Annotated in this window: 36 protein-coding genes (1 of these 36 cut by a window edge); 18 read left to right on the top strand and 18 right to left on the bottom strand. The window is 71.8% G+C overall.

Annotation, left to right across the window (positions count from 1 at the left end; all coding sequences use genetic code 11):
* Positions 1-131: 131 nt before the first annotated feature.
* Positions 132-782, bottom strand: coding sequence for a response regulator (locus AOM00_RS10025; RefSeq protein WP_062517649.1), 651 nt, complete (start codon positions 780-782; stop codon positions 132-134).
* Positions 779-1,798, bottom strand: a complete 1,020-nt coding sequence (locus AOM00_RS10020; protein WP_062517648.1) for a sensor histidine kinase — start codon at positions 1,796-1,798, stop codon at positions 779-781. Before AOM00_RS10020 ends, AOM00_RS10025 begins: the two co-directional genes overlap by 4 nt.
* A 151-nt stretch (positions 1,799-1,949) precedes the next feature.
* Here AOM00_RS10020 and AOM00_RS10015 point away from each other — a divergent pair, with 151 nt between their 5' ends.
* On the top strand, positions 1,950-3,542 hold the full coding sequence (locus tag AOM00_RS10015; protein ID WP_062517647.1) for a PspC domain-containing protein: 1,593 nt from the start codon (positions 1,950-1,952) through the stop codon (positions 3,540-3,542).
* Complete coding sequence (locus AOM00_RS10010) at positions 3,539-3,853, top strand: hypothetical protein (RefSeq protein ID WP_062517646.1); 315 nt, start codon at positions 3,539-3,541, stop codon at positions 3,851-3,853. The genes AOM00_RS10015 and AOM00_RS10010 overlap by 4 nt, the downstream gene beginning before the upstream one ends.
* A gap of 163 nt (positions 3,854-4,016) precedes the next feature.
* On the opposite strand, the gene guaA is transcribed toward AOM00_RS10010, so the two are convergent.
* Genes guaA through AOM00_RS15625 form a run of 4 tightly spaced genes read right to left on the bottom strand, consistent with a single transcriptional unit; the run spans position 4,017 to position 7,880 of the window.
* Entirely contained in the window at positions 4,017-5,588 is a 1,572-nt protein-coding gene (gene guaA / locus AOM00_RS10005; protein ID WP_062517645.1) for a glutamine-hydrolyzing GMP synthase, read from the bottom strand.
* Entirely contained in the window at positions 5,585-5,932 is a 348-nt protein-coding gene (locus tag AOM00_RS10000; RefSeq protein WP_062517644.1) for a DUF3817 domain-containing protein, read from the bottom strand. Before AOM00_RS10000 ends, guaA begins: the two co-directional genes overlap by 4 nt.
* Positions 5,929-6,714: an SURF1 family cytochrome oxidase biogenesis protein gene (locus AOM00_RS09995; protein WP_062517643.1), complete on the bottom strand. Its 786-nt coding sequence runs from the start codon at positions 6,712-6,714 to the stop codon at positions 5,929-5,931. Before AOM00_RS09995 ends, AOM00_RS10000 begins: the two co-directional genes overlap by 4 nt.
* Entirely contained in the window at positions 6,711-7,880 is a 1,170-nt protein-coding gene (locus tag AOM00_RS15625; RefSeq protein WP_062517642.1) for a GGDEF domain-containing protein, read from the bottom strand. Before AOM00_RS15625 ends, AOM00_RS09995 begins: the two co-directional genes overlap by 4 nt.
* Before the next feature lie 192 nt (positions 7,881-8,072).
* Here AOM00_RS15625 and pta point away from each other — a divergent pair, with 192 nt between their 5' ends.
* Both pta and AOM00_RS09980 read left to right on the top strand, forming a co-directional pair.
* Positions 8,073-10,151 carry a phosphate acetyltransferase gene (gene pta, locus AOM00_RS09985; RefSeq protein ID WP_062517641.1) on the top strand — a complete coding sequence of 693 codons (2,079 nt, stop codon included), beginning with the start codon at positions 8,073-8,075 and terminating at the stop codon, positions 10,149-10,151.
* On the top strand, positions 10,148-11,284 hold the full coding sequence (locus AOM00_RS09980; protein ID WP_062517640.1) for an acetate/propionate family kinase: 1,137 nt from the start codon (positions 10,148-10,150) through the stop codon (positions 11,282-11,284). The genes pta and AOM00_RS09980 overlap by 4 nt, the downstream gene beginning before the upstream one ends.
* 567 nt (positions 11,285-11,851) lie before the next feature.
* On the opposite strand, the gene AOM00_RS09970 is transcribed toward AOM00_RS09980, so the two are convergent.
* On the bottom strand, positions 11,852-13,036 hold the full coding sequence (locus AOM00_RS09970; RefSeq protein WP_156159119.1) for a hypothetical protein: 1,185 nt from the start codon (positions 13,034-13,036) through the stop codon (positions 11,852-11,854).
* Between the two features lie 370 nt (positions 13,037-13,406).
* On the opposite strand from AOM00_RS09970, the gene AOM00_RS09965 reads away from it, so the two are divergent.
* From AOM00_RS09965 to AOM00_RS09955, 3 genes are all read left to right on the top strand, one after another.
* Complete coding sequence (locus AOM00_RS09965) at positions 13,407-15,863, top strand: phosphoketolase family protein (protein ID WP_062517637.1); 2,457 nt, start codon at positions 13,407-13,409, stop codon at positions 15,861-15,863.
* Positions 15,864-16,121: 258 nt separating this feature from the next.
* Positions 16,122-17,933, top strand: coding sequence for a hypothetical protein (locus AOM00_RS09960; protein WP_062517636.1), 1,812 nt, complete (start codon positions 16,122-16,124; stop codon positions 17,931-17,933).
* Between the two features lie 198 nt (positions 17,934-18,131).
* Positions 18,132-20,216 carry a methyl-accepting chemotaxis protein gene (locus tag AOM00_RS09955; RefSeq protein WP_062517635.1) on the top strand — a complete coding sequence of 695 codons (2,085 nt, stop codon included), beginning with the start codon at positions 18,132-18,134 and terminating at the stop codon, positions 20,214-20,216.
* Here AOM00_RS09955 and AOM00_RS09950 read toward each other — a convergent pair.
* Positions 20,213-20,725, bottom strand: a complete 513-nt coding sequence (locus tag AOM00_RS09950; RefSeq protein WP_062517634.1) for a cupin domain-containing protein — start codon at positions 20,723-20,725, stop codon at positions 20,213-20,215. The genes AOM00_RS09955 and AOM00_RS09950 overlap by 4 nt on opposite strands.
* 82 nt (positions 20,726-20,807) lie before the next feature.
* On the opposite strand from AOM00_RS09950, the gene AOM00_RS09945 reads away from it, so the two are divergent.
* Complete coding sequence (locus AOM00_RS09945; protein ID WP_062517633.1) at positions 20,808-21,767, top strand: zinc-binding dehydrogenase; 960 nt, start codon at positions 20,808-20,810, stop codon at positions 21,765-21,767.
* Positions 21,768-21,773: 6 nt separating this feature from the next.
* Here AOM00_RS09945 and AOM00_RS09940 read toward each other — a convergent pair whose 3' ends face one another.
* Both AOM00_RS09940 and AOM00_RS09935 read right to left on the bottom strand, forming a co-directional pair.
* Positions 21,774-22,160: a DUF3054 domain-containing protein gene (locus AOM00_RS09940; RefSeq protein WP_062517632.1), complete on the bottom strand. Its 387-nt coding sequence runs from the start codon at positions 22,158-22,160 to the stop codon at positions 21,774-21,776.
* The gene (locus tag AOM00_RS09935) at positions 22,157-22,849 is read right to left on the bottom strand and encodes a glutamine amidotransferase-related protein (protein WP_062517631.1); all 693 of its coding nucleotides are present in this window, start codon (positions 22,847-22,849) and stop codon (positions 22,157-22,159) included. Before AOM00_RS09935 ends, AOM00_RS09940 begins: the two co-directional genes overlap by 4 nt.
* Before the next feature lie 62 nt (positions 22,850-22,911).
* Between AOM00_RS09935 and AOM00_RS09930 the strand changes: the two genes are divergently transcribed.
* From AOM00_RS09930 to AOM00_RS09910, 5 genes are all read left to right on the top strand, one after another.
* Positions 22,912-23,331: a nitroreductase family deazaflavin-dependent oxidoreductase gene (locus AOM00_RS09930; protein WP_062517630.1), complete on the top strand. Its 420-nt coding sequence runs from the start codon at positions 22,912-22,914 to the stop codon at positions 23,329-23,331.
* Between the two features lie 55 nt (positions 23,332-23,386).
* On the top strand, positions 23,387-25,234 hold the full coding sequence (locus tag AOM00_RS09925) for an ABC-F family ATP-binding cassette domain-containing protein (RefSeq protein ID WP_062517629.1): 1,848 nt from the start codon (positions 23,387-23,389) through the stop codon (positions 25,232-25,234).
* Between the two features lie 101 nt (positions 25,235-25,335).
* Positions 25,336-26,691 (top strand): urease accessory protein UreH domain-containing protein, encoded by a 1,356-nt coding sequence (locus AOM00_RS09920; RefSeq protein WP_062517628.1) that lies wholly within the window; start codon positions 25,336-25,338, stop codon positions 26,689-26,691.
* 60 nt (positions 26,692-26,751) lie between these two features.
* The gene (locus AOM00_RS09915) at positions 26,752-27,822 is read left to right on the top strand and encodes a malate dehydrogenase (RefSeq protein WP_062517627.1); all 1,071 of its coding nucleotides are present in this window, start codon (positions 26,752-26,754) and stop codon (positions 27,820-27,822) included.
* A complete protein-coding gene (locus AOM00_RS09910; protein WP_062517626.1) occupies positions 27,819-28,268 on the top strand; it encodes an ACT domain-containing protein in 450 nt (149 codons plus the stop codon). Before AOM00_RS09915 ends, AOM00_RS09910 begins: the two co-directional genes overlap by 4 nt.
* A gap of 131 nt (positions 28,269-28,399) precedes the next feature.
* On the opposite strand, the gene AOM00_RS09905 is transcribed toward AOM00_RS09910, so the two are convergent.
* Both AOM00_RS09905 and AOM00_RS09900 read right to left on the bottom strand, forming a co-directional pair.
* Entirely contained in the window at positions 28,400-28,969 is a 570-nt protein-coding gene (locus tag AOM00_RS09905; RefSeq protein WP_062517625.1) for a YdeI/OmpD-associated family protein, read from the bottom strand.
* A gap of 5 nt (positions 28,970-28,974) precedes the next feature.
* Positions 28,975-30,099, bottom strand: a complete 1,125-nt coding sequence (locus tag AOM00_RS09900) for a GuaB3 family IMP dehydrogenase-related protein (RefSeq protein ID WP_062517624.1) — start codon at positions 30,097-30,099, stop codon at positions 28,975-28,977.
* 108 nt (positions 30,100-30,207) lie between these two features.
* Here AOM00_RS09900 and AOM00_RS09895 point away from each other — a divergent pair, with 108 nt between their 5' ends.
* On the top strand, positions 30,208-30,984 hold the full coding sequence (locus AOM00_RS09895) for an exonuclease domain-containing protein (protein WP_082096879.1): 777 nt from the start codon (positions 30,208-30,210) through the stop codon (positions 30,982-30,984).
* Positions 30,985-31,091: 107 nt separating this feature from the next.
* Entirely contained in the window at positions 31,092-32,369 is a 1,278-nt protein-coding gene (locus AOM00_RS09890) for a Glu/Leu/Phe/Val family dehydrogenase (RefSeq protein WP_062517623.1), read from the top strand.
* Between the two features lie 95 nt (positions 32,370-32,464).
* Here AOM00_RS09890 and AOM00_RS09885 read toward each other — a convergent pair whose 3' ends face one another.
* Complete coding sequence (locus AOM00_RS09885; RefSeq protein WP_062517622.1) at positions 32,465-33,214, bottom strand: TSUP family transporter; 750 nt, start codon at positions 33,212-33,214, stop codon at positions 32,465-32,467.
* Between the two features lie 15 nt (positions 33,215-33,229).
* Entirely contained in the window at positions 33,230-34,741 is a 1,512-nt protein-coding gene (gene guaB / locus AOM00_RS09880) for an IMP dehydrogenase (RefSeq protein ID WP_062517621.1), read from the bottom strand.
* Positions 34,742-35,183: 442 nt separating this feature from the next.
* Between guaB and AOM00_RS09875 the strand changes: the two genes are divergently transcribed.
* Positions 35,184-35,474, top strand: a complete 291-nt coding sequence (locus tag AOM00_RS09875) for a WhiB family transcriptional regulator (RefSeq protein ID WP_062303390.1) — start codon at positions 35,184-35,186, stop codon at positions 35,472-35,474.
* A 143-nt stretch (positions 35,475-35,617) separates the two neighbouring features.
* Here the strand turns inward: AOM00_RS09875 and groES are convergent, their stop codons facing one another.
* A complete protein-coding gene (gene groES, locus AOM00_RS09870) occupies positions 35,618-35,911 on the bottom strand; it encodes a co-chaperone GroES (protein WP_062303388.1) in 294 nt (97 codons plus the stop codon).
* 169 nt (positions 35,912-36,080) lie between these two features.
* On the opposite strand from groES, the gene AOM00_RS09865 reads away from it, so the two are divergent.
* Positions 36,081-37,250 (top strand): class I SAM-dependent methyltransferase, encoded by a 1,170-nt coding sequence (locus AOM00_RS09865; RefSeq protein ID WP_062517620.1) that lies wholly within the window; start codon positions 36,081-36,083, stop codon positions 37,248-37,250.
* 21 nt (positions 37,251-37,271) lie between these two features.
* Here AOM00_RS09865 and AOM00_RS09860 read toward each other — a convergent pair whose 3' ends face one another.
* Positions 37,272-37,550 (bottom strand): helix-turn-helix domain-containing protein, encoded by a 279-nt coding sequence (locus tag AOM00_RS09860; protein WP_062517619.1) that lies wholly within the window; start codon positions 37,548-37,550, stop codon positions 37,272-37,274.
* 356 nt (positions 37,551-37,906) lie between these two features.
* On the bottom strand, positions 37,907-38,524 hold the full coding sequence (locus AOM00_RS09855) for a LysE/ArgO family amino acid transporter (protein ID WP_062517618.1): 618 nt from the start codon (positions 38,522-38,524) through the stop codon (positions 37,907-37,909).
* A 70-nt stretch (positions 38,525-38,594) separates the two neighbouring features.
* Here AOM00_RS09855 and AOM00_RS09850 point away from each other — a divergent pair, with 70 nt between their 5' ends.
* The gene (locus AOM00_RS09850; protein WP_062517617.1) at positions 38,595-39,476 is read left to right on the top strand and encodes a LysR family transcriptional regulator ArgP; all 882 of its coding nucleotides are present in this window, start codon (positions 38,595-38,597) and stop codon (positions 39,474-39,476) included.
* Here AOM00_RS09850 and AOM00_RS09845 read toward each other — a convergent pair.
* Positions 39,463-40,829, bottom strand: the 3' portion of a protein-coding gene (locus AOM00_RS09845) for a glycoside hydrolase family 3 N-terminal domain-containing protein (protein ID WP_156159118.1). Its footprint extends 274 nt past the window's final position; the window shows 1,367 of its 1,641 coding nt (coding positions 275-1,641); its start codon lies off the right edge, out of view; the stop codon is at positions 39,463-39,465. The two genes, AOM00_RS09850 and AOM00_RS09845, sit on opposite strands and share 14 nt — an antisense overlap.

The following is a 40,829-nucleotide window of genomic DNA, read 5'->3' as shown; positions in this document are numbered from 1 at the left end:
CCCCCGCCCCCGCCCCGCGCCCCCGCCCCTCGATCGCGCAAGCGTTTACCCCGACTGCGAGTGCCCGATCGACCGCCATTTCGGTCAGCATCGGGCGGGGTAAACGCTTGCACGCCGGGAGCGGGGTGGGGCTAGACGATGCGGCGCTGCGCGGCCCAGTGCGCGAGCTCGTGCCGGTTGGACAGCTGCAGCTTGTGCAGCACCTTGCCCACATGGGTCTCGACGGTCTTGACGGAGATGAACAGCTTCTCCCCGACCTCGCGGTACGTGTAGCCGCGTGCGATGAGCCGCATGACCTCCTGCTCGCGCTCGGTGAGCTTGTCGAGGTCCTCGTCGGCCGCCGCGACCTCGCCGCCGGCGGCGCCGAACGCGTCGAGCACGAACCCGGCCAGGCGCGGCGAGAACACGGCATCGCCGGTCGCCACGCGCCTCACCGCATCCGACAGGTCGGGTCCGGAGATGGACTTGGTGACGTACCCCCGGGCCCCGGCCCGCACGGTCGCGACCACGTCCTCCGCGGCGTCGGACACGGAGAGCGCGAGCACGCGGGGCGCGCCCGGCCGATGCAGGATCTCGGCGAGCACGTCGAGCGCCCCGCCGCCGGTCCCGCCCGGCAGGTGCACGTCGAGGATCACCACCTGCGGCTGCGCCTCGCGCACCACCGCGACGGCCGACTCGACGTCGCGGGCCTCCCCGATCACCTCGATGTCGTCGTCGAGGCTCTCCCGGACCCCCACACGGATGACGTCGTGGTCGTCCACGATCACCACGGATACGGTCATGGCTGCTCCTCCCGGGGCATCGTGATGGTCACCTCGGTGCGACTCCCGGGTGCGGACGAGACCTCGGCCGTCCCGCCATGCCGCTCGACGCGATGGATGATCGACTCCCGGATCCCGAGCCGGCCCGACGGCACCGCCGCCGGATCGAAGCCCGGGCCGCCGTCGCGCACGAAGACCTCGAGCCCGGCAGCGGTGACCTCGGCGTAGACCGAGTAGGGCGCCGCGCCGTGGCGCGCCGCGTTGAGCACGGCCTCGCGCACGGCCTGCACCGCGGCGGCGAGCCCGGGCGTGGTCGGCGCATCGCCGACCGTCACCACCTCGACCTCGACCCCGTGCGTGTCCTCGACCTCGGCCACCGCCGCTCCGAGCGCGGTCGCGACCGACTCCTGGGTGCTGCGGCGGTCCTGGTAGAGGTACGCCCGCAGGTCGCGTTCCTGCGCTCGTGCGAGGCGCGCGACCGCAGCGGGGTCGTCTGCCTTCGCACGGATCAGGGTCAGGGTCTGGAGCACCGAGTCGTGCAGGTGCGCCGCGATCTCGGCACGCTCGAACTCGCGTACGCGGCGCTCGCGCTCGACCCCCACCTGACGGATCAGCCGCAGCCACCACGGCGCGAGCACCAGCGCGATGCCCGCGGCGACCACCGTCGGCACCACGATCGCGCGCGTCACCTGGTTCCACCCGGACGTCCCCGCGGCGAACAGGCCGAGCGCGCCGATCGCGAGCGCCACCCCGCCCACCGCCCGGAGCCACGCGTCCCGGGAGAAGAGCCCGCCCACGTCCGGGCGCCGCGCATCGAGCTGCACGGCGTTCTCGAGCGGGCTCCACACCAGCACGACCGCGACCACGAACAGCAGCAGCGGCATCAGCCACCACGCGAGGTTCGCCCACTCGTAGCGGCGCACCAGCATCACCGCGGCGATCACCAGCAGCACCAGCCCCACGGTCGCGCGCCACCACTGCACGGCAGGCGAACGCCGCTCGAGCGGGCGCGCGATACGCATGCTGGTGGCCGTCATGGCTCCACCTTGGCACAGGGCCCCGCACGCCGACCTCGGCCTCCGGGACGATGCGCGACCCGGCCCAGGATCAGGGTCCGAATCAGGGCCTTCCCTCATAGCGCGGACGCGTGCCCCGGCGCGAGACTCGAGTGAGATCGGAGGACAAGACATGACCGACCAGCAGACCCCGCCTCCCGAGGCCGGGTTCTTCACCACCATCCGCGGATGGGGGCTCACCCGTTCCGACGCGCGTGTGTTCAGCGGCGTCACGGCCGGCGTCGCCGAACGCCTCGGCTGGTCGCGAGCGTGGACCCGCGTGGGCCTCGTGGGGCTCGCGATCGTGCTCAACGGCATCGTGCTCCTCGCCTACGCGGCGGCATGGGCGCTGCTGCCTGACCGACGCGGGCGGATCATCGCGCAGGACTTCGGGCGAGGCGTGCCGAACGTGGGTGCGCTCGTGGTGATCTCGCTGGTGGCCCTCGCGGGCCTCGCGTCCCTCGACAACGCAGGACCGTGGTCGTGGTCGTCGAACGCCGTCTGGGACGACGGCATGGGCGGGGGCGTCTTCCGCATCGCGGCGGTGGTCGCGATGGTCGTGGTGCCGCTGGGCGTGATCGGCGCGATCATCGGGCTGATCATCTACCTGGTGCGCCGCGACGGCCACCGCGGCGGCCCGACCCCGCCTCCCGGTCCCGGCGGGGCCCCGGTGTACGCCGCCCCGCCGCAGTGGGCCGCCGACCGCCGCGCGCAGCGCGAGGCCGCGCGCCAGGAGCGCCGTGACGAGCGTCACGCCTACCGCGCAGCGGTCGCGGAGCAGGTCGCGACGGACGTCTCCTCGACGACCGACGAGGCGGTCGCGTCGGCCCAGCAGGCCGCGGACGATGCGGCAGCGGCGGCGCACGCGGCCGCCGCGCAGTCCGGCGCCACCTCTGCGACGCCGTACGGCGCCCCGTACACCGCACCGCCGGTCGCGCCGCCCCGCCCCCCGCGCCCGCCGCGAGTGCCGGGTCCCGGCGCACCCTTCTACCTGCTCACGCTCGCCTGGCTGATCCTGTCGATCGCCGGCATCGCGATCGCGGACCGTCAGGGCGACCTCGCGGTGCAGCCGCTGGTCGCGTGGGGCGCGCTGTTCGTCACCGGTGTGGGCGTGATCCTCATGCTCGTCGCGCTGAGCGGTCGCCGGCTCGGCTTCCTGGCCTTCGCCTCCGCGCTCATGCTCATCCCGACGGCGATCTTCATCGCCAAGGCCGACGACGTCCGCGGCAGCTGGGCCGAGCCGTACTACCCGGACGTGCAGATCGACGGTGGCGGCATCCACATCGGCATCGGGGACCCGAACGTCGAGGAGTCCGCGTCGACCGTGCCCGAGCCCGAGGCCTCCCCGTACGACGCCCTGGCCGCGTTCGACGGCGACTACGCGACCATCACCCTCCCGGCCGGCTGCTACGCGACCGAGGAGACCCCGGTCTCGGACGGCATGTCGCGCGGGCTCGTCTCCGAGACCGCGCTCGAGGAGCCGACCACCGCGGCAGTCACCGCCGCGTTCACCACCGTGCGGATCGCCACGGGCGGTTCGCTCGAGATCGCGACGGACCAGGCGGTCCCCACCTCGGTCTACTGGCCCGACCGCGGTGTCGCGTGCGACATGTACGCGGGCGAGCCGCTGACCCTGTCCAACCCCGGCGAGCCGCTGCTCACGCTCGACGCCTCGTCGAGCACGGACGGCTACGCCACCATCGTGATCGAGGAGGTCGCATCGTGACCACCCAGCTCCGTCCCCGCCGCGGCGCCGCCGAGCGCGTCACCGGCGTCATCTGGGGAGCGATCGTCGCCGCGTCCGGCGCGTGCGCGATCGCCGCCCTGTCCGGGTACGACGTCGACCTGCAGCTCATCGCCATCATCGCGCTCGCCGCGCTGGGCGCCTGGCTGGTGGTGTCGGCGGTCGCGGTCGCGACCCGTCAGTCGCGCCAGGAGCGCGCGAGGGCGGAGGCCACGGCGATGCCCGCATCGTCCGGCGCGGCCGAGCCCGAGCCCGAGCCCGAGCCCGAGCCGGAGGACCGCGAGGACTCCTGACCGCGCACGCAGAAGGGGCCGGGCGCATCGTCTACCGATGTGCCCGGCCCCTTCTGCGCCGCTCAACCCCGACGCCGGCGCCCTGGGAGGTGGTGAGTGCTCACCATCCACGGATTCGAGCACCGAGCACCTCGTGAGGCGCCGATCGCGAGGATCGAGCGGGTCACTCCCACTCGATGGTGCCCGGCGGCTTGCTCGTGACGTCGAGCACCACGCGGTTGACCTCCGCCACCTCGTTGGTGATGCGGTTGGAGATGTGCGCGAGGACCTCGTAGGGCACGCGCGACCAGTCGGCGGTCATGGCGTCCTCGGAGGACACCGGGCGCAGCACCACGGGGTGGCCGTAGGTGCGGCCGTCGCCCTGCACGCCCACGGAGCGGACGTCGGCGAGCAGCACCACCGGGCACTGCCAGATGGACTGGTCCAGGCCGGCCTTGGTGAGCTCCTCGCGCGCGATCGCGTCGGCCCGGCGCAGGATCTCGAGGCGCTCCCACGTGACCTCGCCGATGATGCGGATGCCCAGACCGGGGCCCGGGAACGGCTGACGGCCGACGATCTCCTCGGGGATGCCCAGCTCGCGGCCCACCGCGCGGACCTCGTCCTTGAACAGCGCACGCAGCGGCTCCACCAGCGAGAACTGGAGGTCGTCGGGCAGGCCGCCCACGTTGTGGTGGCTCTTGATGTTCGCCGCGCCCTCGCCGCCGCCGGACTCGACCACGTCGGGGTACAGGGTGCCCTGCACCAGGAACTCGACGTCCTCGCCGTGCGCGCCGGCCTCCTCGACCACCTGGCGCGCCGAGTCCTCGAACACGCGGATGAACTCGCGGCCGATGATCTTGCGCTTGGTCTCCGGGTCGCTCACGCCCGCGAGCGCGGACAGGAAGCGCTCCTTCTCGTCACGGATGATGAGGCGCACGCCGGTCGAGGCGACGAAGTCCTTCTCGATCTGCTCGACCTCGCCGGCACGCATGAGGCCGTGGTCCACGTGGATGCACGTCAGCTGGTCGCCCACGGCCTTCTGGACCAGCGCCGCCGCCACCGCCGAGTCGACGCCGCCGGAGAGCGCGCAGATGACGCGCTTGTCGCCGACCTGCTCGCGGATGAGCGCGACCTGCTCATCGATGACGTTCGAGGGCGTCCAGTCGGGCTGGAGGCCCGCGACGTTGTAGAGGAAGTTCTCGATCGCGTGCTGGCCGAGCGGAGAGTGCTTGACCTCGGGGTGCCACTGCACGCCGCACATGCGCTTGTCGAGGTTCTCGAAGGCCGCGACGGGCGCGCCCTCGGTGGTCGCGAGCACCTCGAAGCCGGGAGGCGCGGACTGCACGGAGTCGCCGTGGCTCATCCAGACCTCCTGGACGGCCGGGCTGCCCGCGAGCGCGGTGCCGGCATCCGACACCGAGGCCTGCGTGCGGCCGTACTCGCGCAGACCGGTCTTGGCGACCGTGCCGCCCATGGCCTGCGCCATCGCCTGGAAGCCGTAGCAGATGCCCATGACGGGCACGCCGGCGTCGAACAGCGCGGGGTCGATCTGCGGGGCGCCGTCCTCGTACACGGAGGACGGTCCGCCCGACAGGATCACCGCGGCGGGGTCCTTGGCGAGCATGTCCGCGGCGGACATGCTGTGCGGGACCACCTCGGAGTAGACGTTCGCCTCGCGCACGCGGCGCGCGATGAGCTGCGCGTACTGCGCGCCGCAGTCGACGACGAGGACGGGACGGTGCTGGGTCTCGGTCACTTCTGAACCTCCAGGGTGTCGAGCACCTCCGCGTGCACGCGGCGCTCGGCGAAGAACGACAGCAGAGGGACGATGCCGCCCGCGGCCATGTAGATCACGCGCGGGACGTCCCACCGCATGAGGAGCCACAGCTGCAGCACCGTGACCAGGTAGACCATGTAGACGAAGCCGTGGATCTGCGCGATCACCAGCATCGCGGGGTCCAGGGTCGCCTTGAGGTCCTCCAGGCCGGGCAGGTACCGCAGCATGCCGAGGAACACGACGATGAGCAGCGTGCCGGTCACGAAGGCCATCACGCGGTAGCGGGCCAGGGCGCCGGGGATCTTGCTGGAAGCGTCGCTCACGCGTGGTCCTCTCCGGTGGCTTGCGCATCGTCCGGGGTCTCCGGGCGCGCGCGACCATTGTCGCGTATCCAGCGCACCGTGATGAACAGCGCGAAGCCTCCGAACAGCCACCACTCGATCGCGTACGCCGCGGAGCGGAAGTTGATCTCCGTGGTGGGCGGCAGCGGCTCGAGCGCGGTCCAGGACTCGGAGCCGTGGTAGGACACCAGGAGCGCGCTGTACATGGGCGCGGGCCACACCTGCGCGAGCTCCGACGTGGCCATCGCCGAGGCCCAGAACGTCCCGTCCGCGGGATCCTCCTGAGGGAGGGACGATGCGGTCGACGCCTCGGGCGCCCGCAGGTAGCCCTCGAGCGCGACCTCCGTGCCCGGCGCATCGTCCGGTCCGGCCACGTCGCCCTCGGGGCGCCACCCGACCACGACCGCGAGGGTCGCCTCCTCGCCCGTGCCGGTCTCCGCGGCCGGCACGGTGAGCGCACGTACGAGCATCTCGGCCGCCACGCCGTCTACCTCGCGCCCTGTCACCACGGCCGCATCCTGGTCGGCCCAGGTGCCCGTCACGGTCACCTGGCGACCGATCGCGACGCCGGCGGCCTGTGCCGGCTCGAGGACCTCCGCGAGCGCCACGGCAGGATCCGGCAGGACCGTGCGGCCCGTGGTCGAGGCGCGGGTCCACTGCCACCAGCCGAGCGCACCGCACACCCCGACCGCGAGCGCCACGACGAGCACGGCGGCGATCACGCGGCCCCAGAGGATGGCGCCGCGCGTGTCCTCGCGCGTCACCTCGCGGGCCGCGCCGACGTGCGTGACGAGCCCGGCTCGCCGAGCGGGCGCATGCGGACGCAGTCGCGGCCCGCCTGCTTCGCGTCGTAGAGGGCGTCGTCAGCCCTCTTGACCACGCGGTGGCTCATGCGGTCGGCCACGCCATCCGCCACACCGACCGACACCGTCACCTGGTGCTCGTGGTCGCCGCACACGATCGGGCGTTCGCCCACGATCCTTCTCATGCGCTCCATCATGGCGGCTGCGTCGACCAGGGTGGAATCCGCGAGCACCACGATGAACTCCTCGCCGCCCCAGCGTCCGAGGGCGTCGGTCACGCGCACCTGCCCGCGCAGGCGGTCGCCGAGCTCGGCGAGCACCCTGTCGCCGCACGCATGCCCGTGCACGTCGTTGAGCGCCTTGAACCGGTCGAGGTCCGCGATCGCCACGCAGTACCCGTGGCCCTCCGCGTTCGCGAGCTCCTCGAGCCGCGCCGTCACGGGGCGGCGGTTCGCGAGCCCGGTGAGCGGGTCCGTGTTGGCCAGGAACTCGGCATGGGCCGCGAGCCGCTCCGCCTCGGCGCGCGCCGCGCGGGCGCGATGATGCGCGACCACGGACAGGATGAACATGAGCGTCGCCGTGCCCACCGCGTTGATCGCGAAGGTGTCCGCGATGTGGGCCGGATCCGCGTACCTGCCGACGCTGTCGGTGGCGAGCTGCGCGTACATGAAGGCCGTGGCGGACAGCACCGCGAAGGTCCAGCGCCAGGCGCGCTGACGCTCGGTGAACATGAGGAACACCAGCTGCGAGGAGGTGATGAGGTAGAGGTGATGCCCCGACGACCAGCCCATGAGGACGGCCATGTAGAGCATCCCTACGGTGGCGGCCACGAGGTACACCACGGCGGCCATGAGCTGGCGACCGCGCGCCACCAGGAACAGCACCGCGAGGAAGGCCGCGATCTCGAGCCCGTTGAGCCACGGCAACGGTCCCGCGGCGACCGCGTCGTCCATGCCGTAGCGCACCGTGAAGAGGCTGGTGGTGAAGATCGACACCAGCGCGAAGGTGCGCACGGTCCCCGCCGCGGCGCCCTCGGCGCCGCTCAGACCGCCCGCGCGTCGCTCGAAGAACGTCGACAGCGCTGCAGGCAGGCGCGAGCCGTGAGCCTCGGGATCCCCCGGTCCCATCGCGCCTCCCTCCGGCCGCACAGCCGTGCCGGTGGCGCGACTCGCGGTCCTACCCCTCAGCGGGACCGCTACGACCAGCGTACGCAAGCCCGCGTGCGATTGCGCCCACAAGCGCGTTCCGGGGCATGGTGGCATGCCGCCCCCGGGACCTCTGGCCGCGAAGGTCCCGGCCATCCGTGGAACCATAGGGTCGTGGCACGAAGCATCTACATCGCATCGGCCGAAGGCGACACAGGGAAATCCACCATCGCGCTCGGCATCACCAATCTCCTCGCGAAGCAGGTAGGACGGGTCGGGATCTTCCGCCCCGTCGCCCGCGTCGCGGACGGATCCGACTACGTCCTGCAGCTCCTCCTGGGACACGACAGCATCGACCTCAGCTACGAGGAGGCGATCGGCGTCCGCTACGAGGACGTCCACGCCGACCCCGAGAAGGCCCTCGCGACCATCGTGTCGCGCTATCACGAGGTCGAGCGCAAGTGCGACGCCGTCGTGATCGTCGGCACCGACTACACGGACGTCTCCGCGGCGGCCGAGCTCGAGTTCAACGGCCGCGTCGCCGCGAACCTCGGCGCCCCCGTGGTGCTCGTGGTGCACGGCAACGAGCGCACCCCCGCCGAGGTCGCCCAGGTCATCGACCAGGCGCGCCTCGAGCTGGTGGGCTCGCACGCCCACATCTCCGGGATCTTCGTCAACCGCTGCAACCCGGCGGACGCGGAGACCATCGCGGCGAACCTTCCCGAGGCGCTGCGGCTGGGCGTCCTGCCCGAGGACCCGCTGCTCATCGCGCCGTCGATGAACCAGCTGGTCGAGGCCGTCGACGGCGAGCTCATCACCGGCGACCCGGCCCTCCTGTCGCGCGAGTCGCGCGGGATCATGGTCGGCGCGATGACCACGTCGAACCTGCTCGACCGTCTCGAGGACGGCTCCGTGGTGCTGGTGCCCGGCGACCGTTCGGACACCGTGCTCGCGCTCCTGGCCGCGCACGGCGCCGAGGGCTTCCCCGCGCTGTCGGGCGTGATCCTCACCGGCGGCCTCGAGCCGCGTTCCGCGGTGCGCCGCCTGCTCGAGGGCCTCGGCTCGCCGCTGCCCGTGATCCGCACCGAGCTCGACACGTTCGAGACGGCACGGCGCTGCTCGGCCACCAAGGGCCGGCTGTCGCGCGAGAGCCAGCTCAAGGTCGACACCGCGCTCGCGATGTTCGAGCAGCGCGTCGACGCGGAGAAGCTGCGCGACGTGCTCGACGTCGCCCGCACGGACGTCATCACGCCGCTCATGTTCGAGTACGACCTGCTGGACCGCGCACGCTCGCGCAAGCAGCACATCGTCCTGCCCGAAGGCGGCGACGACCGCATCCTGCGTGCCGCATCGTCCCTGCTCACGCGTGACGTGGTGGAGCTCACCATCCTCGGCAACGAGCAGTCGATCCGTGCCCGCGCCGCGGAGCTGGGTCTCGAGCTCGACGCCGCGCGCGTGCTGTCGCCGCAGGACCCGGAGTACGTCGAGCGCTTCGCCGCCGAGTACTACGAGATGCGCAAGGCCAAGGGCGCGACGCTCGAGGCCGCGCGCGACCGCGTGCAGGACGTCAGCTACTTCGGCACGATGATGGTCCAGCTGGGCCTCGCGGACGGCATGGTCTCGGGTGCGGCGCACACCACGGCGCACACCATCCTCCCGTCGTTCCAGATCATCAAGACCGTCCCCGGCGTCTCCGTGGTCTCCTCGGTGTTCTTCATGTGCCTCGCGGACCGCGTCCTGGTCTACGGCGACTGCGCCGTCAACCCGGACCCGACCGCCGAGCAGCTCGCGGACATCGCGATCTCCTCGGCCGACACGGCGGCGCAGTTCGGCGTCGAGCCCAGGATCGCGATGCTGTCCTACTCGACCGGCGAGTCCGGCACGGGCTCGGACGTCGACAAGGTCCGCGAGGCGACGCGCCTGGTCAAGGAGCGCCGCCCCGACCTCCTGGTCGACGGGCCGATGCAGTACGACGCCGCGGTGGAGCCCTCTGTCGCGCGCTCGAAGGCTCCCGACTCGCCCGTGGCGGGTCAAGCGACGGTGCTGGTCTTCCCCGACCTCAACACCGGCAACAACACCTACAAGGCCGTGCAGCGCTCCGCGGGAGCGGTCGCCGTCGGCCCCGTCCTGCAGGGACTTCGCAAGCCGGTCAACGACCTGTCGCGCGGCGCGCTCGTGCAGGACATCGTCAACACGGTCGCGATCACCGCGATCCAGGCCCAGAACCTCGACACCCCGGAAGGCAACGCGTGAGCGTCAACTACAACGGCATCGCCCTCGTCCTCAACTGCGGCTCCAGCTCGATCAAGTACCAGGTGGTCGACACCACCCAGGAGGAGGCCCTCGCCTCCGGCCTGGTCGAGCGCGTGACCGACCACAACGAGGGCGTGCGCGCCGTCATCGAGTCCCTGTCCGAGCCCGGCTCGGGTGTGGACCTGTCCCAGCTCACCGTCGTAGGCCACCGCGTGGTCCAGGGCGGTGCGGAGTTCTCCGCGCCGACCATCATCGACGACGAGGTCGAGGAGGCGATCGCGAAGCTCTCGGTGCTCGCGCCGCTGCACAACCCGGGCCACGTCGCGGGCATCTCCGCCGCGCGTGCCGCCTTCCCCGACATCCCGCACGTCGCGGTGTTCGACACGGCCTTCCACCAGACGCTGTCGGAGGCCGCGTACTCGTACGCGATCGACCCGCACATCGCCGCCGAGCACGGCATCCGCCGCTACGGCTTCCACGGCACCTCGCACGGCCACGTCTCGGCGAAGTGCGCGGAGCTCATGGACCGCGACCCCAAGGAGCTGCGGATCATCACGCTGCACCTCGGCAACGGCGCCTCGGCCGACGCCGTCAAGGGCGGCGTCGCGATCGACACCTCGATGGGCCTCACGCCCCTCGACGGCCTGGTGATGGGCTCGCGCACCGGCGCGATCGACCCCGCGGTGGTGTTCCACCTGCACCGCGCGGCCGGCCTCGACATCGACGAGATCGACGACCTGTTCAACAAGCGCTCCGGCATGCTGGGGCTCACGGGCCACTCGGACATGCGCGACGTCCACACGATGATCGAGGAGGGCAGCCACGAGGCGCGCGTCGCCCTCGACATCTACACGCGTCGCATCAAGGGCTACGTGGGCCAGTACATGGCGCAGCTCGGCGGCCTCGACGCGATCGTCTTCACGGCAGGCGTGGGCGAGAACGACGACATCGTCCGCATCGAGTCGCTCACCGGGCTCGAGGAGCTCGGTATCGAGATCGACGCCGAGCGCAACGCGGGCCGCAAGAAGCAGGCGACGCTCATCTCGACGGACACCTCGCGTGTCCAGGTGTGGGTCATCCCCACCAACGAGGAGCGCGCGATCGCGCTGCAGTCGGTGGCCTCGGTCTCCTGACGCCACCCCCAGCTGACAGCCGCAACGGATCTCACCGCGACACGCGGGTGGGAGGCCCTGAGATCGGGCCTCCCACCCGCGTGTCGTTCTGGTTTCCGTTGCCAGTGTCAGAGGGGACGATGCGAGGGTGCAGCTGACGCGTGCTCAGCGTCCCGCGCACGTCGAGAGCGCACGATGCCCACAAGGACGACCGCAACAACGCCACACGCGACCCCACCTAGACCTAACGCAAGGCGCTCCTGCACGCCGAGGCCCCACCCGTTCGCGCCCAAGAGGACAGCACCCGCGACCACCGCGACTGCCACGATCCCCATCGCCACGGCGGTGCGCCTGTCCAGGCGGTACCCGGGGCTGGCCGAGGCAAGTGTGGCGGCCGTCGCGATCGCCGCGAAGGTCAGGTCGACGCCAGTGACCCACCACACGACGCCCGCGACGGCGAGCAGGCCAAGCGGTACCGCGATCGCTTCGACCCAGCTGCGCTCACGCGCTGCTCCACGATCGTCGCAAGCGGATTCGCGGCCGACGGAGCTACCTGGCACGCGGGATGCATTCGTCATGAGGGTCCCTTCATGCGCAGTTCTTCGCATCAACTCGCGTCAAGAGGTAGCGAGATGCGGTGGTCTTCTTGAATCGCACCAGTGCCACTTGATAGCACGACGTTGACACGAGAGCCCACTTTCGAACGTCGTCGATCAGGTTCTTCAGCGCCGTGAATCCCGTGGACACTCCCACCGCGGTACACACGCTACCCACGATCTTCGCCCACGACGCTGGCATCTTCGCTCCCAGACACGCGACGGTCACTCCACCGACGATCGTCGCGCCGACGGAGAAGGCAAGCGCCTTCCACTGCGCACCGGTCATGTTCCAGTAGATGGCCCACCCGTAGGTGAGCAGGGGGTCGGCAACGACGGGGAACGCCGTGTCCTCGTCAGTGGTGACAACCTGGGTCAGGGTGTCTCCGTTGAGGGCATAGGAAGTCTCGAGCGCGACACCGTTGGCGTCGACCGCCCAGGGTGCGCCCACGCTCGCGACCGTCTCCATCACAGTCTGGATCTCCCCGGCCGGCTCCTCGACCGCGTCTATCGCGGCCCGCTGCTCATCGGTGAGAGCAGCGAGACCCTCGGCATCGCCGACGATCGCGGCGACCTCAGCCTCGTACCGTGCTTGATCAACCGCGTCGTAGACGATCGTCTCAGTCGGCGCCTGCACGGCGACCGATCCATCCCACTCCCTCGACAGGCGTGCGCCCTCGGGAAGCGTCAGCTCGAAGTCGACGCTTGTGGATGCCGACGCGTCAGCCAGCACCGCGACGATCTGGACACCGCCGTCGACCGCCCGCGTCACGACATCGGTCGCAGGCAGCACCTCCCGCGCGACCGCGACGCCGTCAACGACGGCGGCGACGGAGTCGTTCGCCGCATCGGCAACCGCGATTCCCAGCTCGACGCCCGCCGCGCCCGTCAACACCGCGCCAGCGGTGCCTGCTTCCAGGGTCATGCCTGCGCCCACGGGGACCCCGCCGCTGTCGAGCGACTCGATCACGCCAGCTTCGTCGGCGGCCGCAGCCTCGACCAGCGCCGCAGCAGTCGCGGCGTCCCCCTGCACATAGAGGCCGGCCGCGGCGGCGATGGCCTCCGCATCGTCGGCCAGGCCGGTTGCATCGCTCGCCGCCTCGGGACCCGCGCCCACCGACGCCTCGTCCACCTCCGCGGCAGAGACTGGCGCGGACGCAACCCCGGCGAGCGCCAATGCCAACACCAACGAAGTCGCGCCCGAAGTGAGGCGACCCGCCCAACTGTCACCCATGAACAACGTTCTCACTGTTAACCCCCCAGATTGGCTTGCTTTGCCGACCCAGACGCTAGGTCTTGCCCGCCTCGACGGGTAGACCACATTTCTGGGGGAACATGCGCGACAGGACCACTGGACGCGCGCACCACCCTCCACACAGCCCGCTATCGGACCCGACGCGAGATCTGCTGCTGACCGCAAGGTCCCGCCGAGCCAAGCCACGCCCCCGCGGCTCTCCCACCCCCTCCTCGCCGACGCATGGGACCTTCGCCGCGCCATGTGAACGTTCACCATGGAACGATGTGGAGGTACCCGAACTGGAGGAGAAATGGCACCGAAGCCCTGGTCCCCCCGCACTGCGGATTCTGTCAGCGACGCCGAGGTCGAGGCCATCGACCTGTGGTGGCGCACGGCGAACTACATGTCGGTGGGGCAGATCTACCTGCTCGACAACCCGCTGCTCAAGGAGCCGCTGCACCGCGACCACGTGAAGAAGCGCCTGGTGGGCCACTGGGGCACCACGCCGGGCCTCAACTTCATCTACACGCACCTCAACCGCATGATCACGTCGCGCCAGCAGCCGACGATGTACATCATCGGCCCCGGCCACGGCGGTCCCGGCCTGGTGGCCGCGAGCTATCTCGAGGGCACCTACAACGAGACGTACCCCGAGATCTCCGAGGACGCGCGCGGCCTGCAGCGCCTGTTCAAGCAGTTCTCGTTCCCGGGCGGCATCCCCTCGCACGTCGCGCCCGAGACCCCCGGCTCGATCCATGAGGGCGGCGAGCTCGGCTACGCGCTCAGCCACGCGTACGGCGCGGCCTTCGACAACCCGGACCTCCTGGTCGCGGCGGTCGTGGGCGACGGCGAGGCCGAGACCGGCCCGCTCGCCACCAGCTGGCACTCGAACAAGTTCATCAACCCCGCCACCGACGGCGTGGTGCTCCCGATCCTGCACCTCAACGGCTACAAGATCGCCAACCCGACCGTCCTCGCGCGCATCGGCGACGATGAGCTCGAGGCGCTCATGGTCGGCTACGGCCACAAGCCGCACTTCTTCACCGCGGGCTTCGACGAGGAGTCGCCCGAGTCCTTCCACCGCCGCTACGCGGAGCTGATGGACCAGGTCATGGACGAGATCGCGGCGATCAAGGCCGAGGCCAAGGTCAACCCGCAGATGGACCGCCCCAAGTGGCCCATGATCGTGCTGCGCACCCCCAAGGGCTGGACCTGCCCGCCGTCGATCGACGGCAAGCGCACCGAGGGCTCGTGGCGCGCGCACCAGGTGCCGCTGTCGAACGCCCGCGACACCGACGACCACCTCCACACCCTCGAGTCGTGGCTGCAGTCCTACGGCCCCGAGGACCTGTTCGACGAGGACGGCGTGGTGCGCCCCGAGGTGCTCGCGGTGGTCCCCGAGGGCGAGCTGCGCATGTCGGCCCGCCCCGAGGCCAACGGCGGCCTGCTGATGAAGGACCTGGTCATGCCCGACTACCGCGACTACGCGGTGGACGTGCCCGCTCCCGGCGCGGAGATCGGCGAGGCGACCCGCACGCTCGGCGACTTCCTCAAGGGCGTCATGGAGCGCAACCCCGACAACTTCCGCATCTTCGCGCCCGACGAGCTCGCCTCGAACCGCATCCAGGCGGTCCTCGATGTGACGCAGAAGGTGTGGAACGCGGAGATCGACCCCGACGACGGCCCCATGGGTCACCAGGGTCGCGTGGTCGAGATGCTGTCGGAGCACCAGTGCCAGGGCTGGCTCGAGGCCTACAACCTCACCGGTCGCCACGGCCTGTTCACCTCGTACGAGGCGTTCATCCACATCGTCGACTCGATGTTCAACCAGCACGCCAAGTGGCTCAAGGTCGCCCACGAGCTGCCGTGGCGCCGCCCCATCCCGTCGCTCAACTACCTGCTGTCGAGCCACGTCTGGCGCCAGGACCACAACGGCTTCTCGCACCAGGACCCGGGCTTCATCGACCACGTGGTGAACAAGAAGGCCGAGGTGGTGCGCGTGTACCTCCCGGCCGACGCGAACACCCTGCTCGCGACCTACGACCACTGCCTGCGCAGCCGCGACCGCGTGAACGTGGTGGTGGCCGGCAAGCAGCCCCAGGCGCAGTGGCTCACCATCGAGGAGGCGGAGAACCACTTCGCGCGCGGCGCCGGCATCTGGGAGTTCGCCTCCAACGTGCCGCTGGGCGAGGAGCCCGACGTGGTGATGTGCGGCATCGGAGACGTGCCGACCATGGAGGTCCTCGCGGCGATCGACATCATCCGTGAGGAGCTGCCGGAGCTCAAGGTCCGCATGGTCAACGTGGTCGACCTCATGCGCCTGCAGCCGGAGAAGGAGCACCCGCACGGCATGACCGACCGGGAGTTCGACCAGCTGTTCACCTCGGACAAGCCGATCATCATGAACTACCACGGCTACCCGTGGCTGATCCACCGCCTCACCTACCGCCGCAACGGGCACGAGAACCTGCACGTCCGCGGCTTCAAGGAGGAGGGCACCACCACGTCGCCGTTCGACATGGCGATGGTCAACGACATCGACCGGTACCACCTGGTCATGGACGTCATCGACCGCGTCCCGTCGCTCGGCAGCCGCGCCGCGTCCCTGCGTCAGAAGCTGCAGGACAAGCGCTTCGAGGCCCAGCGCTACGCCTACGAGACGGGCGCCGACCTCCCCGAGGTCGCCGAGTGGGTCTGGTCGGGCGCCGGCACCGAGGTGCAGGCGAAGCTGTCGGGCGCGCTCGCGACCGACGGCGACAACGAGTGAGCCTCCCCAGGTAGGGGTTCGCTCCGCACGGTTCACGCGGCGAGACGCCGCAGAGCGGGGCCGATGCGCCGGGTACGCCCGGCGTGTCGGCCCCGTTTCCGTGCCGGGCGCTTCGGTACCGCATGCCTGCCAGGCATTTCGGACGTTTGCGACACGTGCAGCAGCACAAAGGTGAGCAACCCCCCAGCGGCGTTGTGGCGATCTCCAGGGCGCGGTAGCCTCGCGCGCACAATCGAACACGACTGGGGGAACACCACCTTGATCACACGTCTCGGTGCGCGCACGCTGGCGGTTGTCGCCGCGTCCGCGCTCACCTTCACCGGCCTTGCCACGGCGGCATCGGCCGAGGACAGCGCCACCCTGACGATCGGCTTCGCCGACGCCCTCGCCCTCCCCGCCGGCGACGGCGTGCGCGACGAGACCACCGTCACGGTCACCTCCGACATCGCGACCACCATCAGCGCCACCGTGGCGGAGACCGGCGCGGGCGACACCGTGCTCGTGTTCGCGCCCCGCGAGATCAGCCCGGGGACGCCGCAGACGTACACGGTTCCGGTCGACACGCTCAACCGGGGCGGCTACGAGCTCATGGTCCGGCCGACCGTGGGCGATCCGGTCATCTCGGTCATCAGCGTGAGCGACGGCAACCCGGTGGACATGTCCCTCGACCTGTCGGCCTCCACCATCTACTCGTGGAGCGGCAAGACGCCGGTCACGACGACCGCGTCGGTCACCGCGAACGACGAGCTGGGCCTGCCGGTGCCGTTCTCCGGCACGGTGACCGCCACGATCGGCTCCAAGACCTTCACCACCCCGATCGCGTCGACGACCGATGCCCCGGGGAAGGCGATCATCCCCGCGTCGAGCCTCGTCGGCGGTACCGGCACCGTCACTGCGACGGTCCAGGCGGCCGAGGACGTCGAGCTCACGGACTCGGCGCCGCTCACGGTCAGGCGCACCGCGGTCACGAGCCTCGCGGTGAGCAAGAGCATCGGCACCGTCTACCCGTACAAGGACTCGGACCGCGACACGGTGAGCCTCACGGTCACCCCGACCCGCACCACGGGCGCCTCGTTCCCGTCCACGGGCTCCGTCAAGATCACCCGCAACGGCACCACCGTGAAGTCGTGGAGCCTCACCAACTCGAAGGTCCGCACCATCACGTGGGACGGCCGCATCGGCGGCAAGGTCGTGCCCGGCACCTACACCGTGACGGCCTCGCTCAAGGGCCCGGAGGGTGGCAAGCAGACCGCGTCCACCACGGTCAAGGTCGCGGCCACCTCGGTGAAGAGCGTGGGCCTCAAGAAGAGCGTCGGCACGGTCTACCCGGCCAAGGACTCGTACCGCGACTCCGTCGCGTTCACGGTGATCCCGGCCAGCAGCACCGGCAAGGCCATCCCGGCGACGGGCACCGTCAAGGTCGTCAAGGACGGCAAGACCGTGAAGACCTGGACCCTCAGCACGTCCAAGAAGCGCACGCTCACATGGGACGGCCGCGTCGGCGGCGCGATCGTCCCGGGCACCTACGACGTGATCGTCTCGGTCAAGGGACCCGAGGGCAGCAAGAAGACGGCGCGGACCACGGTCAACGTGAGCAAGAAGAAGCTCGTCACCACGACCAAGAAGCTGACGTACAAGGCTTCGACGATCATGGACGGCTACTACAACCTCGACGAGTACGACATCGGCGCGTGCTACGAGAGCTACTTCACCGTCGGCGACGTCGTGTGCGACGCGTACGACGCGTACTACGGCGACTCGATCGCTCTCTACGACTTCGGCACCATCCCGGTGCCGAGCGATGTGGTGAGCGCCCAGCGGTTCGGCGGCGCGAGCGTGAAGGTCACCACCGAGTGGTCGTGGGTGAGCGGCGACGTGCTGTGGGGCTACGACAAGGTCGAAGGCGGCGCGGCGAAGATCGGCGTGGCGACCGAGGGCAAGCAGACCCTGGGCGCGCTCAAGCTCCCGGCGACGACCAGCACCGTCCACGTGACGTTCGCGCTCGGCGAGTACGCGACCTCCGCGGCGGACACGATCTCGGCGACGTACACCTACAAGAAGCTCGCCTGACAGCGAGCCTCATACCCGCATCGAAGGGCCGATGCGCCGGGTCACCCGGCGCATCGGCCCTTCTGCTACGAGCGGCATTACGGCACAGCAAGCCAAAAAATGCCCACGTAAACTCCATGTTTCGACGCCTCACTTCGCCGCGCCGCGGCCGATGGGACCAACGACCCCCCTCTCGTCCCGCTCCCGAAGGCCTCACCCATGCCCCTCCCCACCCTGCGCACCAGCCTGCGCCTCCAGCTCGTCACGCTCGGCGCGGTCGCCGTGCTCGGCTCCTCCATCGCGCTGACCGCCGTCGGCACCGTGCAGGCGCAACGCCTCGCGGACCAGGCGACCGAGGACGTGCAGCAGCTCAACGCCGCGTCGATGGAGCAGACCGCACGCTCCGCGCGTCAGCTGGTGTCGAGCCAGGTGGACGCCGTGACCTCGCGCATGGAGTCCGAGCTCTCCGTCGCGCAGGCGATCATGGCCTCCATGGGTGAGGTCTCCCATGGTCGGGACCGCACCTGGCAGGCGACCAACCAGGCCACGGGCGAGGCGACCGAGGTGACCGTGCCCCGCCTCCTCATCGGCGGCCAGGACCTCGGGAAGGTCGCGGACCTGGGCACCCCCGTGCCGGTGGTCGACACGGTCACGGACCTGCTCGGCGCCGCGACCACCGTGTTCCAGCGCATGGACGACGAGGGCGACATGCTGCGCGTCGCGACCACCGTGCCCGGCGCCGACGGCACGCGAGCGATCGGCACCTACATCGGGGCGACCAACGCCGACGGCACCCCGAACGCGGTGGTCTCCGCGCTCATGTCGGGCAACCCCTACTACGGCACCGCGACCGTCGTGGGGGAGCAGTACGTGACCGCGTACGCCCCGATCATGGAGGGCGACGAGGTCACCGGCGCGATCTTCGTGGGCCTCCCCCAGGCCGCGGTCGACACGCACCTGCGGACGGCGCTGGCCGAGATGATGGTGGGCGAGACCGGCTACGTCACCGTGACGGACGATGCGGGCGCCTGGGTGGTGCCGCCGCCAGGCGCGGAGGCGGGCACCGCCGTCGACGAGGCGATCGCCACCGCGCTGACCGATGCCGCGGCCCCCCTCACGGACGAGGTCGCGACCGCCGCGACGCGCGTGGAGCTCGCGGGCGACGGCGCGCACGTCGAGGTCGCCCGCTACGCCCCGTGGGGTTGGACGATCGCCGCGTGGGGCCTCGACAGCGAGCTCGAGCTGGTGCCCAACCACCTGTCCGAGGGCATCGCGGCGCTCACGCGCACGCTGCTCATCGTGGGCCTGGTCGTGTCGGCCCTCGCGGTCGGCCTCATCGTGATCGTGTCCGGTCGCATCGTGGGCCGCGTCCAGCGGATCACCGACGCGCTGCACCGCGTCGCGGACCACGACCTCTCGCGCGACTTCGCCTCCGAGGGCATCGACGAGATCGGACGCATGGGCGACGCGCTCGTCGCGACCATCGTCGCGATGCGCGACACCGTCACCAGCCTGCGCACCGGCGCGGAGTCGGTACGCACCACCGCAGACCAGCTGCACGGCTCGAGCACGGGCCTCCAGGGTGACGCCTCGCTCACCGCGACCCACGCGGGCAGCGCCGCACAGACCGCGACGGCGATGAGCCTCGAGGTCCAGTCCGTCAGCGCGGCGATGATCGAGATGCGCACCACCATCGAGTCCGTGGCGCGCGATGTCCACGCCGCGACCGGCGAGACCCGCACCGCAGTCCACACGACCGACGAGGCCGCGGCGCTGTCGGGCCGGCTCGAGGACTCGTCCTCGCGCATCGCGTCGGTGCTCACGACCATCACCGCGATCGCGGCGCAGACCAACCTGCTCGCGCTCAACGCGACCATCGAGGCCGCACGCGCAGGCGAGGCGGGCAAGGGCTTCGCGGTGGTGGCGAACGAGGTGAAGGACCTCGCGCAGCAGACCGCGAGCGCGATCGACACCATCCGCCCGGTGCTCGAGCACGTGGCGAAGGACTCCGCCGAGGTCCAGGCCGCAGTCGAGCGCGTCGCCGGGTCCATCGCCCGGGTCGACGAGCACCAGTCGTCGATCTCGGCTGCGATCGAGCAGCAGAGCGCGACCACCACCGAGGTCGAGCGCAACCTGGTGGTCGCAGCCGACGGCGCGAGCGAGATCTCGACGGCCGCGCACCAGCTGTCGGACTCGGCGGAGAGTGCGCGACGCAGCGCGGACGAGGTCGGCGGCGTGGTGACGGGGCTCACCGGCATCGCGACCGAGCTCGCGACGGGCGTCGAGAAGTTCGTGCTCGCCTAGTCCGTGTCGCTGGCGGTCGGACGCGGAGGCTGCTCCGCGTCCGGCTCCCCGTCGTAGTACGGCACACCGTCGCCGTCGCGATGGAATGCGACCGCGACCCCGCCCAGGATGAGCCCGGACTTCCCCGAGTCGGGGTAGTGGGTCACATCCGGGTCGCTCGTCGTGTCGACGTCGACATACCGCAGCACCTCGGTGCCGTCGTTGGTGAGGCGGTGCGCACCGGAGGGCCCCGGCGGCAGCACCACCACCGCACCGGCTCCCACCCGCCTGTCACCCTCGGGGGTGCGCAGCGTGCCGGAGCCCGCGAGGATCACGTAGACCTCGGTCACGCCCTCGTGCCAGTGGTAGGGGTAGGCGGACCTGCCTGGCGGGATCTCCATGAACGCCACGGTCGCCTGGTTGCCCGCCCGTGGGACCACCAGCCGCTTGCGGTACTCGAACGCCCCGGCCTCCTCATGCGCCGCCGCGAGGTCGCTCCCGTCGGTCACGATCGTCCTGTCGATGCCCATGCGCTCATCATGGTGCGTCGGCGGGCCCGATGCGCGACCTCGGTCCCGGCGGCCGTCCGCGCATCGTCCTAGGGTGAGAGGCATGCTCGCCGCCTATGCCGCCCGCTTCTCCCCCGACGACCCCGCCGGCGCGCTCGAGGTGGGCGAACGGCCCGCACCCGAGCCGCGCGAGCACTGGACCACGGTGACGGTGCGCGCCGCGAGCATCAACCACCACGACGTGTGGTCGCTGCGCGGGGTGGGGCTCACCGAGGCGCAGCTGCCGATGATCCTCGGCTGCGACGCGGCGGGGGTCACCGACGACGGCGCGGAGGTGGTGGTCCACGGCGTGATCGGCGCGGACGGCCACGGCGTGGGGCCGCGCGAGCCGCGCTCGATCCTGTCGGAGCGCTATCCCGGGACGCTCGCGGAGCGGGTCGCGGTGCCGACCGCGAACCTCATCCCCAAGCCTGCGGAGCTCACGTGGGAGGAGGCCGCATGCCTCCCGACGGCGTGGCTCACGGCGTACCGGATGCTCTTCCACGGCGCGGATCTCAAGCCCGGGCAGTCGGTGCTGGTCCAAGGCGTGGGAGGCGGTGTCGCGAGCGCCGCGATCGCCTTGGGCGCGGCCGCCGGCCTCGAGGTCTACGCGACCTCCCGGTCGGAGGCCAAGCGCGCGGCCGCCGTGGAGATGGGCGCGGTCGCCGCGGTGGAGCCGGGGGCGCGGCTGCCGCGACGCGTCGACGCGGTGATCGAGACGGTGGGCAGGGCGACCTGGAAGCACTCGATCGCGAGCGTGCGCAACGGCGGCACCATCGCGATCGCCGGCCACACCACCGGCGATCCCGATCCCGCGCTGCTCACGCGCGTGTTCTTCCACGAGCTCCGCATCCAGGGCGTCACCATGGGTGCGCGCGAGGACCTCGCGGCGCTCATGGCGTTCCTGGTGCGCACCGGCCTGCGTCCCACGATCGACAGCGTGCACCCCCTTGCGCGGGCGCACGATGCGGTGGCACGGGTGGTCTCGGGCGACCAGGTGGGCAAGGTCGTCGTGACCGCGTAGGCGGCCTCAGCCCTTGAGACCGCGCCTCCTCGCGATCACGCCGGAGACGACGCGCCACCCGATGAGAGAGGCCGCGAGGAACGTCCCCGCGACGATCACGAACGAGACCTGCACCCCCTGGCCGCTCACGGCGCGCAGCGCCATGCCGCCCGCCAGGGTCGAGGCCCACACCGTCACGCCCGTGCGCCGCCAGTCGCACGGCTGCCTCCATCCGCGCGCGAGCGCCCACCCGAGCGCGGCGCCTACGGCGAACGGCCACACCGTCGTCGCAAGCCCGGATCCCCCGGGGCCGAGGATGCCCTCGTCGTGGCTCGCGCGCCCGATCGCGGCGAACACCACGATGGCGCCCGCGTCGAGCGCCGCCGCTCCCGCCGCTGCCTGCCTGATGTTCATGACCCGCCCTTCCCTTGTCCGCGCAGCCACTCCCGGATCATGAGGATCCCGGCGACCGCCGCATCGTCCCCCACCTCGCGGGAGCGCTCGCGCAGCGCCGTCACCGACACCCCGAGCGAGCGGAGCTCGCCGGTATGGCCGATGAGCCACCGCTCGATGCGCTCCGCGTCCACCTCGGGATGGAGCTGGAGAGCGAGTGCGGAGCCGTACGCGAAGGCCTGGCATGGGGTCGCGGGCGTCGAGGCCAGCACGGTCGCTCCCGCGGGAGGGACGATGCGGTCGCCGTGCCAGTGGAGGACCGGGATGCCCTCGAGGTGGCGCAGCGGCGTCCCGGCGGCCTCGGGCGTCAGGTCGACGGCGCCCCAGCCGACCTCGGGCTCGCCCCGCTCGACCGCGCCGCCGAGCGCATGCGCAAGCAGCTGGGCGCCGAGGCAGACGGCGAGGGTGGGCAGCCCGGACGTGACACGAGAGACCAGCAGCGCGGCCTCCTCGGCGAGCACCGGGTAGTCCTCGAGATCGGCGACCCCGACGGGCCCGCCGAGCACGAACCCCAGCTCGGCGGACGCGAACGGCGCGAGGTCGTCGACCCCGGCGTCGAGGTACACCACCTCGTAGCCGTGCGCCGCGATCTCCGCCTCCCAGATACCGAGGTCCTCGAAGGCGACATGGCGGATCGCGACGCATCTCATGGCTGGGAGCGTAGCCGGGGCAGCCCTGCACGCCACCCGCCCGCGTGCGCACAATGGGGTGCATGACCTCCGCGATCGACCTTCACGGCCCCGCGCACGTGGCGCGCTACCTCGAGACCGACGGCGCCGACGGGCACGACTGGCGCCACGGCACCACCGTCCTCCTCCTCACCACCGTGGGTCGCAGGAGCGGCGAGGCCCGCACCAGCCCGCTGATCTACCGGGAGTGGGACGGCGCCCTCATCGTGGTCGCGTCGAAGGGCGGAGCGGACAAGCCGCCGGCGTGGTTCCTCAACCTTGCCGCGCACCCCGAGGTCGGCGTGCAGGTCCGGGCGGACAGGTTCCCCGCCCGCGCCCGCATCGCCACCGCCGAGGAGAAGCCGGCGATGTGGGCGGCGATGGTCGAGGCGTGGCCCGACTACGACGCGTACCAGCAGCGCACCGACCGGGACATCCCCGTGGTGGTGCTCGAGCGCGTCTGACCCCCGCCGAGCCGCGTGGCGGAGCCGTGGGACCGGGCGCGACTACCCTTGTCGGGTGGCTCACCTGCTTGGCGCCGAGGCGCTTCACCTGGACTTCGGCACCGGACCCGTGCTCAACAGCATCACCGTCGGCCTCGACGACGGCGACCGCATCGGCATGGTCGGCGCCAACGGCGCGGGCAAGTCCACCCTCCTCAAGGTCCTCGCGGGCCGCATCGAGCCCGACGACGGTCGCGTGACGGTCGCCCGCGGCACCCGCATCGGCGTGCTCGACCAGTCCGACCATGTCGACGAGTCCCTCACCGTCGCCCAGGCGATCGTGGGCGAGCGCGACGAGCACGAGTGGGCCGGCGACCCGCGCGTCCGCGACATCATGTCCGGCCTGGTCCCCGACCTCCCCGCCGACGCGGTGGTCGGCGACCTCTCCGGTGGCCAGCAGCGCCGCGTCGCGCTCGCTCATGTGCTGGTGGGCGACCACGACGTGGTCTTCCTCGACGAGCCCACCAACCACCTCGACGTCGAGGGCGTGACCTGGCTCGCCGACCACCTCAAGCGGCGCTGGACCGTCAGCAAGGGCGCCCTCCTGGTGGTCACCCACGACCGCTGGTTCCTCGACGAGATCTCCACCAGGACGTGGGAGGTCCACGACGGCGAGGTCGACATGTACGACGGCGGCTACGCCGCCTATGTGCTGCAGCGCGTCGAGCGCGACCGCATCGCCGCCGTCACCGAGCAGCGTCGCCAGAACGTCATGCGCAAGGAGCTCGCATGGCTCCGCCGCGGCGCGCCGGCACGGACGTCGAAGCCCAAGTTCCGGATCGACGCCGCCAACGCGCTCATCGCGGATGTGCCGCCCATCCGCGACACCGTCAAGCTCCACCGCATGGCCGCCGCACGCCTGGGCAAGGACGTGGTCGAGCTGGTGGACGTGGGCGTGAGCTACGGCGGCAAGGAGGTGCTGCGGCACCTCGACTTCAACATCGGCCCCGGCGACCGCATCGGCATCCTCGGGGAGAACGGTGCCGGCAAGTCGACCTTCCTGCGCCTTGTCACGGGCGAGCAGGAACCCACGTCGGGACGGGTCAAGACCGGCATGACCGTCCGCGTCGAGCAGCTGAGCCAGCAGCTCGCGGAGCTCGACGACATCGCCGACGAGCGCGTCTCCGCCGTGGTGAAGCGCTACGCGTCGATCAAGCTGAGCGACGGCCAGGAGATGACGCCCAGCCAGCTCCTCGAGCGCATGGGCTTCACCTCGATCCAGCTCAAGACGCCCGTGGGGCGTCTGTCAGGAGGCCAGCGCCGCCGCCTCCAGCTCCTGGTGGTGCTGCTGAGCGAGCCCAACGTGCTGGTGCTCGACGAGCCCACCAACGACCTCGACACCGACATGCTCGCGGCGCTCGAGGACCTGCTCGACTCGTGGCCCGGCACGCTCATCGTGGTGAGCCACGACCGCTACCTCATGGAGCGCATCACCGATCAGCAGTACGCGGTGGTCGACGGCGGGCTGCGCCACCTCCCCGGCGGCGTCGACGAGTACGTCGCGATGTCGCGCGAGCGCCGCGCGGGCGGCGCCTCCGGCATCGGCACCTTCGGCGTGGGCGGGGACGATGCCGCCGCCACCGTGCGCGCGGCGTTCCCCGACGCCGTGGCGACCCCCGCATCGTCCGGCGAGCCCGAGCTCAGCGGCGCCGAGCGCCGCGCCGTCGAGAAGGAGCTCAAGGCCGCCGAGCGCCGCATGGCCAAGATCGAGGAGCTCACCGAGGGCCTGCACAACGAGATGGTCATGCACGACCAGAGCGACTTCGCGGGCCTCGCGAAGTACATGAAGGAGCTCCAGGCGCTCGAGGCGGAGAACGCGGAGCTCGAGGAGCGGTGGCTGGAGCTGACCGAGCAGCTGGGCTGAGGCACCCTACCGACCCTGCCCCACAGGCGGGGTCGCGACCTCGGTCCCGTGCACAGGCTCCCGCCACGGTGCTTAATGGACTCACCCGAAGGAGAGTCCCCGTGAGCGAACGCATCGTCCCCATCGCCGGCATGACCTGCGCGGCGTGCGAGGGCACCGTGGCCGCCGCCGCGCTCACGCTCCCCGGGGTCGAGTCCGCGAGCGCCGATCGACGCTCGGGCAGGCTCACGCTCGAGGGCCGGATGCTGCCCTCCGACGCGGAGGTGGACCACGCGCTGGCGGACACCCCGTACTCGGTCGGCACCCGACCCTGGCTCAGCCGCGATCCCTTCGTCTGGCGCGACCTCCTGGTGGCCGTCGCGGTCGTCGGGTTCCTCGCGGCCGCGGCATGGGCGCTCGGCCTGGCGTCGCGCGTGCAGGACCTCACCGCCGGCGCCTCCGCGGGGTCGGCGGCGGTGGTGCTGGGGCTCGGCGTGGCGGCCTCGGTGTCCACGTGCATGGCGCTGGTCGGAGGCCTGGTGATCTCGCTCGCGGCCTCGGTGCCGTCCCGCGCCACCGGCCTGGCACGGCTGCGCCCGCACCTGGTGTTCAACGCCGGGCGCGTGGTCGGCTTCTCGCTGCTCGGCGCGCTCATCGGGCTCGTGGGCCGCTCCCTCGCACCCTCGGGGCTGCTGCTCGCCGTCGTGGTCCTGCTCGCCGCGGTGGTCATGGCGGTCGTCGGGGTGCGCCTGACCGAGACCTCGCCGCGCGTGGCCGCATGGCAGCTCTCGCTGCCGGGGCGGTGGGGCGGCTGGGTGAGCGGCGCCTCGTCGGACGATGCCGCGGGCGGCACCATGCGCACGCTCGGCCTGGGCGCCGCCACCTTCTTCCTGCCGTGCGGCTTCACGCAGGCCGTGCAGGTGTACGCGCTGTCGACGGGCAGCGCGCGCGAGGGTGCGCTGGTCATGGGGCTGTTCGCGATCGGTACCACGCCGGGGCTGCTCGCCGCGGGTGCGGCCGCCGGGGCCGCCGCATCCTCGCGCCGGCCCGCGGCCGGTCGCGTCCTGAGGGGCGTCGGTGTCGCCGTGGTCGCGTTCGCGCTGGTGACGGCCTCGGGCGCGATCACGCAGCTCGCTCCCGGTCTTCGCGCGACCGCCGTCACCGCCACCGAGCGGACGCCCAACGTCACCGAGGTCGACGGCGTCCAGCAGGTCACCACGGAGGTGGTGGACGACGGCTACTCCCCCGCGACCACGGTCGTCTATGTCGACGAACCCGTCGCGTGGACCCTCGAGCCGGTCTACAAGGGATGCCAGAGCGCGATCGACGCCCCGTCGCTGGGCCTCGACCGGATCATGGTGCTGTTCGAGGCCGAGACGGTCGAGTTCACACCCACCGAGACCGGCACCTACCGCTACTCGTGCGCGATGGGCATGTACTCGGGCGAGTTCGTGGTGATCGAGCGTCCGGAGACCTGAGGCCGGCACCCGCGACCCGCGGCAACACCCGGGACATACGCGCCCGGTACCGTCGAGGTCATGGATGTCGCGATCGTGGGAGCCACCGGAGACGTGGGCCGGGCGATCTGCGGCTCCCTCATCGAGCGGGGCGAGCTCGGGGCATCGTCCCGTCTCCAGCTGGTGGGCCGCACCGGTGGATCGTCAGGCGCGGCGGTGCACGGCCTCCGCGTCGACCTGATCGACGCGTTCGACGAGCGCGCGCCGCACATCGACGTGGCGACCAGCCCCGAGGACGTGGTCGCGGACGTGGTGGTGATGACCGCGGGGCGCACCGTGCCGACCGGCACCGGCCACGTGATCGACCGCGACAGGCTCGCCGCCGACAACCGCAAGGTCTTCGAGGAGTACGCCGATGCGCTCGCGGCGCACGGCTCCGGGCACGAGGTCGTCATCGTGGTCTCCAACCCGGTCGAGCTCGCCGTCGAGGTGTTCGCGCGACGCCTGGGCCGCCACCGGGTGATCGGCATGGGCGCATGGCTCGACACGCTGCGCTTCCGGCGCGAGATCGCCGCGACCCTGGGAATCCGTCGGCATCGCGTGAGCGGCTTCGTGGCCGGGCAGCACGGCGACATGATGGTGCCGCTGTGGTCGAGCGTGCGCCTGCGCGGCCTCGACCCCGACGAGCGGGCCGAGATCGTCGATCGCCTCCGCGGCGACCGCACCCTCGCCTCCTTCCGCTCCGAGGTCGCGACCGCCAAGCAGCGCATCGCCTCGACGCCCGACGTCGCGAGCGCGTTCGCCGCGATCGACGCCTACCCGCCGGACGTCCAGGCCGTGATCCGGCCGTACCTCACGCACCAGAGCGGCGCGAAGACCGCGAACGGCACCGCCAACGCGACGGTGGACCTGGTCCGCACGGTGCTCGACGGCCGCGACATCGTGGTCGCGGGTCAGGTGCTGCTCGACGGCGAGATCGAGCTGGGCGGTACGCCGTGGACCGGCGTTCTCGGCGTGCCGGTCGCGGTGGGCCCGGACGGCTGGACCCGCGTGATGCTCGACGATCCGGCGCCCGACGAGTCCCGCGCCCTATGGGAGGTCGCACAGACCATCAACGAGTCCGTGGTCGCGTGGGGAGGGGGAGCCCGATGAGCACCCTCACCCAACGCTGGTTCGCGTTCGTGCAGGTGGAGGACCGCTCCGGCGCGTCCGCCGCGATCGCGGGCGTGTTCTCGGAGCGCGGAGTGAGCTTCGGCTCGATCTCGACGCTCGACGTGCATGGCGGCGTGGGCACCCTGTGCATCGAGTTCTCCGCGTCCGAGCGCCTGGCCCAGGTGCTGGTGCGCACGCTCGCGCGGCTCGCGGTGGTGCGCGTGGTGGACCTGGTCCATGCGGACGATGCGCGCGTGAGGGCGGTCGCGGTGGTCTCGGACGCCCGCGACGACCTCCTGCTGGAGGCCGCCGTCGGCGTGCACCATGACGAGGCGGGCGCGACGGTCATCCTCACCGGACCCGTCGCCGACGTACGCGCCGCGGTCGCGTCGCTGCGCGTCGACGGCGCGACGGTCGAGGCGCTGACGGTCCTCCCCCCGCGCTAGACGCGAGCCTCGACGGCCAGCGCGGCGTCGGACGCCGCGGCAGGGCACCGATCACCGACAGATGTGAAGCGCCATCCACTTGCACGCTTGTGCTGGTCGCATCCTGCCGTGAATTGCGGATCTTCGGGAGGCTAGCGGGCGGTACCGCCAAGCCGATCGAGCGCACGCGCGAGCCGCGCCGCGCGCGTGCGCTCGCTGGCCGCGGTCATGAGCGGGTGGAGGATCGAGAAGCGCTCGGCGCTCGAGAGCGCATCGAAGCGGGCGCGCAGCCCCGGCGCGGCATCGAGCGCGGCCGCCAGGTCCGCCGGGACCTCCGCGGTGGCGGAGCCCGCGTAGGCCCGGTCCCATCGCCCATCCGCACGCGCGCGGTCGACCTCGGCACGTCCCGTCGGTCGCATCCGCCCCTCGGCCTCGAGGCGAGCGATGTGCTCGGTGTTGCGCACCGACCAGATCGACCGGGGCCGCCGGGGCGTGAAGCGCTGCAGGAAGGTCGCCGCATCGCGGCTCCGCTTCTGGCCGTCGATCCACCCGGAGCACAGCGCCTCGTCGAGCGCCTCGCCATAGGTGAGCGACGTCGGGTCGGTCACGCCCTTCTTGGCGAGCACCAGCCAGACGCCGTCGCCGTCGCGCTCGTGCGCATCGAGCCAGGCACGCCACGCAGCCGCGTCGGCGACGCACAGCTCGGGGACGTCGCCGGCCACGGTCCCTACTGGGCCTGGTACGGGCTCACCACGATGTCGACGCGCTGGAACTCCTTGAGGTCCGAGTAGCCGGTGGTGGCCATGGAACGGCGCAGGGCACCCATGAGGTTCGAGGTGCCATCGGCACGCGTGCCGGGGCCGAAGAGCAGCTCGTCGAGCGTGCCGTGGGTGCCGACGTGGACGCGCTCGCCGCGCGGCAGCACGGGGTGGTGCGCCTCGGGGCCCCAGTGGTAGCCGGCGCCGGGGGCCTCCTCGGCACGCGCGAGCGCCGCGCCGAGCATGATCGCGTCCGCGCCGCACGCGAACGCCTTGACGATGTCCCCCGAGCGGCCCAGCCCGCCGTCGGCGATCACGTGCACGTAGCGGCCGCCGGACTCGTCGAGGTAGTCGCGACGTGCCGCCGCGACGTCGGACACCGCGGTCGCCATCGGCGCGTGGATGCCGAGCGTGGTGCGCGTGGTCTGCGCCGCCCCGCCGCCGAAGCCGACCAGCACGCCCGCCGCGCCCGTGCGCATGAGGTGGAGGGCCGCCTGGTAGGTGGAGGCGCCGCCGACGATCACGGGCACGTCGAGGTCGTAGATGAACTTCTTGAGGTTGAGCGGCTCGGCACCGTCGGAGACGTGCTCGGCGCTCACCGTGGTGCCGCGGATGACGAACAGGTCCACGCCGGCCTTCAGCACGGTCGCGTAGTGCTCCTGGGTGCGCTGCGGGCTGAGGGCCCCGGCGACCACCACGCCGGCGGCGCGGATCTCCTGCAGACGCGCGGTGATGAGCTCGTCCTTGATGGGCTCGCGGTAGATCTCCTGCATGCGGGCGGTCGCACCCTCGGGGTCCAGCCCGGCGATCTCCTCGAGCAGCGAGGCGGGGTCGTCGTAGCGGGTCCACAGGCCCTCGAGGTCGAGCACGCCCAGGCCGCCCGCGTTGCCGAGCGCGATCGCCGTCGCAGGGCTCATCACGGAGTCCATCGGCGCACCGATGACGGGGATCTCGAACTGGAACGCGTCGATCTGCCAGCCCAGGCTCACCACCTTCGGGTCGCGCGTACGCCGCGAGGGCACCACCGCGATGTCGTCGAAGGAATAGGCGCGGCGCCCGCGCTTGCCGCGGCCGATCTCGATCTCGTTGCTCACGGGTCACCAGCCTAGCGTCCACGTGCGACACCGCCGCAGGACGATGCACCTCCCGCACCTGGGGACAAGGGTGCGCACGGTGTCGGAGCGGCGTGCCAGGCTAGGACCATGAGCTGGCTCGACGAGACCATGGTGGGATTCGACACCGAGACCACGGGCGTGTCCACCGCGACCGACCGCATCGTCACCGCGGCGGTGATCACGCGCCGGGGCGACGCGGTCTCGACGCGCACGTGGCTGATCGATCCGGGCGTCGACATCCCCGCGTCCGCGAGCGCGGTGCACGGGATCTCCACGGAGAGGGCGCGCGCCGAGGGCGTCCAGCCGCCGGATGCCCTCGAGGAGATCGCGACCGCGCTTGCGGAGGCGCTCAACGCCGGCCACCCGGTGGTCGCCTTCAACGCGCAGTTCGACCTCACGCTCCTCGAGCACGAGCTCGCGCGCCACGGGCTCCCCTCTCTCGCCTCGCGCCTCGACAGCGAGGAGGTGCGGCCGGTGATCGACCCGCTGGTCCTCGACCGCAAGCTCGACCAGTACCGCAAGGGCAAGCGCAAGCTGATCGACCTGTGCACGCTCTACGCGGTCACGGTGGAGGCGGACGACCTCCACGCGGCGGATGCCGATGTGCTCGCGACGCTCGAGCTGGTCCAGGCGCTCGCGGCGGCGCACCCGACCATGCGCAGCACGTCGCTGGACTCGCTCCACGACCTCCAGGCGTCCGCGCACCATGACTGGGCCGTGCGCTTCGGCGCCTGGCTCAAGTCCAAGGGGACCACGGACGACCTTCCCGACCCGATCTGGCCCGTGGCCGCACCCGCGCTCGCCCTGGCAGCGCCCGCATCGTCCGCGGAGGCCGGCGGCTCGGGTCAGGACTCCCTCTTCTAGGACCCGTACACACGGGCCACTCGCGGCGCCGCAACTCGCCATCACGGCCACCAGGAGGACGCCCCGGCGCGGCTAGTGTCGAAGGACACACCTACCCGGAGGTCACAATGACGTGGTCCACCACGGAGGCCGAAGCCCCCACAGGGGCCGGCCCTCTCACCGATGCGCTCTCCCAGCTCGACAACGCGCTGGCGCACCTCGGCATCAACGGCGGCATCAAGAAGATGCTCACCACCCCCCGACGCGAGCTCATGGTGAGCGTCCCGCTGCGCCGCGACGACGGCTCGATCGCCGTCTACTCGGGCTACCGGGTGCAGCACAACTTCTCGCGCGGCCCCGCGAAGGGCGGCCTGCGCTACGCACCGTCGGTCGATCTCGACGAGGTCCGCGCGCTCGCGATGTGGATGACGTGGAAGTGCGCGCTCGTCGACGTGCCGTACGGCGGCGCCAAGGGCGGGATCGCAATCGACCCGCGCGAGCACTCGCAGGCCGAGCTCGAGCGCGTGACCAGGCGTTACACCTCGGAGATCCTGCCCATCATCGGGCCCACCAAGGACATCCCCGCACCCGACATCGGCACGGACGAGCGGACCATGGCCTGGATCATGGACACCTACTCGGCGGCCATGGGCCACACCGTGCCGGGCGTGGTGACGGGCAAGCCGGTGAGCCTGGGCGGTTCGCTCGGGCGCGCCGCAGCGACGTCCCGAGGCGTCGCGCACATCGCGCTCATGGCGCTCGCGTCGCGCGGCATGGATCCGTCCCGCACCACCGCCACGGTCCAGGGCTTCGGCAAGGTGGGCCGCGACGCGGCACGGTTCCTCGCGGCCGCCGGCGTCAAGGTGCTCGCGGTCAGCGACATCGACGGCGCGGTCTACGACGAGCGCGGCCTCGACATCGGCCGCCTGGCCGAGCACGCCGACCGGACGGGCTCCGTGTCGGGCTTCGAGGGCACCGAGTCGATCGACCCGGCCTCGATCCTGCTGCTCGACGTCGACATGGTGGTGCCCGCCGCGGTGGAGGGCGTCCTCACCGCGGACAACGCCGCGAAGGTCCAGGCGAGCATCGTGGTCGAGGGCGCGAACGGGCCCACCACCAAGGATGCCGACGCGATCCTCACCGACCGCGACGTGCTGGTGGTCCCCGACATCCTCGCGAATGCGGGCGGCGTGGTCGTCTCCTACTTCGAGTGGGTCCAGGCGAACCAGGCGTACCAGTGGTCCGAGCGGGACGTGAACGACCGGCTCGAGGAGCGCATGACCAAGGCGTGGCACGACGTGGTCGACTACTCGGGCGCGCACTCGCTCACGTACCGGGAGGCCGCGACGGCCCTGGCGGTGCAGCGGGTCACCGACGCGCACCGGCTCCGGGGCCTCTACCCCTGACCTACCCGCGTGCAAGCGTCTACCCCGACGTTCGGTGCCCGTTCCTGCGTCAGAACGTGCACGATGCGTCGGGGTAGACGCGTCCCGCCCGGCGGTCAGCCGAGCAGGTAGCGGATCAGCATCCCGACGCTCATCACCACGATGAGCGCGCGGAGCACCACGGGCTTGACCCGGAAGAGCACGTGCGACGCGACGTAGGCCCCGAGCAGCTGCCCGCCGATCATCGCCGCCCCCACCGCCCACACCATCTTCCCGGCGAGGGCGAAGACCAGGAGCGAGGCGACGTTGGTCGCGAAGTTGAGGGTCTTCGCGACGGCGGTGGAGCGCGGCAGCTCGTAGGCGCGCAGCGTGACGCCGGACAGCGCGAACAGCGATCCCGTGCCGGGCCCGAACGCGCCGTCGTACGCTCCGATCGCGGGCACCACGGTCGCCTCGTACGGCGCCGCGCTCATGCGCGCGTGGGTCGGCGGCACGTGCGCCTTGGGCACGAACGCGAAGTACGCGGCGATGACGGCGAGCACCACGGGGATCACCACCCGCAGCGGCTCGGGGTCCACGAGCTGGATGGCCACCGAGCCCGCCGCGGATCCGAGGAAGGCCCACAGCATGGGCCACCGCGCATCGGACCATCGCACGCGGCGTCGACGGATCACCTGCCACGTCGCCATGCCGGTCCCGAAGGACCCCTGGAGCTTGTTGGTGCCGAGCGCCTGGAGCGGCGGCACCCCGGCGAGCAGCAGGGCAGGGAGCGTCAGCAGCCCTCCCCCGCCCGCCAAGGTGTCGAGGAACCCCGCGAGCAGCGCGACGACCGCGAGGATCGCGAGCGTCTGCCAGGCGAGGTCCACGCGGGCCGCGGACGCCTAGCTGCGACCGGAGTAGTTGGGCGCCTCGACGGTGATCTGCACGTCGTGCGGGTGAGACTCCTTGAGCCCGGCCGGCGTGATGCGGACGAACTTCCCGCGCTCCTGCAGCTCGGGGATGGTGCGCGCACCCACGTAGAACATCGACTGGCCCAGGCCGCCCACGAGCTGGCGGACCACGGAGGAGAGGGGACCCTTGTACGGCACCCGACCCTCGATGCCCTCGGGGATGAGGTCGTCGTCGCTCGGGGCGTCGGCCTGGAAGTAGCGGTCCTTCGAGTAGGACACGCGACCCCGGGACGCCATCGCGCCCATCGACCCCATGCCGCGGTAGCTCTTGAACTGCTTGCCGTTGACCAGCACCAGGTCGCCGGGAGTCTCGGCGCAGCCCGCGAACAGCGAGCCGAGCATGACGGACGATGCGCCGGCCACCAGGGCCTTGGCGATGTCGCCCGAGTACTGGAGGCCGCCGTCGGCGATGACGGGCACGCCCGAGGGGTGCGCCGCCTTCCATGCCTCGTAGACCGCGGTCACCTGGGGCACGCCCACACCCGCGACCACGCGCGTGGTGCAGATCGAGCCCGGGCCCACGCCCACCTTGACCGCATCGACGCCCGCATCCACGAGCGCCTGCGCGCCCTCGCGCGTGGCGACGTTGCCGCCGATGACCTGCACATGCGCCGTCGCGGGGTCGGACTTGAGGCGCTGGATCATCTCGATCATCTTGCGCGCGTGGCCGTGCGCCGTGTCGACCACCAGCGCGTCGACGTCCGCGTCGACGAGCGCGGTCGCGCGCTCCCACGCGTCGCCGTAGAAGCCGACCGCGGCCGCGACCCGGAGCCGACCCTCGACGTCCTTGGTCGCGAGCGGGTACTTCTCGGTCTTGACGAAGTCCTTGACGGTGATGAGGCCGGTGAGCCGACCCTCGGCGTCGACCAGCGGCAGCTTCTCGACGCGGTGCCTCGCGAGCAGCTCGGACGCCTCCGCATTGGAGACACCCTCGCGCGCCGTGATGAGCGGCATCGGCGTCATGTGGTCCTTGACCAGGCGCGACGCGAACTCGGACGACGGGACGAAGCGCAGGTCGCGGTTGGTGATGATGCCCAGCAGGCGGCGGTCCTCATCGACCACCGGGAGCCCGGAGACGCGGTACTTGCCGCACAGCGCGTCGAGCTCGGCGAGCGTGACCTCGGGTCCCACGGTGACGGGGTCGGTGATCATGCCCGACTCGGAGCGCTTGACGATCTCGACCTGGTGGGCCTGGTCCTCGATCGACAGGTTGCGGTGCAGCACGCCGATGCCGCCGAGACGGGCGAGCGCGATCGCGAGGCGCGCCTCGGTGACGGTGTCCATCGCTGCGGACAGCAGCGGGACAGCCACGGAGATGCCCTTGGTGAGCCGCGTGGTGGTGTCCACCTCGGAGGGGATCACATCGGACTCCCCGGGCAGCAGGAGGACGTCGTCGTAGGTCAGACCGGTGAAGGCGAAGGGATCGTTCTCAAGGGGCGCCATACGGAGATTCTAAGTGCCGCGCCGCCGCCCTCGTCACCGCGGGCGACGTCGCACCAGGACGCCGATCGGCGCGCGGCGCGGAGCGCGACCCCGTCGACACCGCCATGGCGGTGTTCACGTTAACACAACGTTCATGTAAGGCTCGCCTTGCCCGGAAGCCGAACATCATGCCTGGTAGGAGCGTTCTTGTCGGACAAGTAGACGCGATCTCCGAAAAAAGGCCCGCGACGATGCGGGGAAATCGTCAGAATTGTCGGTAAACCTGGCAAATCGGGACTTCCCAACCACCAGGGACGATGTTATGAATGGCTGTGGGGGGAGGGTGTCCAGCATCGGCCACAAGCCGGCTGTTGGACACATGTGTAGGACGACCGTGACCGGCTCTGGGTGGCAATGGCGCCACCCGTGGGGAGAGTCGGCGACAACCCATAAAGGGGGCGCGATGGAGGCCGTGGCGAAGCTGCCAGCACCTACTCAGGATCAATGGGAATGGCAGTACGAAGGTTCGTGCCGCGATGCGGATCCGGACCTGTTCTTCCACCCGGAAGGCGAGCGCGGTGCGGCGCGGAGGCGCCGTGCGGAGGCGGCGAAGGAGTACTGCGCCGGCTGCCCCGTGCTCGACACCTGCCGCGAGCGCTCGCTCCAGGCACGTGAGCCCTTCGGGGTCTGGGGCGGGCTCAGCGAGGACGAGCGGCACGCCGTCCTCGCCGGACGCCTCAAGCAGGCGAGCTGACGTCGCGCGGCGGCCCGTGCATCGTCCAGACCGGACGAGGGACGGGCCGCCGCCGGCGGCGCCTCGCCCGCGCACACGCGGGCCCGGGAACGCCGACGGGCCCCGAGGCTGATGCCTCGAGGCCCGTGCGGATGCGGCTGGTGCTAGCCGACGATGGCGAGCAGGTCGCGCGCGGAGAGGATCAGGTACTCCTCGCCGGCGTACTTGACCTCGGTGCCGCCGTACTTGCTGTAGATCACCTTGTCGCCGACGTTGACGTCGACGGGGATACGGTTGCCGTTGTCGTCGATGCGACCCGGGCCCACCGCCACGACCTCGCCCTCCTGGGGCTTCTCCTTGGCGGTGTCAGGGATCACGAGGCCGGACGCCGTCGTGGTCTCGGCCGCAGCGGCCTTGACAACAACCTTGTCCTCCAGGGGCTTGATGGAGACCGACACTGCGGACCTCACCTTCCGTGCTCGAAGTAAGTTCGGTGCAGACCCTGAGGACCGCCGTCGCGGGGGTCGATCCTGGATCTGCGCTCATGAGAGCATCCTCAATCTAGCACTCGGGTGCCGAGAGTGCTAACGCGCCTCGGGGGTCGGTCCCGGGTGAGATGATCCGGGGATGGACGTCGTCACCGCGCGCCTCACGGTCTCCGAGGCATGCCTCGAGCTTGCCGCGTCGCTGCGGGACGTCTCCCCCAAGGATGCGCTCGCCGTGACCGGCAGGCTGCGCCGCGAGGGCCACTCCCCCGCGCTCGTGGCGGCGGCGATGACGCTCGCGGAGCTGCGCGGCGAGGCACGGCCCCGACTCGGAGATCCCGTGGACTCCATGGTGTTCCATCGCGCGGGCCTCGAGCAGGCCTCGCGCGCGGTCGTGGCGCAGCTGCACGCGGCACGCTTCGCCCAGGCGCACTGCCGCAAGGTCGCGGACCTCACCGCGGGGCTGGGCACCGATGCGATGGCGGTCGCGCGGCGGGGGCTCGGGGTGGTCGCGTTCGAGGCGGACGAGGCGACGGCGATCCTGGCGGCGCACAACCTCGCGCCATGGCCGCTCGCCCGGGTGATCCACGGCGACTCGCTCGCGGGCCTCGAGGACGTGCGCGTCGACGGCATCTTCGCGGACCCTGCGCGACGCAACGCGCGCGGCCGCCGTCACGACCCGGGCGACTACTCGCCCCGCCTCGACTCCGTGCTCGACCTGCGCCACCAGGTCCGCGCGCTCGGCGTCAAGGCAGGACCCGCGCTCCCCCACGACGCCATCCCGACCGACATGGAGGCGCAGTGGGTGAGCGTCGACGGGGACGTGGTCGAGGTCGGCCTGTGGGCCGGCGACGCGGCGCACGGCTCGGGCCACTCGGCGCTGGTGGTCCGCGGCGACGAGCAGCATGAGATCGCGGGCCCCACGGACCGCGCCGGCTCCGGACCGCTCGGCGAGTGGCTCCTCGAGCCCGACGGCGCGGTCATCCGCGCCGGGCTCGTGGGCGTGCTCGCGGAGGACATCGGCGCGCACCTCGTGGACCCCAGCATCGCGTACCTCACCACCGATGCCCCCGCCAGCACACCGTTCGCCCGCACGTACCGCGTGCTCGAACGGCTCCCGCTCGACGTCAAGGTGCTCGCGAAGGAGATGCGCTCCCGCGACGTCGGCACGGTCGACATCAAGAAGCGCGGCGTGGACCTCACCCCCGAGCAGCTGCGGCCCCGCCTCAAGCTCAAGGGCTCGCAGCGCGCGACGCTCGTGCTCACACGGCTCGAGGGACGCCACGCGGCGCTCCTGGTCGAGCCCGTCTGACGCCCTCCCCGGCGCGCCTCGCTAGCCGCGAAGCGTCTTCGACACCATCTGCTGGCTGGTGCCCACCTCGCGCGCGATCGCCGTCTGCGACATCCCTCCCGCGGCGAGCTCCCGGATCCGGGCCTTGTGCTCGTCCGTGAGGGTGCCCGCCCGCTTCGACGGCCCTCCGCGCCGGCCGGTCATGATCGAGTCGACGCTCGCCTTGGAGATGCCGACGGCCTCCGCGACCGCCACCCGCGGCTCTCCCGCCTCCACGCGACGGCGGACGTCCGCAACCTGCTGCTCGGTGATCCGTGCCATGGCACCAGCCTAGACAGCCGCCGGTCGGGTCCGGGAGCCGTGAAGCGCGTGGTGCATCACCTGGTCCTGCCAGTCGCCCGCGATCCGCAGGTAGCGCGGCGCGTAGCGCCAGCGTCTCCGCCTGGATGCGATGCAGGCCCAGCGGCCCGAAGGCGAGCTCCTTGATGCGCCCGCCGGCCTCGGTCGCGAGCCCTCGCCCTTGGAGCTCCTGCGTCACCCAGCAGCCCATCCCCGCTGGCTGCGCGGGACCCCGCGCGTCCTCCCCCGAGCGCGATGCGGCCCGCGACCGTGACGAGACGGGTGCGGGGCGGGTCGGAGGCCACCCGGCCATCGTGACGCGCCGACGAGCGCGGGCATCAGCCCGCGACGATGAGCGACACCGCGATCCCCGCCATCACCAGCGCGACGGCTCCATCGAGGACCCGCCAGGCCCCGGGACGCGCGAGCACCCCCGAGAGCAGCCGCGCGCCGTAGCCCAGTCCCGCGAACCACAGGATGCTGCCCGTGACCGCCCCGGCGGCGAACAGCCACCTCGCCTCATGGGTCGCCGCGACCGTGCCGAGCAGCACGACGGTGTCGAGGTACACGTGAGGGTTGAGCCAGGTCAGCGCGAGGCACGTCGCGGCGACCGCGCGTGGGGACGATGCCGCGGCGCCTCCCGCGCGAGGCGCATCGTCCGCATCGAGACGCTCTCCGGCGGCGCTGAGCGCGCGCCGCGCCGCCAGGACGGCGTAGACAGCGAGGAAGGCGGCACCGGCCCACCGGGCGGCCGAGAGCAGCCACGGCACGGCGACGATGGCCGCGCCCAGCCCCGCGACGCCCACCGCGATGAGCACGGCATCGGACGCCGCGCAGATGAGCACCACCAGCCCCACGTGCTCGCGACGCAGGCCCTGGCGCAGGACGAACACGTTCTGCGCGCCGATCGCGACGATGAGCGACAGTCCGAGGCCCAGGCCGGCGAGATACGTCATGGCGACACGGTAGGGCCGAGTTATCCACAACACCACTAACAATTGTGAATACTGCATTAGCGTTGCTTATATGAAGATCCCCGCCGACCTCGCGCAGACGTTGGCTGCCGTCGTCGACGAGGGATCGCTCGAGGCCGCGGCGCGCGCGCTACATGTCACGCAGTCCGCGGTGAGCCAGCGCATGGCGACGCTCGAACGGCTCGCGGGGCAGGTGCTGCTCATCCGCTCGCGCCCCGTGCGCGCGACACCTGCGGGCGAAGCCGTGATCCGCTACGCGCGCCAGGTGACGCTCCTCGAGTCGGAGGCCGCGAGCGCTCTCGGCATCCCCGAGGACCGACCCGCACCGCTGCGCATCGCGGTCAACGCGGACTCTCTTGCCACCTGGCTGCTGGCCCCGCTCGCGCAGGTCCTGCCCGGGCTCGGCACCACGGTGCACCTCCACCGCGAGGACGAGTCCTACACCGCGGAGCTGCTCGCGCAGGGAGCGGTGGTCGCGGCGGTCACCACGCGCGCCGCACCGGTCCCCGGCTGCACCGTCACCCCGCTGGGCCGCATGAGCTACCGCGCGGTCGCGGCGCCGGGCTTCGCCCGCCGCTGGTTCCCAGGCGGCGTGACGCGGGACGCGTTGGCGACCGCGCCCATCGTCGACTTCGACCGGCGCGACGACCTCCAGTCGCGCTGGCTCGAGGCGCACGCGGCAGGCTTGGACGCGCCGCGCCACCTGGTGCCGTCCTCGAGCGAGTTCGCCCAGGCGATCGCCCTCGGGCTCGGCTGGGGCCTGCTCCCGCGCGCGCAGCGCGAGGGGCTCGACCTGGTCGACCTCGGCGGGCCGGCGCTCGATGTCGCGCTGCACTGGCAGCAGTGGCGCGTGCAGTCCGCGGGCCTCGACGCGCTGGCGCGCGCGATCGCGGACGCGGCGCGTGCCGCGCTCGATCCGGTCAGCCCGAGCTGACCGCGCACGCGGCGAACGGCGCGGCGCTCATGGTGACCGGCCAGTCCCCACCCGCCTCCGCAGCTCCCGTGAGCACGTCCGCGAGCGCCGCGATGGTCGGACGGGAGCTGCCGTACGTCGCGATGTACGTCTCCGCGTCGGATGCGAAGATCCCCCACGGCGCGCCGAGCGACACCACCACGTCGGCGGTCGCGTGCATCCGGCCCGAGGCGACGAGCGCGATCGTGGTGCCCGCGTCGCCGACCTCGACGCCCGCGTCCTCGAGCCGGGTCGCGAGCGCGGCCCGTGCATCGTCCGGACCGGAGACGATGCTGACCTTCCGTCCGAGCAGCGGAGCATCGCAGTCCTCGGTCGCCACCGTCATGCCGGCCGCGGCGAACGCCCGCGCGTAACCCTGCGCCGGCACCGCCGTGTCGAGCCCCGCCGACCACCGCATGAGCAGGATCGAACGCGCCGCGGCCTCGTCGAGCCGGTCCCGCGTCACCCGACCGGTGCGCACCGCCTCCACGATCGCCTCGGCCGCGTCTCCCGCGTTCCGGGGCATGAGGAGCACGTCGGCCCCGGCAGCGAGGGCGTCCACCGCCGCCTGTCCCGAGTCGCGTGAGCCCGTGACGGCGCCCATGTTGAGGGCATCCGTGATGATCGCCCCCGTGAAGCCGAGCTCGTCGCGAAGGTAGCCGTACGCGCGAGGCTCGAAGGTCGCCGCCTCCTCGCCCCACTCGGGCACCACGATGTGCCCCATCATCACCGCAGGTGCGCCGGCATCGATCGCCTCGGCGAAAGGCACCAGGTCCGCACGCGCGAGCCGCTCCACGGAGCGGTCCTGCACCGGCAGGCCCACGTGCGAGTCGACGGTGACGGAGCCGTGGCCCGGGAAGTGCTTGATCACCGGGACGAGGCCGCCCGCCACGAAGCCCTCGACCGCCGCTGTCACGGTCCTCGCGACCGCCTTCGGGCGGTCCCCCGCGCTCCGCGTCCGGATGATCGGGTCCGCCGTGCCGATGGTGACGTCCGCGACGGGCGCGTAGTCCACGTTCACGCCCAGCGCACGCATGTCACCCGCGGAGGCCCGGTACGCGGACGTGACGGCTCCCTTGTCCGTCGCGGCGCCGGCGGCCATGAACGAGGCCAGGCTGGGGACCGCCGCGGACAGCCGCGAGACCAGGCCGCCCTCCTCGTCGGCGGAGATCCACACGGGCCATGAGCGGTCGTCGACGTCGTCGAGCGCAGCGGCGAGAGCCGACACCGCATCGGCGGACGGCGCCGCGCCGTCCATGAGGATGACGCCGCCGAGGTGATGGCGTCGCACGCGGTCGACGGCCACCTCGACATCGGGCGTGTAGAGGTCGGTGA

Source organism: Demequina gelatinilytica (assembly GCF_000971115.1).
Classification (GTDB): Bacteria; Actinomycetota; Actinomycetes; order Actinomycetales; family Demequinaceae; genus Demequina; species Demequina gelatinilytica.
Note: the sequence above shows the minus strand (reverse complement) of the source record. Positions and strands in the feature narration are given on the sequence as shown.

Coding starts and splice junctions, on each gene's coding strand:
- AOM00_RS10025 (WP_062517649.1), bottom strand. CDS start 782: ATGACCGTATCCGTGGTGATCGTGGACGACCACGACGTCATCCGTGTG.
- AOM00_RS10020 (WP_062517648.1), bottom strand. CDS start 1,798: ATGACGGCCACCAGCATGCGTATCGCGCGCCCGCTCGAGCGGCGTTCG.
- AOM00_RS10015 (WP_062517647.1), top strand. CDS start 1,950: ATGACCGACCAGCAGACCCCGCCTCCCGAGGCCGGGTTCTTCACCACC.
- AOM00_RS15625 (WP_062517642.1), bottom strand. CDS start 7,880: ATGGGACCGGGGGATCCCGAGGCTCACGGCTCGCGCCTGCCTGCAGCG.
- AOM00_RS09965 (WP_062517637.1), top strand. CDS start 13,407: ATGGCACCGAAGCCCTGGTCCCCCCGCACTGCGGATTCTGTCAGCGAC.
- AOM00_RS09955 (WP_062517635.1), top strand. CDS start 18,132: ATGCCCCTCCCCACCCTGCGCACCAGCCTGCGCCTCCAGCTCGTCACG.
- AOM00_RS09950 (WP_062517634.1), bottom strand. CDS start 20,725: ATGGGCATCGACAGGACGATCGTGACCGACGGGAGCGACCTCGCGGCG.
- AOM00_RS09945 (WP_062517633.1), top strand. CDS start 20,808: ATGCTCGCCGCCTATGCCGCCCGCTTCTCCCCCGACGACCCCGCCGGC.
- AOM00_RS09940 (WP_062517632.1), bottom strand. CDS start 22,160: ATGAACATCAGGCAGGCAGCGGCGGGAGCGGCGGCGCTCGACGCGGGC.
- AOM00_RS09935 (WP_062517631.1), bottom strand. CDS start 22,849: ATGAGATGCGTCGCGATCCGCCATGTCGCCTTCGAGGACCTCGGTATC.
- AOM00_RS09930 (WP_062517630.1), top strand. CDS start 22,912: ATGACCTCCGCGATCGACCTTCACGGCCCCGCGCACGTGGCGCGCTAC.
- AOM00_RS09915 (WP_062517627.1), top strand. CDS start 26,752: ATGGATGTCGCGATCGTGGGAGCCACCGGAGACGTGGGCCGGGCGATC.
- AOM00_RS09910 (WP_062517626.1), top strand. CDS start 27,819: ATGAGCACCCTCACCCAACGCTGGTTCGCGTTCGTGCAGGTGGAGGAC.
- AOM00_RS09895 (WP_082096879.1), top strand. CDS start 30,208: ATGAGCTGGCTCGACGAGACCATGGTGGGATTCGACACCGAGACCACG.
- AOM00_RS09890 (WP_062517623.1), top strand. CDS start 31,092: ATGACGTGGTCCACCACGGAGGCCGAAGCCCCCACAGGGGCCGGCCCT.
- guaB (WP_062517621.1), bottom strand. CDS start 34,741: ATGGCGCCCCTTGAGAACGATCCCTTCGCCTTCACCGGTCTGACCTAC.
- AOM00_RS09875 (WP_062303390.1), top strand. CDS start 35,184: ATGGAGGCCGTGGCGAAGCTGCCAGCACCTACTCAGGATCAATGGGAA.
- AOM00_RS09865 (WP_062517620.1), top strand. CDS start 36,081: ATGGACGTCGTCACCGCGCGCCTCACGGTCTCCGAGGCATGCCTCGAG.
- AOM00_RS09860 (WP_062517619.1), bottom strand. CDS start 37,550: ATGGCACGGATCACCGAGCAGCAGGTTGCGGACGTCCGCCGTCGCGTG.
- AOM00_RS09855 (WP_062517618.1), bottom strand. CDS start 38,524: ATGACGTATCTCGCCGGCCTGGGCCTCGGACTGTCGCTCATCGTCGCG.
- AOM00_RS09850 (WP_062517617.1), top strand. CDS start 38,595: ATGAAGATCCCCGCCGACCTCGCGCAGACGTTGGCTGCCGTCGTCGAC.